Source organism: Arthrobacter sp. P4_F11, from assembly GCF_056401395.1.
In genome coordinates this window covers 1-56,093 of record NZ_JBFUJK010000014.1, presented here as the reverse complement: position 1 = coordinate 56,093, position 56,093 = coordinate 1, and the positions used below count along the sequence as shown (strand labels likewise).

Genomic DNA, 56,093 nt, shown 5'->3' with positions numbered 1-56,093 from the left:
TCGGCAAACTGAGCCGCCGGGTCAACCTCTGGGTCTGCTGCATCATGTCCGTGGTCCTCTTCGCGGCCCTGCACATCGTGGGCCAGGAGCAAATGACCCTGCAGGTGCTGATGCCGTACCTCGCCATGGGCGCCGTCCTGGTGTTCGTGTACGTCTGGACCGGGAAGAACGTCATGTTCTCCTACTTCGTCCACGCCTCCAAGAACCTCCTGGCGGTCATCTTCATCTACGCCATTCCGCCCGAGGTGCTTGAACAGCTGCAGCAAGTGCAGGGGTAACCGAAGCAAGGCGGCGGCGCACGGGGTGGGACACTACCGCCGCAGGCCGCGACGTCGTAGGTTCTTCCCATGACACTGAAAATCCAGATAGTCGTCGACTGCAAAAACCCGCACGAGCTCGCCGACTGGTGGGCCGAAACCCTGGAATGGGCCGTGGAGCCGCAGGATGAGGTTTTCATCCACTCCATGATCGAGCAGGGCTTCGCGACGGAGGCGGAGACCACCACACACCGGGGCAATCTCGTGTGGCGCGAGGGCGCCGCGATCCGCCCACCCGAGGAACTCGACGCCAAAGCGCCCGCTCACCGCGTTTTGTTCCAGATTGTTCCGGAGGAAAAGACGGTCAAGAACCGGGTCCATTGGGACGTGCGGCTCGCGGGAGGGGACAAGGACGCCGTACGGGCGGCACTTGAAGCGCGCGGCGCCACGTTCCTCTGGACCGCCAACCAGGGACCGCATTCCTGGCACACCATGGCGGACCCGGAAGGCAACGAGTTCTGCATCAGCTGACGCGATTACTAGACTCGGACTGTGAGCAACGAAATCCCCGCCAAGGTATCCGACATCTTTGACCCCTCCCGGTGGCGCACCGTGTCCGGTTTCGACGACTTCCAGGACATGACCTACCACCGGCAGGTGGAGCGCTCCGCCGACGGGAAGGTGGTCCGGGACCTGCCCACCGTCCGCATCGCCTTCGACCGTCCCGAGGTCCGCAATGCCTTCCGGCCCGGCACCGTGGACGAACTCTACCGCGCCATGGACCACGCCCGGATGACCCCGGACGTGGCCACAGTCCTGCTCACCGGCAACGGCCCCTCCCCCAAGGACGGCGGCCACTCGTTCTGCTCGGGCGGGGACCAGAGGATCCGCGGCCGCGACGGGTACCGGTACGCACAGGGCGAAACGACGGAATCCATCGATCCCGCCCGTGCCGGCCGGCTGCACATCCTGGAAGTCCAGCGGCTCATGCGCACCATGCCCAAGGTGGTCATCGCCGTCGTCAACGGCTGGGCAGCCGGCGGCGGGCACTCCCTCCACGTGGTCTCGGACCTCACCATCGCTTCCCGGGAGCACGGCAAGTTCAAGCAGACGGACGCCACCGTGGGAAGCTTCGACGCCGGCTACGGTTCGGCCCTCCTGGCCCGCCAGATCGGCCAGAAGTCCGCCCGGGAAATCTTCTTCCTGGCCCGCGAATATTCGGCCGAGGACATGGTCCGGATGGGCGCCGTGAACGAGGCCGTGGACCATGGACGCCTTGAGGAGGTCGCCCTGGAGTACGCCGCTGACATTGCCCGGCAGTCCCCGCAGGCCATCCGCATGCTCAAGTTCGCGTTCAACCTGGCCGACGACGGCCTGGCCGGCCAGCAGGTCTTCGCCGGCGAGGCGACCCGACTGGCGTACATGACGGACGAGGCCGTGGAGGGCAAGGAAGCCTTCCTCGAGAAGCGCGATCCCGACTGGTCCGCATTCCCGTACTACTTCTAAGGCGCGCTGTGACTTCCGGAGCCATGAACATCGAGCCTGCGCTCAAGGCGCTGGCTGCTGCCCTCCACGGCGAGGGACCCGCCGTCGAACTCTCCGCCGGGCCGGACGGCTCGCCGGTGCTGGGATTCCCCGACACGGCCGGCATCGAGGACGCGGCCGTCGTGGTCCGGACCTCCGGGTCCACCGGCACGCCGAAGGCGACCGTCCTGACCGTCGATGCCCTGGCGGCCTCGTCTGTGGCGACCGCCTTTGCGCTCAAGGGCGAGGGCCAATGGCTGCTGGCCCTTCCCGTCCAGTATGTGGCCGGCGTCCAGGTGCTGGTCCGCTCGCTCTTTGCCGGGACCCGCCCGTGGGTCATGGACCTGTCCGGCGGTTTTACGCCGGAGGCCTTCACCGCCGCGGCGCTGGAGCTCACGGACAAGCTCCGCTTCACCTCGCTGGTGCCCACCCAGCTCCAGCGGCTGCTGGACGCACCCTCCGCCGAGACGCTGGCGGTGCTGCGGCGCTTCAACGCCATCCTGCTCGGCGGCGGACCCGCGTCCGCGGAGCTGCTCGACGCCGCCAGGGACGCCGGCGTGCGGGTGGTGACCACCTACGGCTCGTCCGAGACCTGCGGCGGGTGCGTGTACGACGGCTTCCCGCTCGAGGACGTCCTGGTCCGGGTGGAGGACGACGGCCGCATCCTGCTGGGCGGGGCAACCATTGCCGCCGGCTATCTTCAGGCCCCAGAGCTCTCGGCAGCGGCGTTCATCGAAGCCGACGGCGTCCGCTGGTACCGGACCAATGACCTCGGTGAACTGGACGCCGACGGCCGGCTCACCGTGCTCGGCCGGGCCGACGACGTCGTCATCACCGGCGGCGTCAAAGTTTCCGCCGCCCATGTCCAGGCTGAGCTGGAAAAGCTCGACGGCGTGCGGGCGGCTTTTGTCGCCGGTGTGCCGTCCGCAGAGTGGGGCCACGCCCTGGCCGCGTATGTCGCAGTGGCCGACAGTTCCCCGGAAGGGCTGGCGGCGTTCGCCGACCGCCGGAACCAGACCTGGGTACCGTCGCTGGGCGCACTGGCCCCGAAAACAGTGTTGCCCGCCGCGGAATTGCTCATGCTGCCCAACGGGAAACCGGACCGGCTGGGCATGACGGTCCTGCTGGACGCCCTCCATCAGGGAAAATAGACAAGCGCTTCCGGCTTCCGGCCGGCAACTCAAACCACCAACGAGCATTCAACCAACCAACGAGGTACTGACCGTGGCCACAGCCGCACAATGGATCCAAGGCGCCCGACTGCGCACCCTGCCGGCCGCAATCGCGCCGGTGCTGATCGGCAGCGCAGCCGCCTACGAGATGGATTCGTTCATCCTGCTGAACGCCGTGCTGGCCGCCCTGGTCGCCCTGCTCCTTCAGATCGGCGTCAACTACGCCAACGACTACTCAGACGGGATCCGGGGCACGGATGAGGACCGGGTGGGTCCGCTCCGGCTGGTGGGCTCGGGCGCGGCCAACCCGGAGCACGTCAAACGGGCCGCTTTCGCGGCGTTCGGGCTGGCGATGCTGTTCGGCCTGATCCTCGTGATCATCACGCAGGCCTGGTGGCTGATCCTGGTCGGCGTCGGCTGCGTGCTGGCCGCCTGGGGCTATACCGGCGGCAAGAACCCGTACGGCTACCTCGGCCTGGGTGACGTCTTCGTGTTTGTGTTCTTCGGCCTCGTCGCAACGCTGGGTACCACGTACACGCAGGCGGGGCAGCTGAGCCTTGCCGCGATCATCGGGGCGATCGGCACCGGGCTGATCGCGTGCGCCCTGCTGATGGCCAACAACGTCCGCGACATCCCGACCGACAGGAAGGCGGGGAAGAAGACCCTGGCCGTGCGGCTCGGGGACAAGCATGCGCGCGAAAGCTATGTGCTGATGCTGGCCGTCGCGATCCTGCTGGTCATCGTCCTGGCCCCCGCCCGGCCCTGGATGCTGATCGTGCTCCTGCTGATCCCCGCCAGCCTCATGCCGTCCTGGCTGATGATCGCCGGGCGCCGCCGCAAGAGCCTTATCCCAGTCCTGAAGCAGACCGGACTAATCAACCTCGGCTTCGCCGCGCTGTTTTCACTCGGGCTCGTCCTTAGCCACGGCTTCTAAGCCGGGGCTGCCCGGGACCAGCCTGGGGCTCTAAGCCGCGGCTTCCCGGGGCTGCAGGGGACCAACCCGGGCTCAGGCCCCCGGTTGCCGGGAATCTTTGGGGCGGTTGTCCGTGCGGACGGCAATGTCGGGGTTCTCGTCCACGAGGCGGTCTTCGGCCTCGGCGTCGGCCACTTCGCCTGCGCTGCGCATCGGCTTGGCCTTGCCCGAGAACCGGTGGTGGAGCGTCGCGGTGGCCGCGTCGCGTTGCTTCTGGAAGAACAGGAAGCTGACCGCGAAGGACATCATTCCGGCGCACAGGGCGGCCAGGAGCACCCCCAGCTGCAGGTAGAGAAAGAGCGCAAACAAGGGCGCAAACAGCGCCAGTCGAATAAGGGTGTATTTGAGGAAGGCCACGCCTCAAGTTTAGCCGCCAGGACGGCGCGCTGCTTCGGCCATCCCGCTCCCCTCGTCCGCGGTCCCGGCAGCCAGCACCCGGGCATAGTGACCGGCGCCGTCGAGGCGCCCGACGGCTAGACTGAAGATATGCTCCGTGTAGTGGTTCCGATCGTCATACTGGCCGTGTTTGTCTATGGACTGGTGGACCTCATCCGCACTGACGCGCGGCTGACCAGGGGCATCTCCAAGACCGCCTGGATCTTCGTGCAGGTCCTTCTCCCCGTGGTCGGCGCCACCCTGTGGTTTCTCATGGGACGCCCCCGCGTCACGGACACCGCACCGGTCGCCTACAGCCACCCGGTAGCGCCCGATGACGACCCCGAATTCCTGCGCAACCTTGAGATCCGCCACCGCAACCAGGCCGAGGCCGACAGGCTCAAGAAGCTCAAGGAAGAACTCGACGCCAAGGACCGCAAGCACGACGCCGGCAACGCGGAAGCCGGCGGCAGCGAAGGCGCCGGCGGTGCCCACGAACCCGGCGACGCCGGAACGCCCGGCACCGACGAGGTCAAGTAGCCCCAGCTCAAGTAGGTGCGTTGACCGTTCCACTATTCCTGCCACCTCCATGGTGGATACCGACGAAGTGCCCGGTGCCAAGCGCGAATCCGGAGCTTAGAATGTCTAGATCGTCGGCCGACGCATCTGAGCTCGGAAGTGGTGGAAATGCGTTTGAACCATGGATAACATTTCGCGCAGGGCACTGCTTACCGCCGGCTTGGGTGCCGGCATTCTCGTTTCGTTGCCCGGGGCCGCTGCGCCGGGCATCTCGACCGCGCAGGATGCCGGACTCCGGAGCGACCCGTTCACGCTCGGCGTCGCCTCAGGCGAACCCTGGCCGGATGGCTTCGTGCTCTGGACCCGCTTGGCGCTGGACCCGCTCACCGAGGACGGCCTCGGCGGGATGCCGTCCCGAAGCATCCCGGTAGCCTGGGAGGTAGGCGAGGACGCCGCGCTGGGCAAGGTGGTGGCCCGGGGCCTTGAATACGCCCATGAAGAGAACGCCCATTCCGTACATGTGGAATTGCGGGGACTCCAGCCGGGACGCGAGTACTTTTACCGGTTCCGCTGCGGACGCCATGTCAGTCCCACTGCCCGGACGCTTACGAGCCCCGCACCACATGAGACTCCGGCGGCGCTCGCCATGGCCTTCGCCAGCTGCGCGAAGTATGAGCAAGGCTACTTCACGGCATACGCGCGCCTTGCCCAAGACCACCCTGACCTGGTGCTGCACCTTGGCGACTACGTGTACGAACGCCGCAGCGGCACCGATGTCCGCGAAGTCGCCCGCAACCGCGACGTACTGGAGACGGTAACGCTTGAGGGCTACCGCCAGCGCCATGCTCAGTACAAGTCCGACGCCGATCTGCAGGCTGCGCATGCGATCGCACCGTGGCTGGTGGTCTGGGACGACCACGAAGTCGACAACAACTATGCGGATGACGTTCCCGAGGACAGGAGTCCGGCCGAGATGAACGATACCGCTGCGCGCTTCCGTGTGCGCCGTGCCGCGGCGTTCAAGGCCTACTACGAGAACATGCCGCTCCGCGCGTCCTCTGTGCCGGCCGGAGCGGACATGAAGATATATCGCACGATCCCTTGGGGCCAGCTGGCCAATTTCCATATGATGGACACCCGCCAGTATCGGGATGCCCAGGTTTCCGGCGGCTGGGGCAAGAATCTTGCCGGGCGGCTGGACAAGAACCGCACTATCACCGGCACCCGGCAGGAGAACTGGCTCCTGGAAGGATTCAAGAACTCCACCCAGCGCTGGGACATCCTGGGTCAACAAGTCTTCTTCGCCGAACGGGACCGCAATAAGGCCGCCGGTATCGACGACGTCTCCATGGACAGCTGGGACGGCTACGCGGCATCGCGCCGGCGTATCACCCAGGGCTGGGTGGATGCCAAGGTGCGTAACGCCGTCGTCCTCACAGGGGATGTGCACCGGCACTGGGCCAACGAACTGAAGATCGACTATAAGGACCCTGACTCGCCGGTGGTGGGCTCAGAACTGGTCAGCACGTCCATTACCTCCGGGGGCAACGGTTCGGCTGCTACGGTCGATCCCATCATGGCGTGGAACCCGCATTTGAAGTTCTTCAATAACCAGCGCGGCTACGTGAATACACGGATCACCAAGGACTCCCTCCGGGCGGATTTCCGGGTACTGGACTTCGTCAGCAGGCCGGGGTCCCCGGTCAGCACCAAGGCCTCGTTCCAAATCAACGACGCCGTTCCGGGCCTTGACCCCCGCGCTTAGGCGCGGCAAGACGCACCTCTCCCCCGGCCGGCCCAACCGCCCTCCTTGGACACGAATGGCCGCCAAACCCAGGGGCTTGGCGGCCATTCCGTTCGCGAATCGCTGCGGCTTACAGTCCCGAGTAGGAGTGCAGGCCGTTGAAGAACTGGTTCACGATCGTGAAGTTGAAGACCACGCACAGGTAGCCGACGATCGACAGCCAGGCGGCACGGGTTCCGGTCCAGCCGCGGGTGGCGCGGGCGTGCAGGTATCCGGCGTAGACCACCCAGATCACGAACGTCCAGACTTCCTTCGTGTCCCAGCCCCAGAACCGGCCCCAGGCTTTCTCCGCCCAGATGGCGCCGAACATGAGGGTAAACGTCCAGCCGACGAACGCGATCGCGTTGATGCGGTAGGACAGGTTCTCCAGGCTCAGGGCGTTCGGGACCAGGCGCATGAACCCGAGCTTGTCGGCTCCGCCGGCGGCGATGGTCTTCTGCCGGTGCGACTGCACGAGCTGCAGCGCGGACATCGCGAAGGTCAGGGTGAACAGGGCCGAGGACATTACCGCGATGGAAACGTGGATGATCAGCCAGTAGCTCTGCAGCGCCGGCACGAGATGGCCCACGGGGGTCCAGAAGGCGATGGAGGCGGCAACCAGCATGATGATGGCCAGGCCGATCACGAAGGTGCCCAGGAAGCGCAGGTCGCGGCGGATCAGCACCAGCAGGAAGACGGCCACGGCCACGAACGCGCCCGTGGTGAGGAATTCGTACATGTTGCCCCACGGCACCCGGCCGGCACCGAGCGCGCGGGTGATCACGCCGGCCGCATGAATCGCGGCGCCGAGGACGGTCAGCGCGACGGCGACGCGGGCGGGGGCACGCCGCTCGCCGGCGTAGCGCATGCTGCCGTCGGCGGTCTGGCCCGCGCCTGCGGCGGTGCCCGGGCGGGAGGTGGCCGACGTCGGACGCTCGGCACGGCCTGCCGGGCCGCTGACGTCCGCATCGGAGCGGGCGACGTCGGCTCCAGCGGCCCCCGCGCCGACACCGACGGGAACGCGGGCGGCATTGGCCTCGGCCGCCGCACCGGAGAGCTCCGCGGCCTTGAGGTCCACCGCGCGCAGCGTCTTGCTGCTCTTGGCCAGGTCCCAGGCGAAGGCGATGAACGCCACCGTGTACGTGCCGGCGGCCAGCAGCATGAACAGCTCGCTGTACTGGCCCATGGTTTCGTTGATCGAGAACGGCATTACTGATCCTTCTTCGACTCGGAAGAGCCGGCTGTTGACTGGATGAAGTCTTCTGCGGGTTGTTCAGGAGCGGCGTGCGTGCCGCTGGCACCTGTGCTGCCTGTTGCCGTGCTGGCCTTATCCGCCCGGTCATTATCCGCTGTTGCGCTGGGAGCGGGCTGGGAGCCGGTCGCGGCCTCATCGCCCAACAGCCAATCGTCGGAAAGGAGTTTGCGGATTGCTGCGGCCTCCCCGGCCAGGCGGTGGTCCTCACCGCGGGCCAGGAGACCGTACTCAACCATGGTGCGGCCGTCCTCGTGGGTGCCGGTGCGGACCCAGACGCGGCGGCGGTTCACGTAGAGCGAGGTCACGAGCCCGGCCACGGCCAGGAGCGCGAAGATCAGGGCGTACAGCTGGCCCGGGTTGTGGTGGATGTCCACGCCGATGTAGCGCTTGACGCCGTCGAAGCTGATGGAACCCTTCCCGTTCGGCAGCGTGTAGCTGCTCCCGGGCGCCAGGACGATGCCCTTGGTGTCCAGGTTGCGGGCGTTGAGCGGCGTCAGTTTCTTGACGTCGAGCTCAAAGACGTTCTGCGGGGAGCCCGCGTCCAGTCCGAGGTCGCCGAAGTAGGAGTTCAGGGTCAGCTGCGGGTTGATGAGCTCCGGATCGCCGCTGAAGGACACACCCTTGTCGGTGACAAACGCCGTCGGCAGGAAGAACCCGGCGAAGGCGAGCTGTTCGGGTTTGGCGTCCGGAACCTTGATCACCACGGAGGAGTAGTAGTTCTCGCCCTGGAGCTTGGCCACCACGGGTCCCTGCATGGCAACATTGCCCGCGCCGTCGCGAATCGTGACGACGGGAGCGTAGCCGTTGCCGGTGAGGTACACGCTGGTGCCGCCGAGGCTGAGGGGGTCGTTGACCTTGAGCACCTCCTTCTTGGCGGGTGCGTCCGGGTTTTCCTTCGTGGTCACGGCGGCGGTGAAGTCGATGGGCTGACCGAACTTGCCTTTCGATTCACGGTCGAAGGTGATGTCGAACTTGTCCAGCTGGACCGAATAGGGCTGCAGCTGGCTGCTCTGGAAATTGGTGCCGGGGGTGAACTGGTCGTAGCCGACGAGGGTGTTGACGAACGTGTCGCCCTCCACCAGGATGCGCTGCCCGCTGTAGCCGAAGAGGCCGCCGGCCGCCACCGAAACCAGCACCCCGATCAGCGCGGTGTGAAAGACGAGGTTGCCGACTTCCTTCAGGAAACCGCGCTCGGCACCCAAGGACGGGCGGGCGCCGTCGCGGTCCCGCACGTCGACGCGGTAGCCGCGCTTTTTCAGCAGCTCGGCGGCGTCGGTGATGGCGGCCGACGCCGGGATCCCGGCATCGGCCGGAATCACCAGGGTGCCGTATTCGGGGAGCCTGGACAGGCGGGCGGGGGTGCGCGGGGGCTGGGAGCGCATCGCTTTGTAGTGCGCGATGGCGCGCGGGATCACGCAGCCAATCAGCGAGACGAACAGCAGGATGTAGATCGCGGAAAACCAGGCAGAGGAGTAGACGTCGTAGAGCTGCACCGAGTCCAGGATCGAGCCGTAGTCCGGGTGGTCCTTGATGTACTGCGTGACAATCGCCGGGTTGGCCGGGCGCTGCGGAAACAGCGAGCCGGGCACGGCGGCGACGGCCAGCAGCAAGAGCAGGAACAGGGCTGTGCGCATGCTGGTCAGCTGCGTCCACGCCCACCGGAGCATGCCCAACGGACCCAGCGTGGGCAGGACGGCCTCGGGCTTCGGGGACTTCTTCTTTTCGTTCACGCGCTCGCTCATCAGATTGGCAAATTCACATCGGTTTGGAACCAGTACTGCAACCCGGAGACCCAGGTGCCCCACACACCGCTCGCCATCAGGATCCCAAGCAGGATCAGGATGCCTCCGCCGGTGCGCTGGATGGCGAGCCGGTGGTTGCGGAAGAAGGACATCACGCCAATGCCGCGGCGCACGGCCAGGGCGATCAGCAGGAACGGGATTCCCAGCCCAAGGCTGTAGACGAACGCCAGGAACGCCCCCTTGGCCGCCGAGGAGCCGCCGGAGAGGCTAAGCAGCTGGACGGCCGAATACGTCGGACCGATGCACGGCGCCCAGCCCAGCCCGAAGGTGATGCCCAGCAAGGGCGCACCCCACAGACCGGCCGGGGGTTTTGCATGGATCTTGGCATCGCGCTGGAGCCAGCCGAAGCCGCCCATGAACACCACGCCCATGACGATCACCAGGACGCCCAGCAGCTGGGTGATCCACATGTTCTGCGAGCCCGTGATGAAGCTGCCCAGCTGCCCGAAGGCGCCGCCGAGCAGCACGAAGATCACGGAGAAACCGAGGACGAACAGCCCGATGCCGGCCAGCATGCGCCCGCGCTTTTGCTTCTGCAGGTCGACGCCGGTCAGCCCCGTCACGTAGCCCAGGTATCCGGGCACCAGCGGGAGGACGCAGGGCGAGAGGAAGGAGACCAGTCCGGCCAGCAGCGCGACGGGAATGGCAAGCAGCAGCGATCCGTTCAGGATGGCTTCGGCGAAGGGGCTGTTCACGGTGGGCCGCGCTACTCGGCCACGGCGGCGGCGATGAGGGACTTCAGGGTGCCCTGCTGGATTTCGCCCAGGACCCGGGAGGCGACGCGGCCCTGCTTGTCCAGCACGAGGGTGGTGGGCACGGCGCCGGGCGGCACGAGGCCGGAGACGGCCAGCAGCACGGCGCCGTCCTTGTCGTTGAAGCTCGGGTACGTCAGGTTGAAGGTCTTGTCGAACGCGTCGGCCGTGGCCTTCTCATCGCGCAGGTTCACGCCGAAGAACTGTACGCCCTTGGTCTTGAATTCCTGGTTCAGCGCCTCGAGGGAGGGCGCCTCGACCCGGCAGGGGGCGCAGGCGGCAAACCAGAAGTTCAGCACGGTGACTTTGCCGGGGAAGTCCGCCGACGTGACGGCCGTGCCGTCGAACAGCGTCCCTTTGAGCGCCACGGGACTCTTGCGGTCCGCGACGGCGAACTCGGTCACGGACCCGTCGCCGGCCACGTAGTTCTTGTTGTCCCCGGCCTTGGCCTGTTTGGCGAGGGCGTCGTCCTGGGCGCAGCCGGAGAGCCCGAACACCGCGGCCAGCGCGGCCCCGCCGGCGGTCAGGACGCTGCGGCGGGACAAAGGCATGTTTTCGCGGCGGTTCGCGGCCATCGTCAGGCTCCCGGGGTGCTGGCGGCACCGGGCAGCAGGGCGGCAGCGGGCTCGCTGTAGTCGACGCGCACGAGGCCGCCGGCGTCGTCGAACACCAGGGACGTCAGGGACGTCAGGGTGCATTCGCGCTTGCGCGGGTCGTGCCACAACGGCCGGCCTTCGGCGCTGAGCCGCGTGGCCCAGATGGGCAGCTGGTGGCTGACAAGGATGGCTTCGGCCCCGTTGCCGCCCAGCTCGATGGCCCGGCCGCGTGCGTCCTGGACGGCCGCGATGACCCGCGCGGCCTGCTCCTTGTACGGCTCACCCCAGGAAGGCCGTAAGGGGTTGTACAACCGGGCCCAGTGCTTGGGCCGCAGCAGCTCCGCTTTCGAGACGCGGAGGCCCTCAAAGTAGTTGGCGGCCTCGATGATGCGGGATTCGGTGGCAATCTCCAGGCCCAGGGCGTCGGCGATCGGCTGCGCCGTCTCCTGCGCGCGGGTCAGTGGGGACGCGGCGAGGTGGACGATCCTGGCCCCTTGCGCGGACCGCTCCCTGAAGTGTTCCGCCAGGGTGCGGGCCATCTCCCGGCCGAGTTCGGAGAGGTGGAATTCCGGCAGCCTGCCGTACAGGACACCATCGGGATTGTGGACCTCGCCGTGGCGGAGCAAATGAACAGTGGCTTGGGGCATGTCTACCAGTTTCTCAAAGATGCCGGTCGATCTGAAATCTTCTACGGGAGGTAGAACTGATGAGTTTGGAAAAATGTTCCCCGGACTTGGAATAAAAGATGCAAATGCATGTTTATACTGGGTGAAGCAGTTAGTTGAGATTTCAACCAATGATGCTTCAACTAGCGATCAGACGAACCACCGCAGTACCAACCCGACTCAAGGAGAACCACCATGGCACTTCCCGCAAACGTCACCACCGGCACCTGGACCCTCGACCCGTCGCACAGCGAGATCGGCTTCACCGTCCGCCACGCCGGCATCAGCAAGGTCCGCGGTCAGTTCACCGACGCCGCCGCCACCCTGGATCTCGCCGAGAACGTCACCGATTCCAAGGTCAACGCCTCGATCAAGACCGCAAGCTTCGACTCCGGTGACGCCAACCGCGACGGCCACGTCCGCGGCGAAGACTTCTTCGACGTCGAGACGTTCCCGGAGATCTCCTTTGTCTCCAACACCATCGTCCCCAAGGGCGACGCCTACGAACTCCAGGGCGACCTCACCATCAAGGGCATCACCCGCCCCGTGGCCCTCGAGACCGAATTCAACGGCGTGGCCGTCGATCCCTTCGGCAACACCCGCGCCGGCCTCAGCGCCGAAACCACGATCAGCCGCAAGGACTTCGGGCTGACCTGGAACGCCGTCCTCGAAGCCGGCGGCGTGCTGGTCAGTGACAAGGTTGCCATCAACCTGGAACTGGCCTTCATCGCTCCCGCAGCATAGCCAGCATCAAGCACGGTCGCGGCCCGGTCACTCCCGTCCGCGCCTGACGGCCGACGCCGGTCAGCCGGCTCCAGCGCCCCGCTTCATCTTCGCGATGAAGCGGGGCGCTGTTGTTTTTCGCCGCTGCTGTCGGCCCCTCTCCGGCGCCGCCGTCGGGCACCGCGACGCGGCTCCAGATTCCCTAGATAACAGGGAAACGGCGGTCTACAGTGAGAGCCATGAGCAACCCGAGTGATGTACCTCCGCAGCAGCCGGGCGCCCAGTCGCCGGTGTCGGGCAGCGTCCCGCCCGCCGGCCCACCGCAGCTTCCCGCCAACCCGCCGCCCCTTCCCGGATACCAGGCACCGCCGCCGGGGTACCAGGCACCGCCGCCCGGGTACCAGGCACCGCCGCCCGGGTACCAGGCACCGCCGCCGGGGTACCAGGGCCGGCCGGCGTCGGCCGGCGGATTCCGCTTCGAGATGCCTACCGACCGCCCCAGGAACTTCGGCGATGCACTGCCTGCCGGCGGGCTCTCCGGCATGTTCAAGGTTGCTGCAATGCCCACCGAGCTGAAGGTCTCCTACTGGATCTGGCTGATCGGCGGGCTCCTGGGCCTCCTCGGTGGAGTCATCGGGCTGTTCGGGTCCTTCGTCCTGGTCGCCTTCGCGCCGGCAATCGGGCTCCTGGTGCTGCTGCTCGTGATCGTGGCGCTCGCACTGGCAACCGCTCAGATCATCCTGGCCATGAAGATGAAGGAAGGCCGGGAATGGGCCCGCTTCGCCCTCACCATCCTTGCCGGCATCTCCTTGGTGCTGGCACTCATCAGTTCCGGCATCGCCGACGGCCGGGCGGGCGGGGGCCTGCCGGGCTTCCTCATCAGCCTCGTGGCGACCGTTCTCATGTGGCTGCCGAACGCACAGGCCTGGTTTGCCGCCAACCGGGGCCGAATCTAGGCCTGCCGCCGCACAGGGCACCCGCGGAATCGTGGCAGCGCCAGGTCTCCCCCGCCGCCACGCGCCGGCCATCGAATGAGGCTTGAGAATACCTCTCCGGAATGATCCACACGGCGGCCGGCCCGCGGTACGGTTGAGCTAAACCATGCTGGGGGCAGGGCAGGATCTCTGATCCCGGTGGCCGATTCGATCGACACGCAAAGGACCGCTTCATGAGCAATCCCCCAGTCCAGCCCCCGCCTCCCAACGGCTCCGAGCCGGGCGGCGAATCCACGCCGGCCCCGCAGGCACCGCAGTACGGCCAGAACGCCCCGCAGACTCCGCAGTACGGCGAGCAGGCACCCCCGGCCTACGGCCAGAACGCCCCTCAGACGCCGCAGTACGGCCAGCAGGCACCCCCGGCCTACGGCCAGAACGCCCCGCAGACGCCGCAGTACGGCCAGCAGGCACCTCCCGCCTACGGCCAGAACGCCCCCCAGGCACCGCAGTACGGCCAGCAGGCACCTCCCGCCTACGGCCAGAACGCCCCGCAGGCACCGCAGTACAGCCAGTCCCCGTACGGCCAGTCCCCCTACGCCCAGTACCCGTCCGACCAGCCGCAGGCTCATGGCGCGGTTCCCCAGTTGGTCAATACGTCGTTCTGGCTGATCATCGCAGCCGGAGTCTTGTGGGTCATCTCCATGCTGGTGTCCCTGGGAACCCTGGACACCCCTGCCGTCAGGGACATGTTCGAGCAGCAGATGGCAGCGAGCGGCACGAGCGTCGACTTCGAATCCATCAAGGGTGTCCTGATCGGCACCATCGTGGTGTTTGCCGCTATCAGCGCCGCGCTGTACGCCCTCGTGGCATTCAATGTCCGCAAGGGCAGGAACTGGGCCCGCATCCTGGGCACCGTGTTCGCCGCATTGTCGGTCTTCAACATCATCCCGCTCAGCCTCGCCACCCTGGCGGCACTCGTGGGCATTGCGGCTATCGTGCTGCTTTACCTGCCCGCGGCAGCGCCGTATTTCCAGAAGCGGCAGCCCTTTGCCAACCCCTATGGACAGCCCGGAGCCCCCTTCGGGAAGTAGCGTCGCCAAGAACCACCCAGTGGGATACCACTCAGCGGGCGCGGGAACCGGAGGGCTGGCCGATCTTAGTCGGCGTCTTCCGGGTCCTGCGCCCTTTGTGCGTGATAGGCCAGAATCTGCAGTTCCGTTGCCATGTCCACCTTGCGCAGGTTGACTCCCGGCGGGACCTGCAGCATCACCGGCGCGAAGCTGAGGATGCTCCGCACGCCGGCGGCTATCACCCGGTCGCAGACGTCCTGGGCCACCGCCGCGGGCAAAGCGAGGACCACCATGTTGGCACCGGTCCGTTGCAGTACCGGCTCAAGGTCGGCGGCGTCGCTGACCCGCAGCCAACCGACTTCACTGCCCACCACCATCTGGTCGGCGTCGAAGATTGCCACAATGTCAAAGCCTCGAGACTCGAATCCGCCGTACCGGGCCAGGGCTTTGCCGAGGTTGCCCGCACCGACGATCGCGACTTTCCAGTCGTGCGTCAGCCCGAGGGCGGCGGCGATGTTGCGGTTGAGGTACTGGACCTCATAACCGACACCCCGGGTTCCGTAGGAGCCGACATAGGAGAGGTCCTTGCGCAGCGTCGAGGAGCTGACTCCGGAGGCCTCGGCCAGCGACTCGGACGAGACCCGGTCCACCCCGTCAGCCAGCAGCGTGGTCAGGGCGCGCAGATAGATGGTCAGCCGGGCCACGGCTGCGGGCGGAATCTGTTTGGCCGCAGTCCCGGCTCCCCCGGGGACAGGCCCGGGAGATGAATCCAGCGAAGTCACTATCTGCTCCATTGCGTCGCGTTGTGCTTCCCACTCTAGAGCCCCCGCGCATCACGCAACAAAGCACCCCGCCGTCAGGAGGGCTGGTCGAGGACCCGTTGCAGGGTCCGGGTCAGGCGGGCCTCGTCGATCTTCCAGAAATCCCGCTGGACGCCGTTGACCAGCACCACAGGGATCTCCTCGGCGAAACGTTCCCGCAGCCCGGCGTCGTCGTCCACCGATTTTTCCGACCAATCTATTCCGAGCGCAGCGGTGACCCGGCCGACGGCGGCACGCGCCTCTGTGCACAGGTGACAGTCAGCCTTGGTGATCAGAACTACATCGGGTAAGTGTGCGGGTTTGGCCATGCATCCACCGTAGCCCGGCGGCCACTTCGGCGTCGACGCGCGGCTCAGTCCGCCCGGGTCCGGGCCCGTCCTGCCGTCGCGTCGCGCGTCGCGCGTCCGGCGGCCGGCCCGGGGCCTGTCATTGACTAGACTCGTGGCATGCCCGAGGAGAAATACGTCATTGTGGCCAATGAGCCTGCTGCATCGACGCAGCACGGCGAGGCCGCATTTTTCGACGTCGACAACACCCTCATGAAGGGCGCAAGCCTTTTCCATGTCGCCCGCAAGCTTCACCAGCGTGGCGCCTTCACCCTGCCGCAGGCTGCCGGGTTCGCCTGGAAGCAGTTCATGTTCGTGCTGCGCGGCGAAAACATGGATGACGTCCATGCAGTCCGCGATTCCGCCCTGACGCTGGCCGCCGGCATCACGGCCAAGGACATCGAGGCGTTGGGCGAAGAGGTCTACGACGAGATGATTGAGTCGCGGATCTGGCCGGGGGCAAAGGCCCTGGCCGAACAGCATCTCCGGGTCGGGCGCAAGGTATGGCTCGTCACGGCGACGCCGATCGAGGTGGCCACTGTCATTGCCGCCCGGCTGGGCCTGACCGGGGCGCTGGGCACAGTTGGCGAGATCATGGACGGCTCGTACACGGGACGGCTTGTGGGCGAGATCCTCCATGGACCGGCCAAAGCGGTCGCGGTCCAGCACATTGCCGAGGAGCAGGGCCTGGACCTGAGCCGTTGCTGGGCGTACAGCGATTCCCACAACGACATCCCGTTGCTGAGCATGGTGGGGCACCCCGTTGCCATCAATCCCGACTCCAAGCTGCGCCGTTACGCCCGCGAGCACAACTGGCCGGTCTACGACTTCCGTGCCGGCCGGCGCGCCGCCACTCTGGGCTTCAAGGCCGCGACGGTCGGAGGGGCCATCTACGGCCTGTGGCGGGGGTTCTCCCGCTTCCGCGGCCCCAGCCGCTAGGCCGCGCAACGATTCCGCGGCGGCTTCGGACAGGCGCGGCGCGGATCCGGGCCGCCGTCCTCAGATTCCGTAGCCCGGGTCCGAATCCGGCGCGAAATCCACCCGCCGCCTCCCCGGCGTCGTCCCGGCGCGAACTCAACCGCCGAAGGGCAAGAAAAATGCCCGTCGCCTGGAAGGCAACGGGCATTTCATGCATTTCGAAGTATTGCTACTTCTTATTGCGACGCTGGTGGCGCGTCTTGCGAAGCAGCTTGCGGTGCTTCTTCTTGGCCATACGCTTGCGACGCTTCTTAATAACTGAACCCACGAAAGTTCCTTACCGGCTAGATGCAGTACCTGCCTGTTGGGAAGGGTCCGCGGGCTAAGCAGCAGACTGAAGCAACTGACAGGTTCTTACAATGACGTAAAACGTTCCTTAACAGGGTACCGCCTCTGCGAGGCACCCCACGACCGCGGGTCCCGTGCGGGACCCAAAGCAGTCGATTCACGCTGTGAATGTTGCCGCTGACTGGTCAGCCAGTTCCGGCGTGGCCGTCATTCCGGTCGACGACGGCACCCTTGAGGTACTGCTCGACGGCGTTTTCCGGCACGCGGTAGGAGCGGCCGAACCGCACGGCCGGCATCTCCCCCGAATGCACAAGACGGTACACAGTCATTTTCGATACCCGCATAAGTTCCGCGACTTCGGCCACGGTCAAAAAACGGGCCTTGGAGAAGTTGGCCTCCGTAGACATTTCCCTATTCCTTTGCTCAAGCGAACGGCAGCCCCACCTGTTGACATGGCGGTGTGCCGATGCTGAGCCATCAAACAACCATGTGTTAGCAACACTAGTTGCTCATGGTGCCAAAGTGAAAGACTTCCTCAGGAATCCCCACACGATTTCCGCAGGAATCTCGAAAATCCCGCGGCACGCTCCTCCTCCTGCTCCTCCCTCAGGCACGGGTCCGCCGCGTGCGGGCCGAGGCGGCCAGCTGGCCCAGTACCGACGCCGTCACGTCCCAGTCCATGCAGGCATCCGTGACGCTCTGGCCGTAGACCAGCCCGTCCCGTCCGGAGCCGGTAACGGCGTTGACATCAAGGTTCTGGGCCCCGCCCACCAGGAAGCTCTCGAGCATGACGCCGGCGATGGCCCCGGCGGCGGCTCCGGCACTTTCCAGCTGCGCACCGATTTCGAGGGCGACCTCGGCCTGGCGGTGGTGGTTCTTGCCGCTGTTGGCGTGGCTGGCGTCGACGATCAGACGGGGGTTGAGCTGCTTCGCGGCGAGTTTCGCTGAGGCCGCTTCAACATCGGCGGCTGAGTAGTTGGGGCCCTTGCGTCCGCCGCGGAGGATGACGTGGGTGTCCGGGTTGCCGGCGGTAGCCACAAGCGCCGCCCGGCCGTCGTCGTCGATCCCGAGGAACGCCTGGGCGGCAGCGGCGGCGCTGCACGCGTCCAGCGCCACCTGGAGATCGCCGTCGGTCCCGTTCTTGAAGCCGATCGGCATCGACAGCCCGGAGGCCAGCTGGCGGTGGATCTGGCTCTCCGTGGTGCGGGCGCCGATCGCGCCCCAGGCGACCAGGTCCGCGACGTACTGGGGGCTGATGGGCTCAAGGAACTCGGTGGCGGTGGGCAGGTCGAGGGCGGTGACCTGGCGCAGGAAGGACCGGGCCGCGCGCAGGCCCGCGGCGATGTCGTGGCTGCCGTCCAGCCGGGGGTCGTTGATCAGGCCCTTCCAGCCCACCGTGGTGCGCGGCTTTTCGAAGTAGGTGCGCATGACGATCAGCAGGTCTTCGCGGTGCTTCTCTGCCTGGCTGACCAGCCGGCGGGCGTATTCCAGGCCCGCCTTGGGGTCGTGGATGGAGCAGGGGCCCACGATGACGAGCAGCCTGTCGTCCACACCGTCCATGATGGCCCGGACCTCGTCCCGGCCCCGTCCGACCACCTCGGCCAGGCGGGCCTCCAGGGGCAGTTCCGCCATGAGGTCCTGCGGGGTGGGCAGCGGGGTGAACTCGCTGACGCGCAGGTTCGAGGTGGAGTGTTGGGGGCCGGTGGCTGCTTCGATGCTCATATTCGGGTCCTGTTCCGGGTGCGGAGCGGGCCCTGGTCAGAACCCGCCGAAGAAATGGCGAAGGGCAGAGAATAATCTCTGCCCTGTTGGCTCTGAAGGAAAGTTGGATGCGTGTCAGTTAGACGCGGGCCCCTCCAGAGCCAACGAAAAATACGCATACCAACGGTTAGTCATAGCGTTGACGATAGCCCGGAGCCGCGGCCGGAGCAAACGCCGGCGTAACAATTCGCGGGCGGCCAGTTCCGGGCGGCCAGGAGTACGTGGTCGCCGGGCAGGCACGTCGCGGCAGTGTTCGCCGGCGCTGCCGCGACATGACATTTCGACGCACACCGGCACCACCTAGAGTGTGAGGAAACCCAGCACAGCATCCGATCCGCAAATGGAGGCAGCCATGACGCACACCGTCCCGCCCGGCAACCCCGAGGCTCCGACCACTCCCGCGGCCACGGCCCCTGGCCCTGCTGTCTCCGCGTCCGGGCAGCACACAGCCGCGGCCGCCCGCGGGCTCCCTGCCGCGCTGAAGCGCCGCGTGCCCAAGTACGCCGACCTTGCTCCCCTGATGCAGTTCAAGAAGCCGGAATTCAGCCGGGCCGCCAGGCTGCGCCGTGCCAGCACCATCTGGGACCTGCGGGACATGGCCAAGCGCCGCACGCCCCAGGCGCCCTTCGATTACACGGACGGCGCCGCCGAGGCCGAAATCTCCCTCCGCCGCGCCCGCCAGGCGTTCCTGGACATTGAATTCCGGCCCGGGGTCCTGCGGGACGTCTCCAGCATCGACCTCAGCACTGACATCCTGGGCGGGCCGTCCCGCCTCCCGGTGGGGATCGCGCCCACCGGCTTCACCCGGATGATGCAGTCCGAGGGCGAATACGCCGGTTCCCAGGCCGCCGCAGCCGCCGGCATTCCGTACACCCTCTCCACCATGGGCACGGCGTCGCTCGAGGACGTGGCCGCCGCCGCACCCACGGGCCGCAACTGGTTCCAGCTGTACCTGTGGACGGACCGGGAGCGTTCACTGGACCTGATCCAGCGTGCCGCCGCGGCGGGCAATGACACGCTCATGGTCACGGTGGACACCGCCGTCGCCGGCGCCAGGCTCCGCGACGTCCGCAACGGCATGACCATCCCGCCCGCCCTGACACTCAAGACCGTACTGGATGCGTCCTACCGGCCCGCGTGGTGGTTCAACTTCCTCACCCACGAGCCGCTGACTTTCGCGTCGCTGTCCCGCTACACGGGCACGGTCGCGGACCTCATCAACTCCATGTTCGATCCCACCCTGACCTTTGCCGACCTCGACTGGCTGCGCGAGACGTGGAAGGGCAAGCTCGTGGTCAAGGGCATCCAGACGGTCGAGGACGCCCGCAAGGTGGTGGACCATGGCGCGGACGGGATTGTGCTCTCCAACCACGGCGGCCGCCAGCTGGACCGGGCACCGATTCCGTTCCACCTGCTCCCGGAGGTCTCCGCGGCGCTGAAGGCGGACCGCAGCGACGCGGCGATCATCCTGGACACCGGCATCATGAGCGGCGCGGACATCATCGCCGCCCTCGCCCTCGGCGCCGACTTCACGCTGATCGGCCGTGCCTACCTGTACGGGCTCATGGCCGGCGGGCGGGCCGGCGTGGACCGTGCCCTCCAAATCCTGGAGAAGGACATGGAACGCACCATGGCACTGCTGGGCGTCAGCCGGGTCGCGGAGCTCACCCCCGGGCACGTGCGGATCCTCCGCACCTAGCACCTATGACAGGCCCCCGGCGCCCGAACGATCGGCCGGGTGCGCACTTTGGCCGGAGCGGACGGCCGCAGCGCATACCCAGGGCGGCATACGCGGGGCAGGAAAGCCTACTTCTTGCGGCCGAACTTGGGCAGGTTGGCGAGGAGATCGGCGGCCCTGGTGGCGGCCCGGCCCACGGTCCGCCCGATCTGCTGGGGCATCTTGTCCTCCCCCGCCGTTCCCACCGGAATGACGACGGCGGGGCTCAGCGGGCTGCCGGCAGGGCGGCCCGCGAGTGCTGCGGCGGGTTGCGCGGCGACCGGTTGCGGGACGGCAGGTTGCGGGACGGCTGGTTGCGGAACAGCGGCGGCGGCCAGGCCTTCCGGGACGGCGGCGGGGCCGGCTTCGGGGTGGAGGGCGGCGGCCGCGTCCGCCGTCGCGGCGGGGCCGACGTCGAACGCCTGCAGCCAGGTGGCGATCCCGGCGAGCGGCTTGGGGTTGAGCGTGTAATACCGCTTCTGGCCCTGGGCGCGCATGCTCACCAGGTCCGCTTCGCGGAGGACTTTGAGATGCTTGGAAATGGTGGGCTGGCTTGCTTCAAGCTCCTGGACCAGTTCCCCCACCGCTTTGTCCCCCTTGCGGAGGGCTATCAGAATGTCACGCCTGGTTGCCTCAGCAATGACGGCAAATACGTCGTCTGTCACCATGCCCTCCACACTAGCGACATATACGCCAGATGGCATCCACGAATTGTTCCGTTGGTGCAAGCCCCCAAGCCCGGCCCGGATTCAGTCGAACCAGGGGTCCAGTCCGTGCAGGGGAAACACTTCCTTGCGGGTGGCCATGATGGTGCGGTCCACGTCGTCGTTGGGGTCGAAACCCACTTCCCAGGACCGCCACCAGAGGTCCACGTCGTCGCCCATCGCCTCGGGGGGCTCCACGCCGAACCTGGCGCCGTACTTGTCTCTGACGTAGTTGCGCCAGTCCTCCGGAACCGGGGTGCGCAACGGCACCGGGCGGCCGGCGGCGATGGCTATGAGGTGGCTCCAGGACCGCGGGACCACGCTGACCACGTTGTAGCCGCCGCCTCCGGTGGAAATCCACCGGTTCTCGCAGTAGCGCGCGGCGAGGTTGCCGATCGCCGTGGCGGCCTCGCGCTGGCCGTCCACGCTGATGTTCAGGTGGGTGAGCGGGTCAAGCCGGTGCGAGTCGCAGCCGTGCTGGCTGACGATCACTTCCGGTTCGAACGCGCCAATGAGCTGGGGCACGACGGCGTGGAAGGCCCGCAGCCACCCGGCGTCGACGGTGCCGGCCGGGAGGGCGACGTTCACGGCGCTGCCCTGCGCGTTCGGTCCGCCGATCTCGTTGGCAAACCCGGTGCCCGGGAAGAGGGTCAGTCCGGATTCGTGCAGCGAAATGGTCAGGACGCGCGGATCGTCCCAGAAGATGCTTTGCGTGCCGTCGCCGTGGTGCGCATCGACGTCGACGTAGGCCACCCGCCGGACGCCGCCGTCGAGCAGCCGCTGGACCGCGAGGGCCGCGTCGTTGTAGATGCAAAAACCGCTCGCGCGGTCCCGGGAGGCGTGGTGCATCCCGCCGCCGAAGTTCACGGCCCGCACGGCGCTGCCGTCCAGGACAGCAGCGGCCGCCAGCAGGGAGCCGCCGGCCAGCCGGGCGCTGGCTTCGTGCATGCCGGCAAAGGCGGGGTCGTCCTCGGTTCCGAGACCCCTGGCGTGGTCGGAGGTGTCCGGGTTTGCGCTCACGCGCCGCACGGCGGCCACAAACTCCGGGCTGTGGACCGCGCACAGCTCCGCGTCGGTGGCGACGTCCGGAGCCGCTACCGTGACGTGGTCCAGATCCAGCAGTCCAAGGCTGCCGGCCAGCTTCGCTGTGAGCTCCATGCGCTCCGGCGCCATCGGGTGGGAGTGGCCAAAGTTGTAGGCAGTCATGGCTGGGGCCCACACCACCGTCGTTGGCAGCGCGGTCTGAGCGAGTCCGGGCAGGAATGTCATCAATCACAGGCTACCCGAGCGGTCCCCGGCTTCTCGCGCCCGCACGGGCGTTCCCCCGGCCATTACCCGGTGTTTAGTGGTTTACTACTTGGGGAAGAAGTTTCAACCGAGGAAGAACATGACGCAAAGCCAGTCGAGGTCCACGAGCCCGGCCAGCTGGCAGCCAGGCATGCCGGAGCGGGAAGGCCTGTGGATCTTCACACGCCTCCGCGACTTCATTGACAGCATCGCGAACAGCTCGCCCGCCCGCCTGGCGCTCTCGGCGTTCGGCGTCGTGATCTTGGTCTTCACCGCTTTGCTCTCGCTGCCCTTAGCTTCCGCGACGGGACAGGTCACACCGCTGCATCAGGCGTTCTTCACCGCGTCGTCAGCTGTCTGCGTCACGGGCCTGACCGTGGTCTCCACGGCTGTGCACTGGTCCTTCTTCGGCCAGCTCGTGATCCTGGTCGGCGTTTTCGTGGGCGGCCTGGGCACCTTGACCCTCGCGTCGCTGCTGGCGCTCATGGTGAGCAAGAGACTTGGTGTCCGCGGCAAGCTGATCGCCCAAGAGGCCATGAACGCCGGCCGGCTCGGCGAAGTCGGCACGCTGCTCCGGATCGTGATCGTGACCTCCGTCGTGATCGAGGCGGCCCTGGCCGTGACCCTGATCCCCCGCTTCCTGCTCCTTGGGGAGAGTTTCCCCCAGGCCCTCTGGCACGGTGTCTTCTACGCAATCTCATCGTTCAACAACGCCGGTTTCACGCCGCATTCGGACGGAATCGTCCCCTACGAAACCGATCTCTGGATCCTCGTCCCGCTCATGCTCGGCGTGTTCCTGGGCAGCCTGGGCTTCCCCGTGGTCATGGTGCTGCACCAGAACGGGCTGCGGTGGAAGAAATGGAACCTCCACACCAAGCTGACCATCCAGGTGTCCTTCATACTCCTGGCCGCCGGCACGGTCCTGTGGGGCTTCCTGGAGTGGGACAACCTGCGCACCATCGGGGACATGGACCTCGGCGACAAGATCACGCATGCGCTGTTTGCCTCAGTCATGTTGCGCTCCGGCGGCTTCAACCTCGTGGACCAGAACCACATGGAGTCCACCACCATGTTGCTCTCCGATGCCCTCATGTTCGCCGGCGGAGGTTCCGCATCCACGGCGGGCGGCATCAAGGTCACCACCATCGCGGTGATGTTCCTGGCGATCACCGCCGAGGCCCGCGGCGACGCGGACGTGAAAATCTACGGCCGCACCATCCCCGAGGGCACCATGCGCGTGGCCATCTCGGTGATCGTCGCCGGCGCCACCCTCGTCTCGGTCTCGGCCCTCCTGCTCCTGCATATCAGCCATGCCTCCCTGGACCGGGTCCTGTTTGAAACCATTTCCGCCTTCGCCACGGTGGGCCTCAGCACCAACCTCAGTGCAGAGTTGCCGCCGGAGGGGGTTTACGTCCTCGCGTTGCTCATGTTTGCCGGGCGCGTCGGGACGGTCACCCTTGCCGCCGGCCTGGCCCTGCGCCAGCGCAGCCAGCTGTACCACTACCCGGAAGAGAGACCGATCATTGGCTAGTTCCTCAGGCGCCGTCAACCGCCCCGCCCACAATGCCCCCGTGCTGGTGATCGGGCTGGGCCGTTTTGGTGCATCCACCGCAGAACAGCTGGTCAAGCAGGGCCGGGAGGTTCTGGCCATTGAACGCGACCGCACCCTGGTCCAGAAGTGGGCGAGCGTCCTGACGCACGTGGTGGAAGCCGACGCCACCAACATCGATGCCCTCCGCCAGCTCGGCGCCCAGGAATTCAGTTCCGCCGTCGTGGGCGTGGGCACCTCGATCGAATCCTCGGTGCTGATCACGGTGAACCTCGTGGACCTCGGAATCGAACACCTCTGGGTCAAGGCCATCACGCCCTCGCACGGCAAGATCCTCACCCGCATCGGCGCCAACCACGTCATCTACCCGGAGGCCGACGCCGGCGTCCGCGCCGCGCACCTGGTCTCCGGGCGCATGCTGGACTTCATCGAGTTTGACGACGACTTCGCGATCGTCAAGATGTACCCGCCGCGCGAAACCGTGGGCTTCACCCTCGATGAGTCCAAGGTCCGGTCCAAGTACGGCGTCACGATCGTGGGAGTGAAGTCCCCGGGCGAGGACTTCACCTACGCTCGGCCGGAAACCAAGGTTTCCTCGCGGGACATGCTCATCGTTTCAGGCCACGTGGACCTGCTCGAACGGTTTGCTGCCCGCCCCTAGGCCACAACCGGAGCCTGCGGCTCCGGGGCCTGCCCGGAGCCGGGCCGGCTCAGGCGAGCTGGCGCGTGATTTCTGCGGCGCGCTCAGCCGCCGCGCGGGCGCCGTCGGCAATGATGGCCGGCAGTCCGCGCTCGTCAAAGGTGGCGATGGCCCGTTCCGTGGTGCCGTTCGGGCTCGTGACCGCCTTGCGCAATGCGGCAGGATCCGCGCCGGGCTCGGCCAGCATGAAGCCCGCCCCGGCGACGGTCTCGCGGGCCAGCAACAGCGACAGCTCCGGGTCCAGGCCCAGTCGTGCCCCGGCCTCGGCCATGGCCTCCGCCAGGTAGAAGGCGTAGGCCGGGCCCGAGCCGCTGATCGCGGAGAGGGCGTCCACCTGCTCTTCCGGGATCTCCACGACCGTGCCGGCGGCGGCGAGGATGTCCTTGGCGCGCTGGAGCTGCCCGGCGGAGCAGCTGGTCCCCGGCGAGACGGAGACGACGCCGCGGCCCAGCTTCGCCGGCGTGTTCGGCATCGTGCGGATGACGGGCTGGCCGGCCGGCAGCGCCGCTTCCAGCTGCTCCAGTGACACGGCGGCCGCAACGCTGATGACAATCGTGCCCGGTGAAAGGGATCCGCTGATTTCCCGGGCCAGGTCCGCGATCCCCACGGGTTTGACGCCCAGGATCACGACGGCGGAGCCGGTGGCGGCCTGTTTATTGTTGTCCGGCTCTTCTTCGCCCGCGATGGCCGTGATCCCGTGGTGGCGCTGGGCCAGCTCGGCCGCGCGCCCGGCCCGGCGGACGGTCGCGACAATGTCGCCCGGGTCGACGCCGCCGTCGATCAGCCCCGCCATAATTGCCTCGTTCATCGACCCACAGCCCAGGAATGCGATTCGGTTGCTCATCTCCCCATCATTGCAGTCTGACGTGATTCCCAGCCAGCTCCCACCTTCAGCGCAGTCAGCGCACAACTTTGGAACCTAACGTTGTAACTACCTCATTGAGGGTGCGAGTGATGCAGCAGGCATGCGGATGCCTGCGCGGCACCGGTGGTTGCAGCGGGTTTTCCCATTTTCCCGCAGCGTACCGCCGGTGCCTTTGCCGTTTAAAGCCCCCGATTAAAGCCCCCGCGGCGGAGCCGGCCACCACCCGGGGACGCCGTCGGATTGCCAGCGAACACACAGGGAAAACTCGCTGCACACCCATGATCGGCCATTACCTTGGAAAGTGCCTCAACAGGTGCGAGTGATGATAGCCGGTTCCCCCGGAGCCGGCGGTGCGCCGGGCGATTTGCAGCAGAGTTCCCCCAAGTCCTGCTCCAGATCGCCCGGCCCTACTCTTTTAACCGGCGTGAACGGGCCCGCCACGGGGCGCGGCCCTGCCCAGGTTTCTAACCGTCTGCGGCCCCGCCGAACACCGGGCTGCGGAGCTTGCCTTCCAGGAACCGGCGTTCCGCGGCGCTGCCGGCAAGCGCCAAGGCCCGCTTGTAGCCTTCGGCGGCCTCCGGATAGCGGCGCAGGCGCACCAGGAAGTCGGCACGGACGGCGTGGAAGAGGTAGTAGGTGTCCAGTCCCAGGCCCTCGACCGCCGCCAGCCCGGCAACGGGCCCATGGAGCTCTGCCAGGGCCACGGCGCGGTTCAGCGCCACGACAGGACCCGGCGCGACGGCCAGGAGCTGGTCATACAACTGCAGGATCTGCGCCCAGTCGGTGTCCCCGGCGGTCGCGGCGTCGCTGTGGACGGCGTTGATCGCCGCCTGGAGCTGATACGGTCCGGGCCGGTTCCGGCGCAGGCACCGGCGCACCAGCTCACGGCCTTCGGCGGCCAGGGCGCTGTCCCAGTGCCCCCGGTCCTGGGCCGCGAGCAGCACCAGTCCCCCGTCGGGCGTGAATCGCGCGGCGCGGCGGGACTCGATGAGCAGCATCAGCGCCAGCAGCCCCGCCGCTTCCGGCTCGTCCGGCATCAGCGACGCCAACAGCCTGCCGAGCCGGATAGCTTCCGTGCAGAGCTCCTTACGTTCCAGGCCGCCGGCGGGGCCCGCCGTGTAGCCCTCGTTGAAGATGAGGTAGACCACCGCCAGCACCGATTGCAGCCGTTCGGGCAGGTCGGCGCCCTGCGGGACCCGGAATGGGACTTTGGCATCCCGGATTTTCGCTTTGGCCCGGACCAGCCGCTGCGCCATGGTCGCTTCCGGGACCAGGAAGGCCCTGGCGATTTCCGCCGTCGTCAATCCACCCAGAAGCCGCAGCGTCAGCGCCACCTGGGCGGACCCGGCCAGGGCAGGATGGCAGCACGTGAAAATCAGCCGCAAAGTATCGTCGTCCACGTCCTCGACCCCTGACTGCTCCGCCAGGAACTGCTCTTCGGCGGCCGGCGCGGGTCCGGCCCCGGACCGCGCCGCCGCGAGCAGGGCCGCCTGTGCGTGCTTGTCCTCGCGTGAGGCTTCCCGCCGCAGCCGGTCAATCGCCCGGTGCCGTGCCGTCGTGATGATCCAGCCAGCCGGGCTGGGCGGGACGCCGGCCGAGGGCCAGCGCTGGACCGCCGCGGCAAAGGCATCCTGGACGGCGTCCTCGGCAATATCGATGTTCCCGAACGTCCGCGTCAGAACGGCTACGGCGCGGCCGTACTCGCGCCGGAACACCCGGGCGATGTCCGCCTCGGTCGCTGCCTCATGTCCACGGCGGTCACCCACACCAGCACCCCCGACCCGGCGGCTAGTGCTGGAACGGACGGACTTCAACGGGAAGTGTGGTGGCGCCGGCCAGCTTCCTTGCCCAGCCAAGGGCCGCGTCCAGATCCTCGGCCTCGATCACGGTGAATCCGCCGAGGTGCTCCTTGCCTTCGGTGAACGGCCCGTCGGTCACCAGGATCTCGCCCCCGTTGGGCCGCAGGACTGTCGCGGACTCCGCCGGGTGGAGACCCGCGGCGAACACCCAGGCCCCCGCCGCCTGCATTTCATGGTTCAGGGCCGCCAGGTCACGCATGATGGGTTCGAGGAACTCAGGGTCCGGGGCGGGGCCGTCCGGCTGGTAAATGCTGAGCAGGTACTGCGTCATTTCGGGTGCCTCCTTGTCGAATCAGCCGGCTCCGTGCCGGCCTCTCAGCAATTACACGATCGAGGACGCTCCGGATCGACACCGTCGCGACATCCGCCACTGGCCCAAGCCGTCTCAGAGAGCCTTTTCCGGCGATAGGAGCCGCGCCGGCGGTTGCTCCGCCACATGCGGCGCGGGATCGATCGGCCCCTCAAACACCAGCTGGTCCAGGCGGCGGAGGATGAGTCCCTCACGCAGGGCCCACGGGCAGGTCACCATGCTGTCGAACTTGAACATTTCCAGTGCCGCTTCCGCGACGAGGGCGCCGGCGAGGACCTGCGGCGCGCGGGCCTCGGAGACGCCGGGCAGGTGGAGCCTGTCCCCTATCTCCATGGCCGAGATCCGCTGCGCCCAGAGCCCGAGGTCGAGGGCCAGCAGCTCCCGCTTGACGTAGGGCCCGGCGCCGCTGGGGGCGGCCCCGGCAATCCTGGCGAGGGACCGGAAAGTTTTGGACGTGCCCGCGACGAGGTTGGGCGGGCCCAGCTTCTCGAATTTGCGCACCGCGGGTTTGAGCGTGGAGCGGATGTAGCGGCGCAGCTCCTTGATGCTCTTGGCCGAGGGCGGGTCCTCGGGCAGCCAGTCGCGCGTCAGCCGGCTGGCACCGAGCGGAACGGACATCGCCAGCTCGGGCAGCTCGTCCTGTCCGAGGGCCATCTCGAAGGAGCCGCCGCCGATGTCCAGGTTCAGGATGGGCCCGGCACCCCAGCCGTACCAGCGCCGGACGGCGAAGAAGGTCATGGACGCCTCTTCGCTGCCCGTAAGCTCCCGGAGGGTGACGGTGGTTTCATGTTTGACGCGGGCCAGGACGTCAGCGCCGTTGGTGGCCTCGCGGATGGCCGAGGTGCAGAACGCGAGAAGGTCGTCGGCTTTGTGTTTGGCCGCGAATTCCCACGCCTCGAGGACGAACTCGACCAGTTCATGCTGCCCGTCGTCGTCGATGTTTCCGTCGTCGTCGAGGTACTGCACGAGCGAGAGCCGCCGCTTATGCGAGGCGTAGGGCACCGGGCGGGCGCCGGGATGGGCGTCGACCAGCAGGAGATGGACAGTGTTGGACCCGATGTCGAGGACGCCTAGACGCATGCTGCCATTATTCCCCCCACGGAGCGGACGGCCTAGCTGCGACAGCGGTATTCGCGAAGAATACCGCCGTCGCAGTCTGGCCGGTTACGGGCCTAAGCCGGGTCGGCAGTGCCGTCCGCGGGCTCGTCCGTTGGCTTGAAGTCGCGGCGGATGTTGGCCACGCCCTCCGGGTCGATTTCAAAGCCGTAGGCGGCACCGGGGTTGATCACCATGCCGAGCTCTGCGCCGAGGTTGCCGATGATCGCGGCGCCCTGCGTGCCCAGCACGTTCGGGGCGGCGGCGAGATACTGCTCGGTGACGCGGCTCGGGTGCGAGAAAACGGCCAGGACGGGCTTGCCGGAGGAATTGGCGAGGACCAGCGGCTCCACCTGCGAGTCGGGGCCCTCAAGGGCGTCGGAGCTGACCACATAGACCTCGTTGTTGAGGAAGGCCAGGATCACGTCCACCGGGTTGGCGTCCGGCTGCTCCCCCCGGGCGAGCTGCTCCTCGAGTTCGTTCAGCGGCTGGTTGTCCAGGTGTGCGGGCTGTTCAGTCATATTCCTACTCGATCACGTCCACGGCCGGTCCGCAAACGCGAAATCGCCGGAAACCTGCGGATTCGCCGGTAATTTCCGGCGAATCGGCGGGTTTCCGGCGATTTCGGCGTGCTGCCTACTTCTTGGCCGGGGCCTTCCGCGCGGGCGCCTTCCGGGCCGTCGTCGTGCGCTTGACCGGGCCCTTGGCCCGTTTCTCCGCGAGGAGTTCGACGGCGCGTTCCCGGGTCAGCTCCTCGATCGAGGTGGTGCGCGGCACGGTGATGTTGGTGATGCCGTCGGTGATGTACGGGCCGAACCGGCCTTCCTTCACCACGATGTTCTTCTCCGAGACCGGGTCCGGTCCGAATTCGGCCAGCGGCGGCACGGCGGCACGGGCGCCGCGCTGCTTGGGCTGCGAGTAGATCTCCAGCGCCGCCTCGAGGGTGATCGTGAAGATCTCCTCTTCGGAGCCGATGGAGCGGGAGTCCGTGCCCTTTTTCAGGTACGGGCCGAACCGGCCGTTCTGCACCGTGATCGGGTTGCCGTCGGCGTCCTGGCCAAGCACGCGGGGCAGGCTCATGAGCTGCAGCGCCTCGTCCAGCGTGATGCTGTCGACGCTCATGGACGCGAACAGGGACCCGGTGCGCGGCTTGGCCTTAACGGGCTTCTTCGGCGGCTTGGGCTTGCCGTTCTTGTAATACTCAAGGGGCTGGTTGGCCACCTGTTCCTCGGTCATCTCCGGGATGATCTCGGTGACGTAGGCGCCGTAGCGGCCGTTCTTGGCCACGATCGTGTGCCCGGTGTGCGGGTCCGCGCCCAGGACGCGCTCCTCCGGGGCAGCGGTCTCCATGAGTTCAACGGCTTTGGCGGCCGTGAGCTCGTCCGGGGCCAGGTCCTCGGGGACGTTGGCGCGGGCCGCCTCAACCACCTCGCCGGTCTCGGGATCCACCGTCGCGGTGGAGCTTTCCAGGTACGGGCCGAACTTGCCGACCCGGAGGGTGATCGCGTCCGTGATGGGGATGGAGTTGATCTCGCGGGCATCGATCTCGCCGAGGTTGTTCACGATGCTCAGCAGGCCGGGCTCGGAGTCCTCACCGAAGTAGAAGTGCTTGAGCCACGCGGGTCCGGCCGCCTGGCCGTTGGCGATCTTGTCCAGGTCCGCTTCCATGTCGGCCGTGAACTCGTAGTCCACGTAGTCGTGGAAGTGCTGTTCGAGGAGCCGGATCACGGAGAACGCGATCCAGCTCGGGACCAGCGCAGAGCCCTGCTTCCGGACGTAGCCGCGGTCCTGGATCGTGGAGATGGTGGAGGCATAGGTCGACGGGCGGCCGATGCCCTTCTTTTCCAGCTCCGCAGTCAGCGAGGCTTCGGTGTAGCGCGGCGGCGGCGAGGTCTCGTGGCCGACGGCGACAATGTCGCTGGCAGTGAGCGCGTCGTCCTTGGCCACGTTGGGCAGCCGGCGTGCTTCCTCGGACTCGTCGTCGCCGCGGCTTTCGTCCTTGCCTTCTTCGTAGGCGGCGAGGAAGCCGGGGAAGGTGATGACGGTGCCCGACGCCGAGAATTCGGCGTCGCGGCGGTCGGCCGGGTCGCCAACGGTGACGGCGCCGAGGCGGATCGTGGCGGTGGAGCCCTTGGCGTCAGCCATCTGCGAGGCGACCGTGCGCTTCCAGATGAGCTCGTACAGGCGGAATTCGTCACCGGAGAGCTGCTGGGCCACCTGGGCCGGGGTGCGGAAGGAGTCGCCGGCGGGACGGATGGCCTCGTGGGCTTCCTGCGCGTTCGCTGCCTTGCCGCTGTAGACCCGCGGCGACTGCGGCACGTACTCGGGGCCATACAGCTCGGAGGCCTGGCGCCGGGCGGCCGTGACGGCCTCGTTGCTCAGCGCGGACGAGTCCGTACGCATATAGGTGATGTAACCGTTTTCGTAGAGCCGCTGGGCCACCTGCATCGTGCTCTTCGAGGAGAACCGCAGTTTGCGGCCGGCCTCCTGCTGCAGGGTGGAGGTGGTGAACGGCGCTGCCGGGCGGCGGGTGTACGGCTTGGTGTCGACGGAGCGGACGCGGAAGTCGGCGTCCTGCAGCCCCGCCGCGAGCGAGGTGGCGAGTTCCTCGTTGAGGTGGACGGCGTTGCGGGAGGTGAGCTCGCCGTTGTCGTTGAAGTCCCGGCCGCTGGCGACCTTGGCACCGTCGACGGCGGCGAGTTTGGCCTTGAAGGAACCGGAACCGGCGCCGAACTGGCCGGTGAGGTCCCAGTAGGAGGCGGCCTTGAAGGCCATCCGCTCGCGTTCGCGGTCCACCACCATGCGGGTGACGACGGACTGCACGCGGCCGGCGGAGAGGCCGCGGGCCACCTTGCGCCACAGCACCGGGGAGATCTCATAGCCGTAGAGCCGGTCCAGGACGCGCCGGGTCTCCTGGGCGTCGACCAGGTCCTGGTCGACATCGCGCAGGTTGTCCATGGCCCGGTGGATGGCTTCCTTGGTGATTTCACCGAAGGTCATCCGGTAAACGGGAACCTTGGGCTTGAGCACTTCCAGCAGGTGCCACGCGATGGCCTCGCCCTCGCGGTCCCCATCGGTTGCGAGATAGAGAGCGTCGGCGTCTTTGAGCTGCGCCTTGAGCTCGGCGACCTTCTTTTTCTTGTCCGAGGACACCACGTAGTAGGGCTTGAAGTCGTTGTCGATGTCGACGGCGAACTTGCCCAGCGGGGTCTTCTTCAGTTCCGCGGGGAGCTCCGAGGGCTGCGGGAGGTCGCGGATGTGACCAATGGAGGCCTCCACTATGAAGCCTTCGCCGAGGTACTTGGCGATGGTCTTGCTCTTGGCGGGAGACTCCACAATCACGAGTTTCTTGCCGGTTTTGGCCTTGCTTGGCACGGTGCTCCTACAGAAAAAGGTGGCTCGGGCAGATGCGCCCATACCCGCCTAGTTCACCATATTTTGCAGAATCCCGCGCATCCGGCCGGAAATGACGGCCCGGCGGACGCGGCTTCCGGCCGCAATAAGGCCACGTGCCGGCCGGCCCCCGAGGGCGCCCCGGATGCGGTTCAGCGCCGTGCCCGCGACCGGTGCAGGCCTTCCCGGCGGCGGGCTCAGTCCTTGCCGGCGGCGGGCTTGACGGGGGCGGGCTTTGCGGCGGCGGGTTTGGCGGCCGCCGGGCCGCGGTCGTCCGGAATCATCGACCACATCGTTGCCATACGTTCGGCACCTTCGGGCAGGTGGTCCGGATCCTCGAGTTCGTAGTCCCGCAGCAGGTCGAAGATCCGCCGCGTCAGTTCGGCGCGCTGGTCCGGCGTCAGGTACAGCAGATTGCTGGCCAGCACCACCGAGGACGGCCCGTCGGCGGTGTCGCCGCTCTCGCGCCGGGCGTTGCGGGCCGTGGCGTAGGCACGGACCCGGCGGCGGTAGGCGTCGAGCTCGAGGTCCAGGACGGCGAGTTCGGGGCTGGCCACTCCCCCCAGCGAGTGGATGGTGAAATCTGTGCCGGCCGCCTGCCAGCGCCGCTCCCGGGCATCCCCCGCGGTGGCGGCGGGAATCACGATGCCCCACTTCTGCAGTGCCCGCAGGTGGTAGCTCATGGCACTGGGGGTCAGCCCGGTCTGCGCGGCAAGCTCGGTGGCCGTCCGGCTCACCTGCGTGGAATACAGTTCGGAAATGACCTCCAGCCGGGCGGCGTGGGCCAAGGCACGGATCGCCTTCGGGTCGGTGATTTCCACTTGCTTCTCCGGACGGTGCCGGCGCCTGGTGGCCGGCGGAGCCATTGACTCCGCCGGCGGGGTTTCTGCGTTCACTCCTCCAGTGTATCCAGCCCCGCCAAACTATGAAAGAAATGCTTGACATTTGTTTTGCCGCCGGACTAGTTTCCTTTTTATGAAACATACACTTCATAAATTGCCGGCACCCGCAACCGGCGTGCCGCCCCTGTGGCGCAACCGCGACTTCCTGATTGCCGGCACCGCCCGGTTCGTGGCGACGGCGGGGATGGGCGCCGTCGTCGTCAGCGTGATGCTGCATCTGCAGAACGCGGCCGCCGCCGGCGAAACTCCTGTCGCCGGGCCCTGGCTCGTGGCCGCGTACCTGCTGTGCTCAGCGCTGCCGCTGGTCCTCCTGGCCCCGTGGGCGGGCCGGCTCGCCGACACCATGGATTCGCGCACGCTGGCGACGGCGAGTTCGGCGGTCAGCGCCGCCGCCGTCGCCGGCATGGGGCTTGGCATGCAGTACCTGGAGAACTATCTGCCCGTGCTGTTTGCCATGACGTTCCTGCTCGACGCGGCCCAGTCCGTGGCCAGCCCCACCTGGCAGGCCCTTCTGCCGCGGATCGTCGGAGAGGACCGCACGCCCCGGGCCATGGGGACCATGCAGGCGACCCTCATGATCGCGGGGATGGCAGGTCCCGCCGCGGGCGGCCTGCTCAGCGGCTGGGGCGGGACCGGGCTGGTGTTCACCGTGGCCAGCGGCTGCTACGTCGCCATGGGGCTGGGCGCGCTGCTGATCCGCACCCGCCGCGGCACGGCGGCCGAACGTGCCGGCCAGGCGAAGCCCGCGCTGCTGGACGGGCTGCGCCTGATCCGCCGGGACAGCCTGGTCTGGGCCCTGGTGCTGGGGGCGATGTTCTTCATCGTCGTCGGCGAGGCCACCAACGTGCTCGAGGTGTTCCTGGCCCGCGACGAACTTGGCGCCACCGAAATCCAGTACGGCCTCCTGTCCGCAGCCTTCGGCCTCGGCATGGCGGCCGGGGCCGGGATGGCCGGCAGGATCAGGACGCCGCGGGTCCGGCTGCGCGTGCTGCTGGCCGCCATGACCGGAGCCTCGGCGTGCCTGGTTCTCACCGGGATGGTCCCGAGCGTGGAACTGCTTTTTGCGGCCTACACGGGGACGGGGGTGGCCTGCGGGGTGCTGAACGCCTGTTTCGGGGCCATCGCGATTCTGCGGATTCCGGAAAGCGGGCGTGGCCAGGCGATGGCGATTGTCGGCGGGATGACGCGTGCCGTCTCCATTGGCGCGCTGGCCCTGGGCGGCCTCCTGGGCGCCCTGGTGCCGGTCCGCGTCAGCTTCGTGCTCACCGGCGCCGTCGGCGCCCTGGTGGCCCTCGCCCTCACGGCGTACGTCCTGCCGCGGTTCGGCCGGGAGGACTCCGCCGCCAACACTCCTGCGGCGGCCAAGTCGGCGGCCGGGGCAGCGGCGGACGCGGCGTTGCCGGCCGGGGCCGCGGCGGAACCGCCGTTGGCGGGCGCGGCCGCGCCGCTATCAGGCAGGCAGCAGGAAGCCGTCGCGGACGAGGTTCCCGGCTTCCTCGAGCAGGCCGGCGCGGAACTCCGCGCTGTCAAACCCCTCGTAGCCGCCCAGCAGCGCCTCGAGGGCGCCGATGATCTGCCCGACGGACAGGTCGCCGTCGCACGCTGAGACCAGGCCCGCCAGTTCGGTACTGAGCAGGTTGGTGCGGCGCAGCCCGGCACCCTGCCGCAGCAGGATGACGCCGGGGTGTTCCGCACCGGGGCGCTGGTGCCGTTCTTCGGTGACGTCCTCCGCGACCAGCAGGTGGGCGGCGGCCAGATCATGGCCGGCCAGCCAGTCGGCACGCTCGACGGCGGCGCCCAGGTGTGGCCCTACCGGCTGTTCGATCGGGTAGGTGATCTCCTCGAAGCGAGACAGTACCCGCCCGGCGCCGTCGGCAGGCCTCCGCAGCCAGATCATTCCGAAGCCGATTCCGGTCACATTGCGCGAGGCGAAGTCGTCCAGGTAGGCCGCGTACGAGTCCTCGTAGAGCCGGCGGTCGCGGCTTTCCGAGGCGTCCTGCAGCCAGGTCTCGGCGTACTGTTCGGGGCCCACCTGCTCGCGCTGGATGAACCAGACGTCGGTGGCCGGGCCGGCCCATCCCTGGGGCCGGTCGGCCCAGCCGGCGCCGGCCGTGATCTCCCAGTTGCCGAGAAGCTGGGCCGTTCCGCCCGGGGCAAGGACCGAGGGCAGCGCATGGACCAGCGAGGATACAATCTCGTCCCCCGGCAGGCCGCCGTCGCGGTACGTGAACTGGTCCGTGGCGGTCTCGCCCAGGCTGCGGGGGGTGATGACGAAGGGCGGGTTGGAGACCACCAGTTCGAACTCCTGCCCCGCGACGGGGTCCAGCAGGGATCCGAGTCTCAGGCTGACGCGGGCGTCCAGGTCGGCCGGGTCCAGGTGCAGTTCGGCGGCGTTGAGCAGCAGGTTGAACCGGGTAAACGCCAAGGCGCGTTCGGAGATGTCCGTGGCGGTCACGTGCTCGGCGTGGTGCAGCAGGTGGAAGGTCTGGATGCCGCAGCCGGTGCCGAGGTCGAGGGCCCTGGCAACATGGCGGCGGGCGGTGACCTGGACCAGGGTGGTGGAGGCCTGCCCAATCCCCAGGACGTGGTCGTGACGAAGAACGCCGGCGCGCTGGTGGGCTGCGAGGTCGCTGGCCACCCAGAGGTCTGCTCCGCCGGCGCTGGTCCCGTCTTCCCCCACGGTCGGGTCCCAGCCGTACGGCCTGAGGTCCACCCTGGCCTGGACCAGGTCCCCGCCCGCAGGCTCCACGAGCCCAAGTTCCATTAGCCCCTTGGTACGGATGCCGGGGAGGGCGGCGTCGAGCGTCGCCGCGGGCTGCGGTTCAGACAGAAGCCAGAGACGCACGACGCCGGCGAGCGCCGCCGTTGCCGGCTCCCCGAGGGAACGCCCGGTGACGATCAGGGCCGGGATGAGCTGGTCCCGGCCCAGGGCCGAGTGCGCGGCCTCGCCGAGCAGCTCCGCAACCCCGTCCACGGTGTAGCCAATCGCACGCAGGTCCGAGGCCAGGGCCTCGAGCAGGCCGAGGAGGTCGCTGCGCGGAGCGTCCGGGGTGTTGCCGGCCGTGAACGGGGCTGCGGGAGCCTGCGTTGAACGAGAGGGTGCGGCGGGGCCTTGCGCTGAGGAAGTCACCGGACAAGTTTAGTCCGGTGGCCGGGCACGGGCGTGGGCCTGGGTTGGCCCCCGTCAGCGCCGGGGCTGGGGCTGGGGCGTGCGGGTCCGGCTAGAGCTCGTTCCCGGCATAGATCTTCAGCGCGTCCCGGACGAAGGCGGCGCCGTCGGCACCGCCGTAGTTGGCGGCGAACCTGGGATCGGCCACGTACATCTCGCCGAGCCCCGTCACGTACCCCTTGATGCCGCCACGTGCCGCCGAACTGCCGCCCGCTGCGGGTGACGCCGGTGTGCCGGGGATTCCCCTGAGCCATTCGACGTGGCGCCGGGCCGGGTCCTGCGCCTGCGCGCTGTCCGCCGGGACTCCCGACGCCGCAGCAGCCGTCCAGTCGGCACCGAGCTGCCGGGACTGTTCCGTCCAGGCAGCCTTCTCCCCGGCCCCCATGCTGCGCCACCAGGCGTCGGACTTTGCATAGGCGTCCTTGCCCCACCGCTGCTGGACTTCCTCCTGGTACTTGGTGTGGTCGAAACCGTCGAACATTTCCTCCGCCATGATCTTTCCGCCCGTTTGCAATGCCTCAATGGTGTGACGGACCGCGGCAATCTGCCGCCCCAGCCTGTCCTGTTCCTGCAGCAGCCACGCCAGGTGCCGGCCAAGTGCATGCTCCGCGTCCGCCTCGTTGCCGAGCACGTCCGCGATCGCCGGCAGCCCGAGCCCCAGGTCGCGCAGGAGCAGGATCCGCTGCAGACGGACCAGGGATTCCTGGCCGTAGTACCGGTAGCCGTTGTTGCCGGTGCGGCTCGGCCTGAGCAGGCCAATGTCGTCGTAGTGACGCAAAGTCCGGCCGGTGGTGCCGGCCAACTTCGCGATCTGCTGAACGGACCAGTCCATGCCGCCACCCTTCTCCTTCTGCTCCTTGGGGGCCCGCGTTCCCTGGACCTCCGCTGTGACCGTGCCGACCGGCCGCTGCCGGCCATCGCTTCCGGCCGTCGCTTCGACTCTAAACTTTGACGCGTCGTCAAAGTCAAGGGCCCGCAGGGAGAGGGTGTCCGGGACGTCGGCGCGGCCGGCGGGGAGCCTGCGAGACGGTAAGTTTGAGGCATGGTTTTCCCTTCCTCCCACGTCCCGGCTGCCCGTCTGGCCCGGCGGACGCTCAGCGGCGTGGCCGCCGCCGTCGTCGTACTGGCTGCAGCGGCATGTTCCCCGGCCGGTTCGATTGAGGGCGCCGATGTCCCGGCGTGGCAGGCCACCGCGCTGCCCTCCGCCCCGGGAACAGTGCTGGAGGATGCCGGCAAAATCCTGAACCGGGATCCGATCGTCCGGACCGCGTCCGGCGTGCCTGCCGGCACCTACACCTTGACCATGACCTGCGACGGCGGCGGGAAGGCGTTCTTCGCCGTCAGCCTGGACGGCAGCCAGCTCGCCGAAGCCGGAGCCGCCTGCAACGGCAGCCGCGAAACCGCCCGCATCAAGGTGCCCGCCGCGGGCAAGGTCACGCTCAGCACGTCCAGTGTGGATGCCCCGCTTCTCTACGCGTACCACCTGGCGTCGTCCGAGTAGCACCCGCCGCAGCCCGGTCCGCGGCGACCTGCCCGGCGCCCCTTAAAGGCCTGTCCGACCCGGACCTTTGGCCTCTGGCGTTTGATTCCGGGCCGCCCTAATCTCAAAGTATGCCAACTGTGCCGGCGAGCAAGGTGCCGCGACGGCGCACCCCGGCGGCCGCCGTGGTGCTTTCAGTTGCGGTATTTCTCGGCACGGTCCTGTCCGGTTGCGCCTATGAATACAGCGCCGACCACTGGGACGATGAATCGACCTCGGCTGCCGCCCCGCCGACCACTGACGCCGCCCTGCCCCAGGACCCCCATCTCAACGAGCCGGTGACGGGCGAGGAACTGGATAACTGGGTCCACACCGTACTGCCCGACGCCGAGGGACAGGTCTTCCAGACGGGTTTTGGGACGCTGGAGGCCGACGAGGAGCGCAAAGAGACCACAGCCCAGCTGCCCAAGGGTACTTACGCCCTGACCCTCGCCTGCCGGAGCACCCGCCGCGTGTCCTTTTCCATCGAGAACGGTGAAAACGAACTCGTGGACCTGAGTCTCCGGTGCGGGACGTCCAGGGTGAACGTGGTGCAACTGGCCGCAGAGGCGTCGCTCTCCATCAATGTGGATGCGAACGCACCGGCAAACTTTGCGTACCGGGTGAGCCGCATCTGAGGGTTCCCCGCCGGCCAAATGTCCCGGTTCGTGCCTCAGGCGGCACAGCCCTCGGGGCACCGCAGGGTGTCAGGGCTCGCGGCGCACCCGGCGCAATAGAGCGTCAGGGTCCGGCAGGACGGATTCGAGCAGTTTTCGAACTTGCTCGTAGGTGCCGAGCAGCGGACGCACTCGCCGATCGTCTTGGCATCCCCGCTGAACTCAACGTGCATGCGCTTGTCGAACACATACAGGGAGCCCTCCCACAGGCCCTGGTCCTTGAAGGCCTCGCCGTAGCGGACAATGCCGCCGTCGAGCTGGTAGACCTCCTTGAACCCGCGGTTCACCATGAGGCTCGACAGCACCTCGCAGCGGATGCCGCCGGTGCAGTAGGTGACAACCGGCTTGTCCTTGAGGGCGTCGTATTTGCCGGAGTCGAGTTCCTTGATGAAGTCGTGGGTGGTGGCGACATCGGGAACGACGGCGTCCTTGAACTTGCCGATCTGGGCCTCGAACCCGTTCCGGCCGTCGAAGAACACGACTTCGTCGCCCTGTTGCTTCTTGGCTTCAATGAGTTCGTGGAGTTCCTCGGGTTTGAGGTGGGTTCCGCCGCCCACCACTCCGCCGGCGTCGACTTTGAGTTCGCCCGGGGCGCCGAAGGAAACGATTTCGTCCCGCACCTTAACGCTGAGCCGCGGGAAGTCCGCCGCGCCGCCATCGGACCACTTCACGTCGATGCCCTGGAAGCCCTTGTACTCGCGCGTGGTTTTGACGTACTGCTTCACGGCGTTCAGTTCTCCGCCGACCGTGGCGTTGATGCCGTCCTTGGAAAGGATGATGCGGCCGGTTAGTCCGAGTTTTTCGCACAGGGCGCGCTGCCAGAGCCGGACGGCGTCCGGGTCAGGCAGGGGGGTGAAACCGTAAAAGAGCACAATCCTGTTCAAAGCCACGCTTTTAAGGGTACTTGCTGGGGCGGACGGCCGGGCGACAGTCACAATTGGATAAGCAAGCGGCTTCCCCCGACCCGGCCCCTGTTGCTTGTGGCACTGCTGGAATACGCTCATCACATGAGTCTTGACGCCATGGTTGAAGACACCACTCACCTGCTGGAAATCTGGGTTGCCGGATGGGCCGGCTGCCGCGGATATGAGACGCGCAGGGAGGGCAGGTTCCCCGCGGCCTTTCGCGGTGACACCACCCACGAATGGGAGTACTTCGCCTACGATCCGTCCGACGCGGAGTTCGAGGCGCTGGCGGCAAAGACGGCCGAAGCGCCGGCCCGGGTCCTCACCATCCTCACCAACGATGCGGCCCGATACACCATGCTGGGGCAGCGGAACGGGCTGCATGTCACCTCGGCCTCCCAAACCATGATGATCGTGGACATGGAGACCCAGGATTCGGAGGACCCCTGGCTTTCGGACGACGACCTCAAGCTCGAGACGTCGCGGACCGACGGCGTCCACCACGCGGTGGTCAGCGCCGGCGAGGACGTCGCCGCGAGCGGACGCGTGTTTGTGGTGGGGCATACCGCCATCTTCGACAACATCGTGACGTCAGAGGCCTACCAGCGGCGGGGGCTGGGCAGCTTCATCATGAAGGCCCTGGCAGCCCAGGCGTTTGAACACGACGTCGACTCCGGGCTGTTGCTCGCCTCGCTGGACGGCCAAAAACTCTATTCGCACCTCGGCTGGCGCGAGGTGTGCCACGTCCTGATGTTGTCGACGTCCGACGAAGGGGCCGACCTGTCCGTGGGCTGAGGCACCGCGAGCGTCTGCATTCCGGGGGCGTGCGCCCGGGGCAAAATGTGTGCCGGGCGGTAGCCAGCCGCGCTGAAGCCGCCGCGCCTGCCGGACTGCGCGCCTGGCTGCGCGCCGGGTTGGGGGCCGGGCTGGGGGCGGGGCGGGGGCGATTTGAGGGCGGATGAAAGAATATGTGAGTGAACCCGCATGAGTCCTTGATTCCGTTGCTGGGCCGAGGTCCGGACCCGGAACAGCTGCGTCATGTGCGGACGATCCCCGCCCGCCAGGCCGTCAATGCGCCGTGGCCGCAGTGGTCCCACCCCGATCTCGTGGCAGCCTACGGTTCCCTCGGCATCCACGAGCCCTACCTTCACCAGGTCCGGGCCGCCGAACTGGCCCACGGCGGAGAGAACGTGGTCATCGCCACCGGCACCGCGTCCGGCAAGTCCCTGGCGTATCAGCTGCCGGCCCTGGACGCGATCCACCGTTCCGAGCTCAGGGTCCTGTCCGATCCCGGGAAAATCCACGACGACGGGGCTGTGACCCTCTACCTGTCCCCGACCAAGGCGCTCGCCGCCGACCAGTTGGCAGCGATCCGGGCACTCAAGCTCCCCACAGTCCGGGCCGAAACCTACGACGGCGACACCGATCCCGCGTCCCGGCGCTGGATCCGGGACCACGCGAACTTCATCCTCGCCAACCCGGACATGCTGCACTTCGGCATTCTCCCGAACCATGCCTGGTGGGCCAGGTTCTTCCGGCGCCTCCGCTACGTGATCGTGGACGAAGCCCACAGCTACCGCGGCGTCTTCGGCTCGCATGTGGCAAACCTCATGCGCCGGCTGCGTCGGATCTGTGCCTACTACAGCCCGGGCGGCTCGCATCCCGGACCGGTGTTCATCGCGGCGTCCGCCACGGCGTCTGAACCCGGCCAGTCCTTCGGCCGGCTGATCGGCGCACCCGTGCAGGCCGTTTCCGAAGACAGCTCGCCCCACGGGTCCACCACGGTGGCGTTTTGGGAGCCGGCACTGACCGAACTCCGGGGCGAAAACGGCGCCAAGGAGCGCCGGACGGCAGTCGCCGAGACCGCCGATCTGCTGGCCAACCTGGTGTCCTCCCGGACCAGGACCATTGCGTTCATCAAGTCCAGGCGCGGGGCAGAGTCGATTTCCTCCATCGCCAAACGCCTCCTCGACGAGGTGGATCCCAGCCTGCCGCAGCGTGTGGCCGCGTACCGCTCGGGCTACCTGCCGGAGGAGCGGCGGGCCCTGGAAAAGGCGCTGCGCTCCGGTGAACTGTTGGGCGTCTCGAGCACGTCCGCGCTGGAGCTGGGCATTGACATTTCCGGTCTCGATGCAGTCCTGGTCGCAGGCTGGCCGGGCACCCGCGCGTCGTTGTTCCAGCAGATCGGCCGCGCGGGCCGCGCTGGCCAGGACGCGATCGCGGCCTTCGTGGCCAGCGACGACCCGCTGGACACTTACTTGGTGAACCACCCCGAGGCGATTTTCGACGTGTCGGTGGAGGCCACGGTCTTCGATCCCTCCAATCCATACGTTCTGGGCCCGCACCTGTGCGCCGCCGCCGCGGAACTGCCCCTCGGGTTCGCCGAACTGGAGCTCTTCGGTGCCACCGCGGAGAAGCTGCTGGACCGCCTGGTCCTGCAGGGATACCTGCGCAAACGGCCGGCAGGATGGTTTTGGACCCATCCGCAAAATGCCGCAGCCATGGTGAACCTCCGGGCCGACGGCGGAGGTCCGGTGAGCATAGTGGACGCGGAGACGGGCTCCTTGCTCGGCACCATGGATTCGCCGCAGACCCATTACCAGGCCCATACAGGAGCCATCTATGTCCACCAGGGCGACAGCTACGTGGTCGAAGACCTGAATGAGGACGACCACTGTGTGGTGGTGCGGCGGGCGAACCCGGACTACTACACGACCGCCCGGGACGTGACCCAGATCGAGGTCCTCGAAACGCAACGCACCACCCAATGGGGCGATGTGGCCGTGCATTTCGGCGATGTGAAAGTGACAACCCAGGTGGTCTCCTTCCAGCGCAAGGCGTTAATTTCGAACGAGATCCTCGGCGAAGAACCCTTGGAATTGGGCGCCAGGGACCTGTTTACCAAGGCGGTCTGGTTTGTCGTGGACAACCGCTCGCTGACCGGCGCGGGGCTGATCGAGGCACAGTTCCCCGGAGCGCTGCACGCTGCCGAGCACGCGGCCATCGGTCTCCTTCCGCTGGTGGCCTCCAGCGACCGCTGGGACATCGGCGGAGTGTCCACGGCCATCCACGCCGACACCGGAGTGCCCACCATCTTTGTCTACGACGGCCATCCCGGCGGGGCCGGCTTCGCCGAACGCGGCTACGACAAGGCGAGGTTGTGGCTGACCGCCACGCGCGACGCCATCAAGGCCTGCGAATGCGAGTCCGGCTGCCCCTCCTGCGTCCAGTCACCCAAGTGCGGCAACAAGAACAACCCGCTCGACAAGGACGCTGCCGTCACACTGATCGATGTGCTGCTCCAAGACGCCACCGAACTCATGCATGCCGGCAATCCCGGCACAACGGCCGCCGCGGCCGGGACCCCGGACGATCAGCCCGCCCAGCCGCTCCGCGCCTGACCACGTCTCAGCGGCCGGTTCGTGGGCGGCGGCCGTCAGGTTCGTGGGCGGGGCGGCAGGGCTGCACGTTCGTGCGAGCCGGGCGGCGCCAGGGCTGCACGCCAGGCCGCAGACGGATGCGCGGCTTCTGGCGACCGCCGGAGTTGGTGCATCTTTCACGGTGCTGGCCCGTTCCCGGCCGCAGGGGGCGGTCCGGCCCTGGCCAGTCCCGTGGCCGCCCCGAGGAACGGTCCGGCGCTGAACTCGGTGCGCACCTGAACGGTGTCGTCCGGTCCTTCGGCACAGGCAGCCAGTGTGGCGTTGTTCTTCAGCGCGACCTCTCGAGCCACAGCGCAGGGCTTGCCGGACGTGATGCCCCGCGCGGCATCCGCCGCAGCCAGCGCTGCCAGATCGGCGGCCGCCGCAGCCCTCGATGCCGCAACGGCCGATTCGGCCAAAAGCAGCAGCAGGGCCAACGCCATGATGACCACCAGCCCGAGTCCAAGGGCCAGGACGGTCCCCGATCCCAGCTCAAAAGACGTACACCGGTGCTGGGCGTGGGCGGGATCGGGGCTCCGGGGTCGCGGCCCGCGGGCCCGGGCACGGACAGGTGCAGGTGCAGGTGCAGGTGCAGGCGACATCATGTGCCGCCCCGCCATAGGGAACGGGAGACGCCTTTCAGTCCGGGCTCGTCCAGGCCGGGCCGTTGTGCCGCGCCGGGGGCCTCCGCACGCGCCCACGCGCTGGCGCTGAGGGCCCAGGGAACCAGGGAGCCAACGGCCCCGGGGACACGGCAGGAAACGGTGACCCGGTGCCACTCGCCGTCATGCGTCACCTCGGAGTCCGCCGTGTCGCCGGCGAGACGGCGGACAATCTCACCGACTTCGCCGGCCGCGGCTCCCCTCGCCACCGCCCGGGCACCGCCGCGGGCCGCTTCCTCAACGCGGAGCTGCATCACACCGGCCGCCGAACCCGCGAGCAGCACGGAGAGCAGGAGGACGACCGAGGGCAGTGCGACGGCGAACTCAGCCGTGACGGCTCCGCGGCACTCCGCCGTCGGCGGCGGGTCCACCCGGCCGCCGCTCCCCCGGGCGCGCCAGAGTCCGTTCATGGCAACGTGAGCGCCGTCCGGATGAGGTTCAGGAGGAACCCGCGGACCTCATCGCTGCGCATGATGAACACGAGGACCCCGGCGAAGCCCACGGCGGCCAGGGTTGCGATGGCATATTCAGCGGTAGCCATTCCCGCCTGCGAGGCCGGCGGCCCTGTACGTCCCCGCGGTTGAACGGGAACAACCGAGCTGGCGCCGGGGTAGATCTCATAGACCTCCGCAACGCCGCCCTCCCCTGCTTCAATGCGACGTGCAGCGGGAGTGTCCTGATTTGTTGACATCTGCTTTCCTTCCACGGGACACCGGCGTGATCGCCGGCTGATTCGACTCTCCCGGCTTGCACGTCGCGCCATAAGCCCCGATGGCAGCTAAGTGGAAAACGTGCCCGAAGATGCCGTCGTGGCGGCCTGTGGAGGAGAAGTCTCTGGCCCTTTCCGGGCGGCCAACGAACCGGTGATCCGCGGGCTGCCGGCATCACGTCGGAAGCAGCCCCAGAAGCACGGGCACGACGCCGAGGCAGACGAAAGCCGGCAGGGAGCACAGGCCCAGCGGCACCACGAGCTTCACCCCCAGCGCGGCCGCGCGCTGCTCGGCGGCCCTGTTGCGTTCGCGGCGAAGCCGGGCCGCCTGCGCATAGAGGAGCGCTGAGGAGGGGGCGCCGGTAAGCGCGGCGAAGGAAAGAGCGTCGTGCAGGGCCTGAAGTTGGGGCGCCCGGGCGCCGGAGCTGCGCCATGCCGTGGCCCAGTCCGCACCGATTGCGAGGGCTGACACAACCGGCCGAAGCTGCCGCCCGAGTTCCGGTGGCATGAGGGCGGCCACGAGGTCGAGGGACCGGCCAAGTCCGGCTCCCGCATCCAGCATGGCGCCGATCAGTTCCAGCATCATGGCGGTGTCCCGCAGGCCCGGGAGGCCGTGACGTCCGTGCCGGCCGGCGTCCTGGACCGTCGGGCGCCGGGCGGCCCCGCCAGCAGGCGCCCGAAGCTGGCGCCGGAGCCGCCGGCGGACACGGGCCGGACGGGCGAGGGCGACTGCGGCTGCCCCGGCAAGGCTCGCTGCCATCACGAATCCGGCAAGTTCGGGCCTCACGGCGACGACCGCGGCGTCACGTTGGTGCTTCCGCCGCGGCGCGGACGAGCCTTGTGGACCACAACCGGCCGACGGCGGTCAGCGCCACGCCCGCGCCCAACGCCGACAGGCCCCAAGGATTTCCCAGCAGTGTCGCTACCGGGTCCACGCCGAGCAACAGGCCGAGACCCAGGCCCGACAGGGGCAGCCAGGTCAGCAGACGAACGGTTGCGCGGGGCCCCGCCAAGGCCGTCTGCCGCGCCGCCTCGGCGTCGTCCTCCGTTTCAAGGTGGGCGGCAAAGCGCGCGAGGACATCGGCCAGGGGGCAACCGCTGGCTTCAGCAGTGTCAAAACATGCGGCGAGCTCGCCCCACACGCGCACGTCGCGGCGGGCCCGGATGCCGACGGCACCCCTGGTGACCGTGATGACGGCGCCCGCACCGGCGGAAACCGCGGAGACCTCGCGCCGGATGGCCGCGGCCACCGAGGACCCGCGCCGGGCGGCGGCACGCGCGGCTGCGAGGATCCTGCGGGACTCCGGGCCGAGGACCGTTCCGGCTCCGTTTGCGCTGCGGGGCTGGCCGGCGCTGTGAACTGCCGCCTGGGCCGCCGGCCCGTCCCGCGCGGCGTCACCACCGTACAGGGCCCACAGTTCATCCCACAGCCGGGCGGGGATGCGCCCTCCCTTCAACAGCGCGGCCAACTGCTGGACCAGGACTGTCATGGGGACGGCCCCGGCATCGGCGGATCCACCGCCGTGCCAACGGGTCATGCCCCCGACGGCTCGTCCTGGGCGGGATCCCGGCGACCCGTAGGCCGCGGGAGCTCGCGTGCCCGCGGCGTGCAAGGCCCTGCGGGTACGATGGCCGGCCGCGCGCGGGGTGGGAAAGGCCAGCCACACGGCCAGGACCAAAACGACGAGGAGGAAGACCGTCATCGCCGCGTCCAGGGCTGGAGGGATTCGCGGCCGGAACCCGGCGGCCGTCCTTCCAGCGGGGCCGCCTGCAGTCCGGAGGGGTCCGCCCCGGCCAACCCGGGATCCAGGCCGAGACGGCGCGCCAGCAGCGGCCAGGCTCCGCCGAAGCGGAGCTGGCCCTGTTGGATCTCCAGTGCGGCGGCGACTACCAGGCCCGAGTCTTGGACCTCCATGATTCCAACGCTCGCCACCTGGCGGCCCGATTCGGTCCGCTCGACGTGCACGACGACGTCGATCGCGCTGGCGACCTGCAGCCGTACAGCCTCCTGGCCCATGCCGGCGAGCGCGCCGAGGGCCGCCAGTCGGGCAGGCACAGCCGCCGCATCATTGGCGTGGATGGTCCCGCCGCCTCCGGTGTGTCCGGTGTTCATCGCCGAGAGCAGCTCGCGGACCTCGGCGCCGCGGCATTCGCCCACCACCAGCCGGTCCGGCCGCATCCTGAGGGCCTGGCGGACCAGTTCGCCCAAGTCGACGGCGCCACCTCCTTCCAGGTTTCCGTGCCGGGATTCCAGCGAGACGACGTGCGGGTGGACAGGATTCAGTTCTGCGGCGTCCTCAATCAGGACGAGTCTCTCCCCGGGGTGGCACAATCCCAGCAGCGTCGCCAGTAACGTGGTCTTCCCCGAACCGGTGGCCCCGCTGATGAGGAAGCTCAGCCTGGCCGCCACCATGCGTTCGAGCACGGACTGGACCAGGCTCCCGGGCGTCCCGGCCCCGAACATGCCGGCGCGCTTCAGCTCGGGCATGGAGAAGACCGCGGCCCGGCGGATCCGCACGCTCAGGAGCGTCCCGGCCGTGGAAATGGGCGGCAGCACCGCGTGCACCCGGTAGCCGCCGTCGAGCCGGACATCGACGCACGGCGAACCGTCATCCAGGCGGCGGCCACCGGCCGCCACCAGCCTCGCGGCGAGGGCCCGGATCTGCGGTTCCCCGGAAAAGACGACCGGAGCCTTTTCCAGACCGCGGCCGCGGTCCAACCAGACCGAGTCCGGCCCGTTGACAAAGATGTCTGTCACGGCGGGATCACGGGTGAGCGGTTGCAGGGGGCCCAGGCCGTTCAATTCCGCGCTGATGCTCTCCACTGCGGCCAGGGCGCCTGCCGTGCCGAGCAGCCGCCCGCTCGCCTGGACCGCAGCCGCGACCCTTGAGGGGGTCACCGGGGAGGCATCGGCCATGACGGACTCGCGCACGGACTCCAGCAGCGTCTGGTCGAGAAGTCCCTGCGAGCGGCGGCGGCCCGGTGCCCGCCGGGCCGGACGTTCCGGTCCGGCCGGTTCTTCAGCCGCGTGGGCACTCATGAGTCGTCTCCGCCGTTCAGCTCAAGGAGTCCGGCCGCGAACCGGCGGACGGCGCGGTGCCGGCCGGTTTCGAGAAGGCGGCCGAGTTCCGTTGCCCCGGCCAGATCCTTGATGTCCGGCATGATGCCCTGAAGGACAAGCCCCACGGAGCCGGCGATCAGCGGCGCATCCAAGGCGGCGCCGCGACTGGCCCGGACCACGAGCGCGGTGTCCACGGGTGGAAGCTCCTGCAGCAGCCAGGCCGTGGCGACGGCGGCCCGGAGCCGGGCGGGCGCCACGACGATGATCCGGTCGCATTCGCCGGCGAAGGCCCGCAAAGCATCCCGTTCCCGGCCGATATCCAGCACCACCAATTCGCAGCCGCGGCGCGCGGCGTCAAGAACCGCGGCCACGGTGGTGGCGTCCACCCCGGCGGCTTTGTCACGGGTTCCCGGCCACGACAGGAAGGAGAATCCACCGGCGACCGGCAGCGACTCCTCCAGCTGGGCGGGGTCGATACTGCCGCTCACCCCGGCCAGATCCGGCCAGCGGAGCCCGTGGGTTTCCTCGGCGGCCAGCGCCAGTTCCAGGCCCCCGCCCCGGGGGTCGCCGTCGATCAGCAGAACCCGGATCCCGGCCCCGGCGGCGGCCTGCGCGATCCAGATGGCGGCGGTCGTGGCCCCGGCACCGCCGCAGCCGCCGGTGAGACCCAGCACCAGTCCGCCGGCTTCCGGGGCGCGGGACCGGCTCAGGTATTCCGCCAGCCAGGCGGCCGCGTCCGGCAACACCGCGACGCGTTCGGCCCCGATGGCGGCGGCCAGATGCCATAACCCTTCTCCGTCACCTTCGAGGCCGAGCATCACGGCAGGGGTCCTCCGCCGGGACGGCAACCCGCGGATGTCGCTGCCCACCAACACGGCGGCCGCGGCGTCCCAGAACGGCGCGGCCTCGGCAACGTCCTGCACCGTCCGCAGCTGGCCCCCGGCTGCTGCGACGATGCGTTCCACCTCGCTGCGCAGCACATCGGCGCCGGTTACCAGCAGGATTTCCGCGGAATCCCCGGGGGTCCAGGGCTCATGCGCCCGCGGTGGCGGTGAGCCTGGACCATGGTGCTGGTGCCTGTTCATGCTGCCACTGTGCCCGGGCCGGGACCGCAACGGAACCGCCGTCGTGGGCTATGTGAACAAGTCCGGCGTCTTTCCTGCACCGCGGCCGGGGACCGAGCACGGACCACGTCCCGGAGCAGGGCAGAATTGATCCTATGTATCTGCTGCTCGCTGCCCACGCCGACGGCGCGGCACTGCAGCACCTCACGGCCGATGGCGCCCCCGAACCCTCCAATCCGGAACCCCGCGTGGTCAGGCCCGGCGACCTCGCCGGATTAGTGCGCGAGCTTGAGGAACGGCACCCGCGCTGGATCTGGCACCGTACGCAGGACTGGTATCCCGCGTTGCTGCGCGCCGGGGTGGAACTCGAGCGCTGCTACGACCTCACCTTGTGCGGTTCGATCCTGGCCCACTCGGAGTTCACCGCCCACACCGGCTACGCGCAGGCGGCGGAGAAGCTGACCCAGGACGACGAGCTGCACCAGCCATCGCGGGGACTGCAGCCTCCTGCCCCGCCGCCGGAACAGGGGGCCCTGTTTGATGCCCCGGCCTCCGGCCACCGACCCGGCCAATCCCTTGAGGCTCTCCGGGCCGAGTACGCCGCGCAGCAGGAGGCCCTTCGCCAGGCGGGACCTGCGCCCGGAACCGCCTCCGGCACGGTCGTCGTCACTGACCCCGGCCGGCGCCAACGGCTCCAGCTGCTGCTCGCGGCCGAATCCGCCGGAGCCATGATCGCCGCCGAAATGCAGCACACCGGCGTCCCGTGGCGGGAGGAACTGCACGAGCAGATTCTCGCGGAGCACCTCGGACGTCGCCCGGCTCCCGGCCAGCGGCCGGCCAAACTCGAATCGCTCACGGCCGAACTGAGGCTGCTGCTGAAGTCGCCGGCGCTGAATCCGGACTCCCCGCAGGAGCTCATGCGCGCCCTGCACCGCAACGGCATCGAAGTGAAAACCACCCGCCAATGGGAGCTGAAAGAATCCAGCCACCCCGTGATCGTGCCGCTGCTGGCCTACAAGAAACTGGCCCGTCTCCACGCGGCAAACGGCTGGGCGTGGCTTGATACCTGGGTGAAGGACGGCAGGTTCCAGCCTGAGTACGTGGTGGGCGGCGTGGTCTCGGGCCGGTGGGCGTCGCGGGGCGGCGGGGCGCTGCAAATCCCGCGCCAGGTCCGCGGCGCGGTCCACGCCGATCCCGGCCACAAACTGATCGTTGCCGACGCCTCGCAGCTGGAACCGCGTGTGCTCGTGGCGCTGGCCCAGGATTCCAAAATGGCCGAGGCCGCCCGGGACAAGGACCTTTATGCCGGCATTGCCGCCCAAGGCTTCGGCGGCGACCGGGCGAAGGCGAAGGTGGCCCTCCTTGGGGCCATCTACGGGGCGACCACGGGCGAGTCCGGCCGGCTGATGCCCCAGCTGGCCCGCACCTACCCCCGCGCCGTGGGCTTCGTCGAACAGGCTGCCCGCGACGGCGAAGCCGGCAGGACCGTGACTTCGCGCCTAGGCCGGAGCAGCCCGCCGCCGTCGGAGCGCTGGCTGCAGAGCCAGCACTCCACCACCGCGGAAGAACAGCGCCGGGCGGACTCGATCGCACGCTCGCGCGGCCGCTTCACCCGGAACTTTGTGGTCCAGGGCTCGGCCGCTGACTGGGCGGCATGCTGGCTCGCGGAACTGCGACGGAGGCTTCGCGCCATACGGGCGGAAGGCGCAGCCGCCGGCGAACTGGTGTTCTTCCTCCACGACGAGGTGATGGTGCACTGCCCCGAAATCGCAGTCCCAGATTGCATCAAGGCGATCGAGGACTCCGCTACTGCCGCCAAGGAGCTTTTGTTCGGCCGGATTCCGGTCGAATTTCCGGTCAGCGTGGCCGTCGTGGACTCGTACGACAACGCCAAATGAACGACCGAAGTCACCGCCTGTAACGTACCCGTCGGTAGCGTTGTGTGCGCTCCGTCACCGGGCTACCCTCGGAAAGGCCGGCGAAATTCCCGTACGATCCGCCGGCTATTGCAACGACGCAAGGAAATTGGGGAGGCAGCGGTTTGGCTGGCATTTTTGAGATCGCGCAGGCTGGCGACAAGGCATATTTCTTCAGGCTGACGGCAGCGGATGGCACAGTAGTGGCCGTGTCCCCGCTCTTCAGCTCCATCAAGAGCGCGGCGGCGGGCATCAACGCCGTGCGCGAGAATGCCGCGACCGGCCTGGTTGTGGATCGTTCCGGTGCTCACCGGCGGGTCGCCACCAGCAGGTCGGGAGGACGGGCGATGGCTCCCTTGGCGGGCAGCCCGGTGGCTGCCGGCTAGGTGGCCGCAACCCCGTTGCTGCCGGGCAGGCAGCCCGGTGGCTGCCAGCGAGCGGACCGGCCGGCAGGTCGGCGCCGTGCCGGCTTCACACATCAATCCCGTAGAGCCGCGCGCGGTCCCAGGGCACGGCCCAGCCCAGCTGTTCAAAAAGCTGGTTCAGGATCATCCCGGTAAAACCCCACACCACGACGCCGTTGACGGTGAAGGCTGGGCTCTGGAATGTCTGGCCGGCCCGGCTGACCGTGGCCATCACCCTGTTGTCCGGGTCCAGCAGGTCCCTGACCGGGACCCGGAACACCTGCGCGGATTCACCGTAGTCGACCACCCGGACCGGCGACTGGGCAGCCCACCAGGCCAGGACCGGTGTCACCAGGAAATTGCCCCGGGGCAGGGCCAGTTCAGGCATTACGCCGAGTACGTCCACCCCCGCAGGGTTCAGGCCAGTCTCCTCCTCCGCCTCGCGGAGGGCCGCGTCCACCACGGACTCACCCGGATCGATGCCGCCGCCGGGAAACGCCACCTGCCCGGGATGGTCCTCCAGCGTTTGGGCCCGCTGCAGGAGCAGCACGTCCAAATCGGCCGGAGCCAGCAACTTCTCCGACACCGCGGGGACGTTGTCCAGCGCACCAAAGAGCATCAGCACCGCTGCCCTACGGACCCGCTCCCCGGGTTCGACGGCGAGTTCCCGCCACCGCGGATCCGGGGCCGGCGCCGTGCCCGCCTCCACCGCGGCAACGAGGTCGACGAGGTCCTGGCGCGCGGTCACGGCTGTTTCCTCTGCGATTCCATCCGGATTTCCGCGGCGCGGTGCGTCTCGGCCAGCAGCCGGGCCAACAGTTGTTCCTGGCCCGGGGCGAGTTCGTACTTCAGCAGTTTTTTTGCCTTCTCCGGGTCGGTTTCCCCCATGCCGTAGCTGGGGCACCAATTGGCCACCGCGCAGGCGCCGCACGCCGGCTTGCGGGAATGGCAGACGCGGCGGCCGTGAAAGACGACGCGGTGCGAGAGCATGGTCCAGTCCTTCGGCTCGAACAGCTCAGCGACGTCCGACTCGATCCGGACCGGATCATCCGACTCGGTCCAGCCTAAGCGCCGGGCCAGCCGGCCGAAGTGGGTGTCCACCGTGATGCCCGGAATGCCGAAGGCATTGCCCAGCACGACGTTCGCGGTTTTCCGCCCGACGCCGGGCAGCGTCACCAGGTCCGCGAGCCGGCCCGGCACCTCGCCGTCGTACTCGTCCACCAGCCGGGTGCACAGCGCCAGGAGATTTCTGGCCTTGGCGCGAAAGAAGCCGGTGGGCTTGATAATGGCCTCCAGCTCGGCCGGATCCGCCTCCGCCATCCGCCGCGCATCCGGGTAGCGCGCGAACAGCAGGGGCGTGATCTGGTTGACCAGCACGTCCGTGGTCTGCGCGGACAGCACGGTGGCTATCACGAGTTCGAACGGCGTGCGGAAGTCCAGCTCCGCGTGGGCGTAGGGGTACTGCTCCGCGAGTTCCCGGTTGATCCGGCGCGCGCGGCGCTTGAGCGCCAGCATTGACTCCCCCGACGCCCGCGGCGCACCCGGCTTGGCGCTCCCCGGGATCGGGGTGCCGGGTACCGCGCTGCCGGATTCCGTGGTCACGGCGGCGGACTAACCGCGTTCGATGTTGCTGAGGTCCCGCAAAACGCCGAGCCGGCCGTCGGTGTGCTGGACCAGGAACTCGTTGCCGCGGTCCTCCAGGGCAAGGACCCAGCCGCCGGGTTCAATGACGAACGCCGGGGCACCGGTGCGCACATCGACGGCGGTGCGGGGCTGCGCGACGGCGAACCAGAAGGCCTCGTGCACGGGGTGGACATCGTCCTCCGCGGGCCGGCTGGCGGGATCAACGGTCGCGCCGATGGGTTCCTGCGGCCGGGCCTGTTCCTGCGGCCGGACCTGGGGGTTGACTGTAGTGGGGGCACTGCCGCCGGTGGCGGCCGGCACGCCGGCGGCCTGGGTCTGTTCCGCGGCGGGAGCGGACTGTGCAGCGGCACCAGCGGCAGCGGCACCAGCGGCGGCACCGGCACCGGCACCGGCGGCAGGGACGCCGGCGGTCCGGGTCTTGTCCGCGGCGGGCGGAGCAGACTCCGGAGCCGGGGCCTGCGTCGGGGCCGTCGATGAATCCGTAGATGCCGGCGCAGCCGCGCCGGCGGCCGGCACAACGCCCGAGATCTGGGTCTCCGGTGCACCGGCCGCAGCGCTGGGGGCTGCCGCGGACGCCGCACCCGCCGAAGATGCCCCGCCAGGGGTCCCGGCAGGTGTGGTTGCCGCCGGCGTGGCCGCCTGGCTGCCGGTGGCCGGACGCTTGGCCCACCCCGCGGCCGCGCCGGAAGCAGCCTCCCCGGAATTGACCGGGCCGGACGCAACCGGGCCGGATGCGGCCGCCAGAGAGCCGCCCGCCCCGGCTGCACCCGCACCCGCAGCGTCCTTGGTCAATTTGGATTCCTTCGGTTGCTTCGGTTGCTTCGGCGCCTTCGGTGCCCGGGGCTTTCGCACCGGGACAACAGCTTCGCGGGCAACCACGTGGGCAGACGCGTCCTCCCGGCCCAGGAAGTCGCCGGCAAAGAACGGGATCCAGCGGCCCAGCACCGTGGCGGCGAAGAGCCCCAAAGCGCCCAGGAGCGCGATCAACATGCTCGGCACGAACGCCCCGGCGGCGGCGAGGAAAAAGAAGGCCAGCGTGAAGGACGCTACAACGGACGCGAACTGGTCGATCGACAGGGATCCGATCCGGATCTTGGTCGACGGGCTGAGGCGGCGGGCCACAAACAACGCGGTGACAATGAGCGGCAGAACGATGCCCAGGCCCAGGAAGAAGAGGCTGCCCAGGTTCCAGAGGTTATAGGCGAAGGCAAACATCGGAATCAGTGAGGCGATGAAAAGAAGCAGCGTGGAGCCGAAAACGGTGAGGTCACGGATGGTGAACGGGCCGAGGACGGCTTCGTTCTTCTTCCCGGTCTTTTTGTCCACCGTGAAGCGTGGCGCGTCCCCGAACCCGGCGGGCCCCGGCTGCGCCGTTCCACCCTGGTTCTGGGCGGGCGCCCGGAGCTGCCCGTTGTCTTGCTCGTTCATTCCGTATCTCCTTAGCATGGCGGCACCCTGGACAGCGCCGTCTAACGGCAGGCAAGGACAGGACCGCAAGCGGTCCGGTCGCCTCCATCGGATGTCACAACTTCATCTCAGCCTAGCCAAGTGAATGGCCGATCACTAGCTGACAAGCCGAGGGCGGACGCAGCAGAATTCCCCAGATTTCCGAATCCCGGACGCTTGCCCCGGCCCGCCGTCCGGCGCCCGGGACAGACCACTCGGCGCTTAACGAACACCGCTCACGGAGCTGTTTGTGACGGGGCGCACGTTTGGTCGGACCCAAGTATTAGTGTTGATGCCAGACAGCGCTAGCGGCACTGCCGCCGTCTGCCGCCGCCCGACGTCGCGCAAGCGGCCCGGCGCGACGGTGACGGGCACGGCCGCGCAGCCCGGATCGATGAATGATGAGGTTCACCATGTCCCAGCAGACACCCGGCTCCATGGCCACGCAGATGCCCCAGGGCGATGCCTTCGAAAACCTGTCGCAGGAGAACCGCCGTTTCGCGCCGTCCGCCGAGTTCGCCGCGAACGCAGTGGTCACCGCCGCCGATTACGCCGAGGCCGACGCCGACCGTCCCGCCTTCTGGGCGAAGCAGGCCCGGGAGCTGCTGAGCTGGTCCAGGGACTTCACCCAGGCGCTGGACTGGTCCGACCCGCCGTTCGCTAAGTGGTTCGTCGGCGGCGAGGTCAACGCGGCCTACAACGCCCTGGACCGGCACGTCGAGGCCGGCAACGGGGACCGGGTGGCCATCTACTTCGAGGGCGAGCCCGGCGACACCCGCACCTATACCTACGCGCAACTGACCGAGGAGGTGAAGAAGGCCGCGAACGCGTTCGAGTCCCTCGGCGTGGCCAAGGGCGACCGGGTGGCCGTGTACCTGCCCATGATTCCCGAGGCCGTCATCACCCTGCTGGCCTGCGCCCGGATCGGCGCGATCCACTCCGTGGTCTTCGGCGGCTTCTCCGCCGAAGCCCTGCGCTCCCGGATCGACGACGCCGAGGCCAAGCTCGTGGTCACGGCCGACGGCACGTACCGCCGCGGCAAGCCCAGCGCGCTCAAGCCCGCCGTCGACGACGCGTTGTCCCACGAGGGTGACGGCACCGGACACACCGTGCAGAACGTCGTGGTGGTCAAGCGCAACGGCCAGGCCGTGGACTGGCACGAGGGCCGGGACCACTGGTGGGCGGACACCGTCGGCGCCGCGTCCGCCGAGCATACCGCCGTCGGGCACGACTCCGAACACCCGCTCTTCATCCTTTACACCTCCGGCACGACGGGCAAGCCCAAGGGCATCCTGCACACCACCGGCGGCTACCTCACCCAGGGCGCCTACACGCACAAGGCGGTCTTTGACCTCCACCCGGAGACCGACGTCTACTGGTGCACCGCCGACGTCGGCTGGATCACCGGGCATTCCTATGTCGCCTATGCCCCGCTGATCAACGGCGCCACCCAGGTCATGTATGAGGGCACCCCGGATTCCCCGCACCAGGGCCGCTGGTGGGAAATCGTGGAGAAGTACAAGGTCTCCATCCTCTACACCGCCCCCACCGCGATCCGCACCTTCATGAAGTGGGGCAAGGACATCCCGGCCAAGTCCGACCTCTCCTCGATCCGGGTCCTCGGTTCCGTCGGCGAACCCATCAACCCCGAAGCCTGGATGTGGTACCGCGAGGTCATCGGCGCCAACGCCGGCAAGAACGGCGAACGCAAGCAGAACCCCGCGCCGATCGTGGACACCTGGTGGCAGACCGAGACCGGGGCGCAGATGATCGCCCCGCTGCCCGGCGTCACGGCCACCAAGCCCGGCTCGGCCCAGGTCGCGCTGCCGGGCATCGCCGYGGACGTCGTGGACGAACTCGGCGAATCCGTACCCAACGGCCACGGCGGCTTCCTGGTGATCCGYGAACCGTGGCCTGCGATGCTGCGCGGGATCTGGGGCGACCCGGAGCGGTTCAAGGAAACGTACTGGTCCCGCTTCGAAACCATGTACTTCGCCGGCGACGGCGCCAAGAAGGACGAGGACGGCGACTTCTGGCTGCTGGGCCGGGTCGATGACGTGATGAATATTTCCGGCCACCGCCTCTCCACCGCCGAAATCGAGTCCGCCCTCGTCTCCCACCCCGCGGTCGCGGAAGCCGCCGTCGTCGGAGCCGCGGACGAGACCACCGGCCAGGCCGTCGTCGCCTTCGTAATCCTCCGCGCCGACGCCACGGACTCCGGCGACGCGACCGTCCAGGAACTCCGCAACCACGTGGCCAGGGAAATCGGCCCGATCGCCAAGCCCAAGATCATCCTCGTGGTCCCGGAACTGCCCAAAACCCGGTCCGGCAAAATCATGCGCCGCCTGCTCAAGGACGTCGCCGAAGGCCGCGAAGTTGGCGACGCGACCACCCTGGCAGACAACACGGTCATGGCCCAGATCGCCCAGTCACTGAAGAAATAGCCGGCTCGTTCCGATAGGGGTTCGTCGGCAGTGTTTGACTGGCCTGTTTGTCCGGCGGCGGCGCCGCCCACCGTGGTGGGCCGCGCCGCCGTCGTCGT

General features: G+C 68.3%; 54 protein-coding genes and 1 pseudogene (1 of these 55 running past the window's edge). 22 read left to right on the top strand and 33 right to left on the bottom strand.

Annotation, left to right across the window (positions count from 1 at the left end):
• The 5 genes from AC1DRO_RS15385 to AC1DRO_RS15365 all read left to right on the top strand — a co-directional run.
• Positions 1–278: the 3' end of a CPBP family intramembrane glutamic endopeptidase gene (locus AC1DRO_RS15385; protein WP_459385540.1), read on the top strand. 484 nt of this gene lie to the left of the window's left edge; 278 of the gene's 762 nt are visible here — the last part of the coding sequence; its start codon lies beyond the left edge, outside the window; the stop codon is at positions 276–278.
• 69 nt (positions 279–347) lie between these two features.
• Complete coding sequence (locus AC1DRO_RS15380; protein ID WP_476951474.1) at positions 348–788, top strand: VOC family protein; 441 nt, start codon at positions 348–350, stop codon at positions 786–788.
• Between the two features lie 21 nt (positions 789–809).
• Positions 810–1,763 (top strand): 1,4-dihydroxy-2-naphthoyl-CoA synthase, encoded by a 954-nt coding sequence (locus AC1DRO_RS15375; protein WP_476951473.1) that lies wholly within the window; start codon positions 810–812, stop codon positions 1,761–1,763.
• Positions 1,764–1,786: 23 nt separating this feature from the next.
• Complete coding sequence (locus tag AC1DRO_RS15370) at positions 1,787–2,932, top strand: AMP-binding protein (protein ID WP_476951596.1); 1,146 nt, start codon at positions 1,787–1,789, stop codon at positions 2,930–2,932.
• A gap of 73 nt (positions 2,933–3,005) precedes the next feature.
• Positions 3,006–3,887, top strand: a complete 882-nt coding sequence (locus AC1DRO_RS15365; protein ID WP_476951472.1) for a 1,4-dihydroxy-2-naphthoate polyprenyltransferase — start codon at positions 3,006–3,008, stop codon at positions 3,885–3,887.
• Positions 3,888–3,959: 72 nt separating this feature from the next.
• On the opposite strand, the gene AC1DRO_RS15360 is transcribed toward AC1DRO_RS15365, so the two are convergent.
• Positions 3,960–4,283 carry a DUF4229 domain-containing protein gene (locus AC1DRO_RS15360; RefSeq protein ID WP_018775060.1) on the bottom strand — a complete coding sequence of 108 codons (324 nt, stop codon included), beginning with the start codon at positions 4,281–4,283 and terminating at the stop codon, positions 3,960–3,962.
• 129 nt (positions 4,284–4,412) lie between these two features.
• On the opposite strand from AC1DRO_RS15360, the gene AC1DRO_RS15355 reads away from it, so the two are divergent.
• Positions 4,413–4,841: a PLD nuclease N-terminal domain-containing protein gene (locus AC1DRO_RS15355; RefSeq protein ID WP_476951471.1), complete on the top strand. Its 429-nt coding sequence runs from the start codon at positions 4,413–4,415 to the stop codon at positions 4,839–4,841.
• Between the two features lie 160 nt (positions 4,842–5,001).
• Entirely contained in the window at positions 5,002–6,585 is a 1,584-nt protein-coding gene (locus AC1DRO_RS15350) for an alkaline phosphatase D family protein (RefSeq protein ID WP_476951470.1), read from the top strand.
• Between the two features lie 109 nt (positions 6,586–6,694).
• Here the strand turns inward: AC1DRO_RS15350 and ccsB are convergent, their stop codons facing one another.
• From ccsB to AC1DRO_RS15325, 5 genes are read right to left on the bottom strand one after another with little or no spacing between them, the layout of a single operon-like run.
• Positions 6,695–7,813, bottom strand: coding sequence for a c-type cytochrome biogenesis protein CcsB (ccsB, locus tag AC1DRO_RS15345; RefSeq protein ID WP_459385545.1), 1,119 nt, complete (start codon positions 7,811–7,813; stop codon positions 6,695–6,697).
• Complete coding sequence (gene resB / locus AC1DRO_RS15340; protein WP_476951469.1) at positions 7,813–9,600, bottom strand: cytochrome c biogenesis protein ResB; 1,788 nt, start codon at positions 9,598–9,600, stop codon at positions 7,813–7,815. Before resB ends, ccsB begins: the two co-directional genes overlap by 1 nt.
• Positions 9,600–10,355, bottom strand: coding sequence for a cytochrome c biogenesis CcdA family protein (locus tag AC1DRO_RS15335; RefSeq protein WP_243182122.1), 756 nt, complete (start codon positions 10,353–10,355; stop codon positions 9,600–9,602). The genes resB and AC1DRO_RS15335 overlap by 1 nt, the downstream gene beginning before the upstream one ends.
• 11 nt (positions 10,356–10,366) lie before the next feature.
• On the bottom strand, positions 10,367–10,987 hold the full coding sequence (locus AC1DRO_RS15330) for a TlpA family protein disulfide reductase (RefSeq protein ID WP_476870349.1): 621 nt from the start codon (positions 10,985–10,987) through the stop codon (positions 10,367–10,369).
• Between the two features lie 2 nt (positions 10,988–10,989).
• Positions 10,990–11,655 carry a histidine phosphatase family protein gene (locus AC1DRO_RS15325; RefSeq protein ID WP_476951468.1) on the bottom strand — a complete coding sequence of 222 codons (666 nt, stop codon included), beginning with the start codon at positions 11,653–11,655 and terminating at the stop codon, positions 10,990–10,992.
• A gap of 213 nt (positions 11,656–11,868) precedes the next feature.
• Between AC1DRO_RS15325 and AC1DRO_RS15320 the strand changes: the two genes are divergently transcribed.
• The 3 genes from AC1DRO_RS15320 to AC1DRO_RS15310 all read left to right on the top strand — a co-directional run bounded on the left by AC1DRO_RS15320 (position 11,869) and on the right by AC1DRO_RS15310 (position 14,422).
• Positions 11,869–12,417, top strand: a complete 549-nt coding sequence (locus tag AC1DRO_RS15320) for a YceI family protein (RefSeq protein WP_028278101.1) — start codon at positions 11,869–11,871, stop codon at positions 12,415–12,417.
• Positions 12,418–12,635: 218 nt separating this feature from the next.
• Complete coding sequence (locus tag AC1DRO_RS15315; RefSeq protein ID WP_476951467.1) at positions 12,636–13,352, top strand: hypothetical protein; 717 nt, start codon at positions 12,636–12,638, stop codon at positions 13,350–13,352.
• Between the two features lie 212 nt (positions 13,353–13,564).
• On the top strand, positions 13,565–14,422 hold the full coding sequence (locus AC1DRO_RS15310) for a hypothetical protein (RefSeq protein ID WP_476951466.1): 858 nt from the start codon (positions 13,565–13,567) through the stop codon (positions 14,420–14,422).
• A gap of 65 nt (positions 14,423–14,487) precedes the next feature.
• Here AC1DRO_RS15310 and AC1DRO_RS15305 read toward each other — a convergent pair whose 3' ends face one another.
• Entirely contained in the window at positions 14,488–15,183 is a 696-nt protein-coding gene (locus AC1DRO_RS15305; protein ID WP_079555510.1) for a redox-sensing transcriptional repressor Rex, read from the bottom strand.
• 74 nt (positions 15,184–15,257) lie between these two features.
• Positions 15,258–15,530 carry a glutaredoxin family protein gene (locus AC1DRO_RS15300; protein ID WP_476943090.1) on the bottom strand — a complete coding sequence of 91 codons (273 nt, stop codon included), beginning with the start codon at positions 15,528–15,530 and terminating at the stop codon, positions 15,258–15,260.
• Between the two features lie 138 nt (positions 15,531–15,668).
• Between AC1DRO_RS15300 and AC1DRO_RS15295 the strand changes: the two genes are divergently transcribed.
• Positions 15,669–16,487 carry an HAD family hydrolase gene (locus tag AC1DRO_RS15295; protein WP_026537389.1) on the top strand — a complete coding sequence of 273 codons (819 nt, stop codon included), beginning with the start codon at positions 15,669–15,671 and terminating at the stop codon, positions 16,485–16,487.
• Between the two features lie 208 nt (positions 16,488–16,695).
• Here the strand turns inward: AC1DRO_RS15295 and AC1DRO_RS15290 are convergent, their stop codons facing one another.
• From AC1DRO_RS15290 to AC1DRO_RS15280, 3 genes are all read right to left on the bottom strand, one after another.
• The gene (locus AC1DRO_RS15290) at positions 16,696–16,794 is read right to left on the bottom strand and encodes a 30S ribosomal protein bS22 (RefSeq protein ID WP_003792170.1); all 99 of its coding nucleotides are present in this window, start codon (positions 16,792–16,794) and stop codon (positions 16,696–16,698) included.
• A 205-nt stretch (positions 16,795–16,999) separates the two neighbouring features.
• Positions 17,000–17,221 carry a helix-turn-helix domain-containing protein gene (locus AC1DRO_RS15285; protein WP_018775046.1) on the bottom strand — a complete coding sequence of 74 codons (222 nt, stop codon included), beginning with the start codon at positions 17,219–17,221 and terminating at the stop codon, positions 17,000–17,002.
• A 199-nt stretch (positions 17,222–17,420) separates the two neighbouring features.
• The gene (locus tag AC1DRO_RS15280) at positions 17,421–18,536 is read right to left on the bottom strand and encodes a 3-deoxy-7-phosphoheptulonate synthase (protein WP_476951465.1); all 1,116 of its coding nucleotides are present in this window, start codon (positions 18,534–18,536) and stop codon (positions 17,421–17,423) included.
• A 391-nt stretch (positions 18,537–18,927) separates the two neighbouring features.
• Between AC1DRO_RS15280 and AC1DRO_RS15275 the strand changes: the two genes are divergently transcribed.
• Positions 18,928–20,274, top strand: a complete 1,347-nt coding sequence (locus tag AC1DRO_RS15275; protein WP_476951464.1) for an alpha-hydroxy acid oxidase — start codon at positions 18,928–18,930, stop codon at positions 20,272–20,274.
• 107 nt (positions 20,275–20,381) lie between these two features.
• Here the strand turns inward: AC1DRO_RS15275 and AC1DRO_RS15270 are convergent, their stop codons facing one another.
• Entirely contained in the window at positions 20,382–20,960 is a 579-nt protein-coding gene (locus tag AC1DRO_RS15270) for an ArsR/SmtB family transcription factor (RefSeq protein WP_476951595.1), read from the bottom strand.
• Positions 20,961–21,041: 81 nt separating this feature from the next.
• Complete coding sequence (locus tag AC1DRO_RS15265) at positions 21,042–22,265, bottom strand: acetoin utilization protein AcuC (RefSeq protein WP_476951463.1); 1,224 nt, start codon at positions 22,263–22,265, stop codon at positions 21,042–21,044.
• Between the two features lie 118 nt (positions 22,266–22,383).
• Here AC1DRO_RS15265 and AC1DRO_RS15260 point away from each other — a divergent pair, with 118 nt between their 5' ends.
• Positions 22,384–23,814 carry a TrkH family potassium uptake protein gene (locus AC1DRO_RS15260; RefSeq protein ID WP_476951462.1) on the top strand — a complete coding sequence of 477 codons (1,431 nt, stop codon included), beginning with the start codon at positions 22,384–22,386 and terminating at the stop codon, positions 23,812–23,814.
• Between the two features lie 40 nt (positions 23,815–23,854).
• Positions 23,855–24,493: a potassium channel family protein gene (locus AC1DRO_RS15255; RefSeq protein WP_026266712.1), complete on the top strand. Its 639-nt coding sequence runs from the start codon at positions 23,855–23,857 to the stop codon at positions 24,491–24,493.
• A gap of 49 nt (positions 24,494–24,542) precedes the next feature.
• On the opposite strand, the gene proC is transcribed toward AC1DRO_RS15255, so the two are convergent.
• From proC to AC1DRO_RS15220, 7 genes are all read right to left on the bottom strand, one after another.
• A complete protein-coding gene (gene proC, locus AC1DRO_RS15250) occupies positions 24,543–25,376 on the bottom strand; it encodes a pyrroline-5-carboxylate reductase (protein WP_028277720.1) in 834 nt (277 codons plus the stop codon).
• Positions 25,377–25,861: 485 nt separating this feature from the next.
• The gene (locus AC1DRO_RS15245) at positions 25,862–27,163 is read right to left on the bottom strand and encodes an RNA polymerase sigma factor (protein WP_476951461.1); all 1,302 of its coding nucleotides are present in this window, start codon (positions 27,161–27,163) and stop codon (positions 25,862–25,864) included.
• 22 nt (positions 27,164–27,185) lie between these two features.
• Entirely contained in the window at positions 27,186–27,527 is a 342-nt protein-coding gene (locus tag AC1DRO_RS15240) for a YciI family protein (RefSeq protein WP_028277719.1), read from the bottom strand.
• A 114-nt stretch (positions 27,528–27,641) separates the two neighbouring features.
• Entirely contained in the window at positions 27,642–28,646 is a 1,005-nt protein-coding gene (locus AC1DRO_RS15235) for a Ppx/GppA family phosphatase (RefSeq protein ID WP_476951460.1), read from the bottom strand.
• A gap of 92 nt (positions 28,647–28,738) precedes the next feature.
• Positions 28,739–29,182 carry an SseB family protein gene (locus AC1DRO_RS15230; protein WP_028277718.1) on the bottom strand — a complete coding sequence of 148 codons (444 nt, stop codon included), beginning with the start codon at positions 29,180–29,182 and terminating at the stop codon, positions 28,739–28,741.
• A gap of 115 nt (positions 29,183–29,297) precedes the next feature.
• Positions 29,298–32,036, bottom strand: coding sequence for a type I DNA topoisomerase (gene topA / locus AC1DRO_RS15225; RefSeq protein WP_476951459.1), 2,739 nt, complete (start codon positions 32,034–32,036; stop codon positions 29,298–29,300).
• A gap of 215 nt (positions 32,037–32,251) precedes the next feature.
• Positions 32,252–32,950, bottom strand: coding sequence for an ArsR/SmtB family transcription factor (locus AC1DRO_RS15220; RefSeq protein WP_476951458.1), 699 nt, complete (start codon positions 32,948–32,950; stop codon positions 32,252–32,254).
• A gap of 79 nt (positions 32,951–33,029) precedes the next feature.
• Between AC1DRO_RS15220 and AC1DRO_RS15215 the strand changes: the two are divergent.
• Positions 33,030–34,292, top strand: a pseudogene (locus AC1DRO_RS15215) (MFS transporter); the annotation flags it as partial.
• A gap of 114 nt (positions 34,293–34,406) precedes the next feature.
• Here the strand turns inward: AC1DRO_RS15215 and AC1DRO_RS15210 are convergent.
• Positions 34,407–36,086 (bottom strand): DUF7059 domain-containing protein, encoded by a 1,680-nt coding sequence (locus AC1DRO_RS15210; RefSeq protein ID WP_476951457.1) that lies wholly within the window; start codon positions 36,084–36,086, stop codon positions 34,407–34,409.
• Positions 36,087–36,177: 91 nt separating this feature from the next.
• Positions 36,178–36,957, bottom strand: coding sequence for a MerR family transcriptional regulator (locus AC1DRO_RS15205; RefSeq protein ID WP_476951456.1), 780 nt, complete (start codon positions 36,955–36,957; stop codon positions 36,178–36,180).
• 210 nt (positions 36,958–37,167) lie between these two features.
• On the opposite strand from AC1DRO_RS15205, the gene AC1DRO_RS15200 reads away from it, so the two are divergent.
• Both AC1DRO_RS15200 and AC1DRO_RS15195 read left to right on the top strand, forming a co-directional pair.
• On the top strand, positions 37,168–37,626 hold the full coding sequence (locus AC1DRO_RS15200; protein ID WP_476943140.1) for a hypothetical protein: 459 nt from the start codon (positions 37,168–37,170) through the stop codon (positions 37,624–37,626).
• Positions 37,627–37,736: 110 nt separating this feature from the next.
• On the top strand, positions 37,737–38,282 hold the full coding sequence (locus AC1DRO_RS15195) for a DUF6023 family protein (RefSeq protein WP_476951455.1): 546 nt from the start codon (positions 37,737–37,739) through the stop codon (positions 38,280–38,282).
• 35 nt (positions 38,283–38,317) lie between these two features.
• On the opposite strand, the gene trhO is transcribed toward AC1DRO_RS15195, so the two are convergent.
• Positions 38,318–39,211 (bottom strand): oxygen-dependent tRNA uridine(34) hydroxylase TrhO, encoded by an 894-nt coding sequence (gene trhO, locus AC1DRO_RS15190; RefSeq protein ID WP_028277710.1) that lies wholly within the window; start codon positions 39,209–39,211, stop codon positions 38,318–38,320.
• Positions 39,212–39,328: 117 nt separating this feature from the next.
• On the opposite strand from trhO, the gene AC1DRO_RS15185 reads away from it, so the two are divergent.
• On the top strand, positions 39,329–40,021 hold the full coding sequence (locus AC1DRO_RS15185) for a GNAT family N-acetyltransferase (RefSeq protein ID WP_243182137.1): 693 nt from the start codon (positions 39,329–39,331) through the stop codon (positions 40,019–40,021).
• Between the two features lie 179 nt (positions 40,022–40,200).
• A complete protein-coding gene (locus AC1DRO_RS15180; protein WP_476951454.1) occupies positions 40,201–42,627 on the top strand; it encodes a DEAD/DEAH box helicase in 2,427 nt (808 codons plus the stop codon).
• A gap of 155 nt (positions 42,628–42,782) precedes the next feature.
• Here AC1DRO_RS15180 and AC1DRO_RS15175 read toward each other — a convergent pair whose 3' ends face one another.
• From AC1DRO_RS15175 to ssd, 7 genes are all read right to left on the bottom strand, one after another.
• The gene (locus AC1DRO_RS15175; RefSeq protein WP_476951594.1) at positions 42,783–43,247 is read right to left on the bottom strand and encodes an Rv3654c family TadE-like protein; all 465 of its coding nucleotides are present in this window, start codon (positions 43,245–43,247) and stop codon (positions 42,783–42,785) included.
• Positions 43,247–43,717: a TadE family type IV pilus minor pilin gene (locus tag AC1DRO_RS15170; protein WP_476951453.1), complete on the bottom strand. Its 471-nt coding sequence runs from the start codon at positions 43,715–43,717 to the stop codon at positions 43,247–43,249. Before AC1DRO_RS15170 ends, AC1DRO_RS15175 begins: the two co-directional genes overlap by 1 nt.
• Positions 43,714–44,040 carry a DUF4244 domain-containing protein gene (locus AC1DRO_RS15165; protein WP_439954156.1) on the bottom strand — a complete coding sequence of 109 codons (327 nt, stop codon included), beginning with the start codon at positions 44,038–44,040 and terminating at the stop codon, positions 43,714–43,716. Before AC1DRO_RS15165 ends, AC1DRO_RS15170 begins: the two co-directional genes overlap by 4 nt.
• A gap of 151 nt (positions 44,041–44,191) precedes the next feature.
• Entirely contained in the window at positions 44,192–44,803 is a 612-nt protein-coding gene (locus AC1DRO_RS15160) for a type II secretion system F family protein (protein ID WP_476951452.1), read from the bottom strand.
• A 16-nt stretch (positions 44,804–44,819) separates the two neighbouring features.
• Positions 44,820–45,554 carry a hypothetical protein gene (locus AC1DRO_RS15155; protein WP_476951451.1) on the bottom strand — a complete coding sequence of 245 codons (735 nt, stop codon included), beginning with the start codon at positions 45,552–45,554 and terminating at the stop codon, positions 44,820–44,822.
• Positions 45,555–45,715: 161 nt separating this feature from the next.
• On the bottom strand, positions 45,716–47,056 hold the full coding sequence (locus AC1DRO_RS15150; protein WP_476951450.1) for a TadA family conjugal transfer-associated ATPase: 1,341 nt from the start codon (positions 47,054–47,056) through the stop codon (positions 45,716–45,718).
• Complete coding sequence (gene ssd / locus AC1DRO_RS15145) at positions 47,053–48,162, bottom strand: septum site-determining protein Ssd (RefSeq protein WP_476951449.1); 1,110 nt, start codon at positions 48,160–48,162, stop codon at positions 47,053–47,055. Before ssd ends, AC1DRO_RS15150 begins: the two co-directional genes overlap by 4 nt.
• 134 nt (positions 48,163–48,296) lie before the next feature.
• Here ssd and AC1DRO_RS15140 point away from each other — a divergent pair, with 134 nt between their 5' ends.
• Both AC1DRO_RS15140 and AC1DRO_RS15135 read left to right on the top strand, forming a co-directional pair.
• On the top strand, positions 48,297–50,039 hold the full coding sequence (locus AC1DRO_RS15140; protein ID WP_476951448.1) for a bifunctional 3'-5' exonuclease/DNA polymerase: 1,743 nt from the start codon (positions 48,297–48,299) through the stop codon (positions 50,037–50,039).
• A gap of 143 nt (positions 50,040–50,182) precedes the next feature.
• Positions 50,183–50,443, top strand: a complete 261-nt coding sequence (locus tag AC1DRO_RS15135) for a YegP family protein (protein ID WP_052355126.1) — start codon at positions 50,183–50,185, stop codon at positions 50,441–50,443.
• Between the two features lie 85 nt (positions 50,444–50,528).
• Here AC1DRO_RS15135 and AC1DRO_RS15130 read toward each other — a convergent pair whose 3' ends face one another.
• The 3 genes from AC1DRO_RS15130 to AC1DRO_RS15120 all read right to left on the bottom strand — a co-directional run bounded on the left by AC1DRO_RS15130 (position 50,529) and on the right by AC1DRO_RS15120 (position 53,533).
• The gene (locus AC1DRO_RS15130; protein ID WP_079555481.1) at positions 50,529–51,209 is read right to left on the bottom strand and encodes an NUDIX hydrolase; all 681 of its coding nucleotides are present in this window, start codon (positions 51,207–51,209) and stop codon (positions 50,529–50,531) included.
• Positions 51,206–51,976 carry an endonuclease III gene (gene nth / locus AC1DRO_RS15125; RefSeq protein ID WP_476951593.1) on the bottom strand — a complete coding sequence of 257 codons (771 nt, stop codon included), beginning with the start codon at positions 51,974–51,976 and terminating at the stop codon, positions 51,206–51,208. The genes AC1DRO_RS15130 and nth overlap by 4 nt, the downstream gene beginning before the upstream one ends.
• Positions 51,977–52,072: 96 nt before the next feature.
• Positions 52,073–53,533, bottom strand: a complete 1,461-nt coding sequence (locus AC1DRO_RS15120; protein ID WP_476951447.1) for a hypothetical protein — start codon at positions 53,531–53,533, stop codon at positions 52,073–52,075.
• Positions 53,534–53,964: 431 nt separating this feature from the next.
• Here AC1DRO_RS15120 and acs point away from each other — a divergent pair, with 431 nt between their 5' ends.
• Positions 53,965–55,995: an acetate--CoA ligase gene (gene acs / locus AC1DRO_RS15115; RefSeq protein ID WP_476951446.1), complete on the top strand. Its 2,031-nt coding sequence runs from the start codon at positions 53,965–53,967 to the stop codon at positions 55,993–55,995.
• Positions 55,996–56,093 lie beyond the last annotated feature (98 nt).

What these genes read in the sequence shown, in the direction of transcription:
- AC1DRO_RS15380 (WP_476951474.1), top strand. Translation starts at nt 348, where the DNA reads ATGACACTGAAAATCCAGATAGTCGTCGACTGCAAAAACCCGCACGAG.
- AC1DRO_RS15370 (WP_476951596.1), top strand. Translation starts at nt 1,787, where the DNA reads ATGAACATCGAGCCTGCGCTCAAGGCGCTGGCTGCTGCCCTCCACGGC.
- AC1DRO_RS15355 (WP_476951471.1), top strand. Translation starts at nt 4,413, where the DNA reads ATGCTCCGTGTAGTGGTTCCGATCGTCATACTGGCCGTGTTTGTCTAT.
- AC1DRO_RS15350 (WP_476951470.1), top strand. Translation starts at nt 5,002, where the DNA reads ATGGATAACATTTCGCGCAGGGCACTGCTTACCGCCGGCTTGGGTGCC.
- ccsB (WP_459385545.1), bottom strand. Translation starts at nt 7,813, where the DNA reads ATGCCGTTCTCGATCAACGAAACCATGGGCCAGTACAGCGAGCTGTTC.
- resB (WP_476951469.1), bottom strand. Translation starts at nt 9,600, where the DNA reads ATGAGCGAGCGCGTGAACGAAAAGAAGAAGTCCCCGAAGCCCGAGGCC.
- AC1DRO_RS15330 (WP_476870349.1), bottom strand. Translation starts at nt 10,987, where the DNA reads ATGGCCGCGAACCGCCGCGAAAACATGCCTTTGTCCCGCCGCAGCGTC.
- AC1DRO_RS15325 (WP_476951468.1), bottom strand. Translation starts at nt 11,655, where the DNA reads ATGCCCCAAGCCACTGTTCATTTGCTCCGCCACGGCGAGGTCCACAAT.
- AC1DRO_RS15320 (WP_028278101.1), top strand. Translation starts at nt 11,869, where the DNA reads ATGGCACTTCCCGCAAACGTCACCACCGGCACCTGGACCCTCGACCCG.
- AC1DRO_RS15315 (WP_476951467.1), top strand. Translation starts at nt 12,636, where the DNA reads ATGAGCAACCCGAGTGATGTACCTCCGCAGCAGCCGGGCGCCCAGTCG.
- AC1DRO_RS15310 (WP_476951466.1), top strand. Translation starts at nt 13,565, where the DNA reads ATGAGCAATCCCCCAGTCCAGCCCCCGCCTCCCAACGGCTCCGAGCCG.
- AC1DRO_RS15300 (WP_476943090.1), bottom strand. Translation starts at nt 15,530, where the DNA reads ATGGCCAAACCCGCACACTTACCCGATGTAGTTCTGATCACCAAGGCT.
- AC1DRO_RS15295 (WP_026537389.1), top strand. Translation starts at nt 15,669, where the DNA reads ATGCCCGAGGAGAAATACGTCATTGTGGCCAATGAGCCTGCTGCATCG.
- AC1DRO_RS15285 (WP_018775046.1), bottom strand. Translation starts at nt 17,221, where the DNA reads ATGTCTACGGAGGCCAACTTCTCCAAGGCCCGTTTTTTGACCGTGGCC.
- AC1DRO_RS15280 (WP_476951465.1), bottom strand. Translation starts at nt 18,536, where the DNA reads ATGAGCATCGAAGCAGCCACCGGCCCCCAACACTCCACCTCGAACCTG.
- AC1DRO_RS15275 (WP_476951464.1), top strand. Translation starts at nt 18,928, where the DNA reads ATGACGCACACCGTCCCGCCCGGCAACCCCGAGGCTCCGACCACTCCC.
- AC1DRO_RS15270 (WP_476951595.1), bottom strand. Translation starts at nt 20,960, where the DNA reads ATGGTGACAGACGACGTATTTGCCGTCATTGCTGAGGCAACCAGGCGT.
- AC1DRO_RS15265 (WP_476951463.1), bottom strand. Translation starts at nt 22,265, where the DNA reads ATGACATTCCTGCCCGGACTCGCTCAGACCGCGCTGCCAACGACGGTG.
- AC1DRO_RS15260 (WP_476951462.1), top strand. Translation starts at nt 22,384, where the DNA reads ATGACGCAAAGCCAGTCGAGGTCCACGAGCCCGGCCAGCTGGCAGCCA.
- proC (WP_028277720.1), bottom strand. Translation starts at nt 25,376, where the DNA reads ATGAGCAACCGAATCGCATTCCTGGGCTGTGGGTCGATGAACGAGGCA.
- AC1DRO_RS15240 (WP_028277719.1), bottom strand. Translation starts at nt 27,527, where the DNA reads ATGACGCAGTACCTGCTCAGCATTTACCAGCCGGACGGCCCCGCCCCG.
- AC1DRO_RS15235 (WP_476951460.1), bottom strand. Translation starts at nt 28,646, where the DNA reads ATGCGTCTAGGCGTCCTCGACATCGGGTCCAACACTGTCCATCTCCTG.
- AC1DRO_RS15230 (WP_028277718.1), bottom strand. Translation starts at nt 29,182, where the DNA reads ATGACTGAACAGCCCGCACACCTGGACAACCAGCCGCTGAACGAACTC.
- AC1DRO_RS15205 (WP_476951456.1), bottom strand. Translation starts at nt 36,957, where the DNA reads ATGGACTGGTCCGTTCAGCAGATCGCGAAGTTGGCCGGCACCACCGGC.
- AC1DRO_RS15200 (WP_476943140.1), top strand. Translation starts at nt 37,168, where the DNA reads ATGGTTTTCCCTTCCTCCCACGTCCCGGCTGCCCGTCTGGCCCGGCGG.
- AC1DRO_RS15195 (WP_476951455.1), top strand. Translation starts at nt 37,737, where the DNA reads ATGCCAACTGTGCCGGCGAGCAAGGTGCCGCGACGGCGCACCCCGGCG.
- AC1DRO_RS15185 (WP_243182137.1), top strand. Translation starts at nt 39,329, where the DNA reads ATGAGTCTTGACGCCATGGTTGAAGACACCACTCACCTGCTGGAAATC.
- AC1DRO_RS15175 (WP_476951594.1), bottom strand. Translation starts at nt 43,247, where the DNA reads ATGTCGCCTGCACCTGCACCTGCACCTGCACCTGTCCGTGCCCGGGCC.
- AC1DRO_RS15170 (WP_476951453.1), bottom strand. Translation starts at nt 43,717, where the DNA reads ATGAACGGACTCTGGCGCGCCCGGGGGAGCGGCGGCCGGGTGGACCCG.
- AC1DRO_RS15155 (WP_476951451.1), bottom strand. Translation starts at nt 45,554, where the DNA reads ATGACCCGTTGGCACGGCGGTGGATCCGCCGATGCCGGGGCCGTCCCC.
- AC1DRO_RS15150 (WP_476951450.1), bottom strand. Translation starts at nt 47,056, where the DNA reads ATGAGTGCCCACGCGGCTGAAGAACCGGCCGGACCGGAACGTCCGGCC.
- ssd (WP_476951449.1), bottom strand. Translation starts at nt 48,162, where the DNA reads ATGAACAGGCACCAGCACCATGGTCCAGGCTCACCGCCACCGCGGGCG.
- AC1DRO_RS15140 (WP_476951448.1), top strand. Translation starts at nt 48,297, where the DNA reads ATGTATCTGCTGCTCGCTGCCCACGCCGACGGCGCGGCACTGCAGCAC.
- nth (WP_476951593.1), bottom strand. Translation starts at nt 51,976, where the DNA reads ATGCTGGCGCTCAAGCGCCGCGCGCGCCGGATCAACCGGGAACTCGCG.
- AC1DRO_RS15120 (WP_476951447.1), bottom strand. Translation starts at nt 53,533, where the DNA reads ATGAACGAGCAAGACAACGGGCAGCTCCGGGCGCCCGCCCAGAACCAG.